Origin of the sequence: Actinoplanes oblitus (assembly GCF_030252345.1) — a bacterium.
Classification (GTDB): domain Bacteria; phylum Actinomycetota; class Actinomycetes; order Mycobacteriales; family Micromonosporaceae; genus Actinoplanes; species Actinoplanes oblitus.
Map to the genome: position 1 here is coordinate 6689424 of NZ_CP126980.1, position 57242 is coordinate 6746665.

Consider the following 57242-nt stretch of genomic DNA (forward strand, 5'->3'; position numbering starts at 1 on the left):
CGAGGTGCCCGGCCTCGCGCGCCTCGGCCAGCGACGCCACCTCGGCGTGCAGGCGCAGGCCGGTCGGGTTGAGCAGGAACGGGGCGGTGGTCGCGGCGTCGAAGTCGACGACCACGTCGTGGCCGAGCCAGCTGTCGTCGACCGCGATGCCGGTGAGCACCGGCACCGGCAGCGACCAGAGCGCGCGGGCCTCCGGAGCGTACGGCGTGACCGGCTCCTGGACGATCACGCCGGACAGCCGGGGCGCCAGGGTGCGTATCAGGTCGGCGTCCGGTTTCTCCAGGTAGAGCAGGGCCTTGCCGTAGACGATCTCCTCGATGCCGCTGCGGTCCACCAGGAGACCGCGGTGGCGGCCGAACCCGTAGGCGATCCCTGGCTCGTCCTCGCTCATACCAACCCACCTCCGCTACGGACGGTAGTCCCGCCCGGGCGTTCGCGCAGCCCGCGAACGTGCCGTCATCGACCGATCGGGATGCGCCAGAGGGCGCGTGACTCGCTGTCCGCCTTCCGGGCCACCGCGCGCAACCAGAGCAGGGCGATCAGCGAGATCAGCATCAGCCCGCCCCAGGACAGCAGGGTGAACAGGTGCGTCTGGGCGTCGGTCGGCCGCGGCTGGTAACCGCGCTCCAGCAGGGCGAACTGGTAGGGGGTGCCGGTCAGCACCAGGGTGACCAGCAGCGCGATGCTGTGCATGCTGTCCCAGAGCGCGTGCAGCACCGAGACGCCCAGGTAGGACAGCACCAGCCGCCCGGTGAGCGCGAAGTGCCGGCGGCCGCTGGCGGAGAAGAGCACGCCGCCGAGGATGGCGGTCCACAGGCCGTGGCCGAGCGGGGCGAGCAGGCCGCGCAGCAGCTCGGTCTGGACCAGCTGGGTCAGCGACAGGCCGCGCTCGGTGAACAGGGCGGTGAACGCGTAGCCGGCCGACTCGAACGCGGCGAACCCGAAGCCGACCGAGGCGCCCAGGACCAGGCCATCGGCGGCGTACTTGTGGGCGAGCCGGCGGGTGAGGAACGCGAGCGCGGCGAGTTTCGCGGCCTCCTCGATCAGGCCGACCCCGAGGAAGAACCCCGGCGACGGATGCAGCAGGTATGTCTCCAGCAGCGACGCGGCCAGCACGCCGAGCACGCCGCCGGTGACGAACGTGCTGAACAGCAGCTCGGCGGTGACCTCGCCACTGTGCCGGCGGCCGAACGCCCACAGCACGAAGGTGACCGGCACCAGGAAGCTGCCGAGCAGCACCAGCGTGGGGATCAGGTTCGGGTTGCCGGTGGCCAGCGTGACCACCACCGTGAGGATCCACAGCAGCAGTCCGGTCAGGAAGACCCGCAGCCAGTGCCGGCGGGGTCGGGCCGGGGCGTCATACATGGCGCCGGGATACCCCGATCCCGGCGCCCCGCACACCATGCCGCTCAGCGCCGGGTGTAGATGAACCCGATCTTGTCCACCGCGTCCCCGGCCCGCCCGTGGAAGCCGGCGAGCTGCCAGCCGGCCGGTGCCGTGCGGGTCACGCAGTCCGAGGTGGTGGTCCCGCCGGCCAGGGTGTTGCCCAGGTTGGTGGTGAACTTGGCGTAGAAGATCCGGGTGTGTGAGTTGTAGATCCCACGGCACAGATACGCACTCGTCACGAATTCCCCGCTGCCCAGGGTCAGCGACGTGGCGGTCCCGCCGGTGCCGCCGTGGTCGCCGATCCGGTCCACCCGCGCCCCGGCCCGGATGCTGATCGCCGTCGGGGTGGTGAGCGTGCCGAGGTCGTTGAAGTAGTCGCCGTGCGGCCCGCCGAACTGCTCGCTGAACCGGTACGCCGGATCGGTGCTCCAGTTGAACCCGGCACTGATCGGGTCGTGGTCGGAGAGCATCACGCCGTCGTCGGTGCGGAACGACTCGTGCTCGTTGTGGTACGACGTGGCGGCCAGCCGGACGAACCCGCCACTCCGGTAGAGGATCTTGTCGACCACCTCGCAGGTGTCGGCGCCGCACAGCAGCGGGTCGCTGCCCTTGGCCGGTGCGGTCCCGCCGCGCTCCAGCTGGACCCAGGCGTCGGTGAGCCCGTTGGCCGCGACGAAGTCGGCGATGGTGTCCCCGGCGCGGGTGTAGCGGGTGTTGGTGTCGCCCATCACGACGACCGCGTTGCCCCGGGAGTGGCTGCCGATGAACGCGGTGAGCTGGCGCAGGTTGTCGGCCCGGGCGGCCAGGTCGCCGTCGTTGGTGCCGGCGTTGGTGTGCAGGTTGTAGAAGTCCACGTAGACGCCCTCGGCCAGCCGGACCCGGCTGAAGGTGAAGCCCTTCGGGGTCAGGCAGTCACCGGAGTCGTACTGGCAGGAGTTCCACCGGGTCCGCTCGAAGTCGTCGGTGTCGTAGGGGAACGACGAGAGGCTGTTGAGCCCCGAGCCGATGCCGGCGCCGCCGCTGGTCGGGGTGCGGTGGGCGTGACTGTCGGCGGCGTACAGGTAGGCGTGGTAGTTGAAGTCCTCCTGCACGTGGATCACGTCGTAGCCGGTGAGCCGCCCGCCGATGGCCGTGGTCGCGGTGGCCCGGTCGGTCTCGGCGCTGGACAGGATGTCGGGCAACCCGGCAATGTTGTAGGAAAGAACCTTGAAAGTTCCGTCGGCGTCGGCGACGGCGTCGGGCGTCGCGGCGGCGGGTGCCGCGGGGACGCTCAGGGTGGCGGCCGCCAGGGCCGCGATCGCGATCCGTGTGGTGAGCACGATCGGGACGGTAGGCCCGAAATCGACCGGAGGGAACCTCGGCTACTCGCCGGTAGCACGATGTTCACGTTAACAATCGGGCGCGTTGGCCGCCGATTCGCCACCCGCGCCGAAGCTCTCACCCCATGCCTGCTCTCTCTCGCCGGACCGTGCTGCGCGCGTCCGCCGCCGGCCTGCTGGCCGGCCCGGCCCTGTCGAAGGCCGCCGCCGCGCCGCCGGCCGCCACCCGGAACTTCGTCGACGACTACCGGTCGAACGTCGCGGCGAACCTGACAGCGGAGACCAACGCCGCGGTCCGGATCCTGTCCGGCTTCTCGCGGGTCTGGGCCACCGGCACGGCCTGGAACACCGGCACCGCCCGGGACCGGGCCTTCCTGCGCGCCAACGTCCGCTACGTCGCCCGGGTCACCGCCGCGCGCACCGACGCCGAGGCGGCCAAGGCGTTCCTCGTCGACCGCCAGCACCAGAGTTACTCGGTGATCGCCGGCCTCGGCCCGCTCGCCGGCCTCTACCGGGCCGGTGCGCTCGCCGTCACCGGCATCACCTCGGCGCCCGTCACCACCCCGGCCACCACGATCAGCGACGCGGTCCCGGCCGGCGCCCCGGCCGGCTCGGCGCTCGGCGCCGGCTCCACCACGTCGCCGCTCGGCAAGGTCGCCACCCTGGTCAACACGCTGCGCGGCAACTACTCGTCGGGCAATCCGGCCAAGTTCGCCTTCCAGTACCCGCGCCCGTGGCGGATGACCGAGGACAGCACCGTGGTGCCGACCGGCGCGGTGGACGAGTTCGGCTTCCCGGTCTACGACTCCGGCGTCGTGGTGGCCCCGGCCCTGCTGCGCCAGCGCGCCACCAACCCGGCCGAGGACGGCGGTTACCTCTCCGGGCACACCAACGCGCTGTTCCTGGCCGCGTTCGCCTACGCGTACGCGGTCCCGGAACGCTTCCAGGAACTGATCGCCACCGCGTACGACCTGGCGCACACCCGGATCGTGGCCGGCATGCACTCCCCGGCCGACGTGATCGGCGGCCGGGTCCTGGCGACCGCCCTGGCCGCGGCGATCCTGCGCGACCCGGCCAACGCGACGATCAAGGCGGAGGCACGGGACCAGGCCCTGGCCTACTTCCGCTCGCAGATCGGCAGCGAGGACCTTTTCGGGTACGCCCACCGCCCGGCCGACCGCGCGGTGAACGCCGCTATCGTCCGGCACAAGCACACGTACGACCTGCCGGCGCACGGCAAGCGCGTCCCGGTCACCGTGCCGGCCGGCGCCGAGGTGCTGCTGGAGACGCGGTTGCCGTACCTGGACGACGACCAGCGCCGCGAGGTGCTCCGGACCACCGGCCTGACCTCCGGCCACCCGATCCTGGACGGCCCGGAGCAGTGGGGCCGGCTCGACCTGTTCACCGCCGCCGACGGCTACGGGGCGTTCGACAGGACCGTCGCCGTCACCCTCGACGCCGCGCGGGGCGGCTTCCACGCGGCCGACGCCTGGCGCAACGACATCGACGGCCCGGGCGGCCTGGTCAAGCTCGGCACCGGCGCCCTGGAGCTGTCCGGCGACAACGGCTTCCGCGGCGGCGTCACCCTGGCCGGCGGGACGCTGACCGCCGCCTCGCCCACCGCGCTGGGCGAGGGCGACGTGACAGTCACCGGCGGCACCCTCGGGCTGGCCGTGGACGGCGTCCGGATCCGTGGCGACTTCCGGCAGAGCGGCGGCGTGCTCGCCGTCCCGCTCGACCCGAAGGGCAAGACCCCGCTCACCGTCGCGCACCACGCCACCATCGGCGCGAAGGTGACACTGCGGGTCGCGGTAACCCGGCGGGCGCCGGCCGGCACCACGGTGCCGGTGCTGCGGGCCCGGCACCTGCGCGGCCGGTTCGCCCGGCTGGAGGTGACCACCCCGGGCGTCCGGGCCGAACTGGTCACCCGCGGCGACACGGTCGCGGTGCGGATCCGGTGAAACGGTGCCGGGGCCCGCAAAAAGGGCCCCGGCACCGTCCATGAAGTCGTGTCGTCCTTGACAAACGTCGATGCCCGGCCATTACATGTGTCCGGGAGGTAACACGATGACCATGCGCCGGAGATGCCTCGCCCTGCTCGCCGTGGTGCTGGCCGTGGTCACCGCGCTGAGCGCACCGGCTTCGGCCGCGCCGGTCGCGTGCGCCGCGCCCGCGCCCAGCACCACCCACCCCGGTTACCTGGTCTTCGACCCGGCCTGTGACGTGTCCGGGGCGGCGTTCACCCCGCTCGCCGACGCCTCCGGGACGGCGCTCTCGCGGATCTGGACCGGCATCCGGGACGGCGCGAGCTACCGCGTCGAGGTGCCGCTGCGCTGGAACGGGCAGTTGGTCGTCTACGCGCACGGCTACCGCGGCAACGGCAACGTGGTCTACGTCGACAACCCGTCGCTGCGCGCGCACTACATCAGGTCCGGGTTCGCCTGGGCCGCCTCCAGTTACGCCACCAACGGCTACGACGTGGGCCAGGGCGTCCGCGACTCGTACGCGATGATCGAGACGTTCCGCCAGGTCACCGGCAAGCGTGCCCGCTCGGTCATCATGACCGGCGCGTCGATGGGCGGGCAGGTCACCGCCGTCGCCATCGAGCGCTTCCCGCGGGCGTTCACCGCGGCGATGCCGTACTGCGGGGTGCTCGGCGACACCAAGCTCTACGACTACTTCCTGGACGCGAACGTGACGGCGGCCGCCCTCGCCAAGGTGAAGATCGACTTCCCGCTCACGCCGCCCGCCGACTACCAGGCCACCTGGCGCGCCCAGGTCAACCAGATCGCACCGGCGCTCGGGGTGAAGGCGGGCACCGCGCCGGCGCTCACCACCGCGGGCAAGCAGTGGTCGAGCGCGGTGGAACGGCGCAGCGGCGGCGAGCGGCCCGGGTTCGACTCGGCGTTCGCGTACTGGAACGCCGCGCCCGCCCTGGCCCCGCTCAACGACCTGCCGTTCCTGTTCGGCGTCTACCCCGGCCTGACCGGCGGCACCGGCGGGATCGCGCCGGGCAACGTCACCGACAACCGGTACACCTACTACCGGCTCGGCGACGGCCCGCTGCCCACGCTTCCCGAGCTGCGGCTCAACGCCGAGGTGCTGCGGGTGCGGCGGACCGCTACCGCCGACCCGGGCCTGGCCGGCATCCCGCGGGTCAACGGCACCCCCACCATCCCGGTGCTCTCCCTGCACGACATCGGCGACCTGTTCGTGCCGTTCTCGATGGAGCAGGAGTACGCCCAGCGCGCCGCCCGCAACGGCCGGGCCGGCCTGTTCGTCTCCCGCGCGATCCGTGGCGTCGGGCACTGCGACTTCACCGAGGCCGAGCTGACCCAGGGCTTCGACGACCTGGTCCGCTGGGCGCGTACCGGCCACCGCCCGGCCGGCGACGCCATCCTGGACCGCCGCGCGGTCGCCGAGGACACCTTCGGCTGCCGGTTCACCAACGGCGCGCACACCACTTTCGTCGCACCCGCCTGCGGTTCCTACGACCCGCGCTACTGATCGACGGTCTTCTCCAGGATCTCCCGGAAAGCGCGCGCGGCGGGTGATTCCGCGCCGGCCAGGCGCTGTGCCGTGAAAATGGTGCGGCGCGGGGCGTCCGCCAACTCCAGCAGCCGGCAGGAGGTGTCCCGGCCGGCCCAGACCAGGTCCGGGATGAGCGCCACCGCGTTGCCGGACTCGACCAGCCGGATGTGCGCCTGCAGGTCGGCGGTCTCGTAGCGGACGTCCGGCTCGAACCCCGCGCGGCGGCACAGCTGCTCGGCGAAGTGCCTGCTCGCGGCCCCGCGCGGCTCCATCACCCAGGGCATCTGGCGGGCCGTGTCCAGCGAGTCGACAGGGTGCAGGGACACCGCCTCGGCCGGCAGCGCGAGCCGGATCGCGTCGGTGGTGAGGGCGCGCCGGTCCAGGCCCGGATGATGGGGCGCGGCGTGCGCCGGATACTGCTCGGCGATCACCATGTCGAAGTCGCGCGCCCACGTCTCCCGGAGCGCCTCCTCCGGCTCGCGCTGGACCATTTCCACGCGTACGTCGGGAAAGCGAGCGGCGGTGGCGCGCAGAGCGGCCGGCATGAAAGCGAGCGCCGCGGATTGGAAGACAGCGACCCGGACCGTGCCGGTCACCCGGGTGGCGGCGGCCTTCAGGCGGGCCTCGGCCCGCTCCAGCGTGTCCAGGACCTCGCCGACCGACGCGACGAGCACCTCGGCCTGCGGGGTCAGCTGGACCCGGCGGCCGGCCTTGCGCAGCAGCACCGTGCCGGTCTCCTTCTCCAGCTGGCTGAGCTGCTGGGAGACTGCGGACGGGGTGAAGTTGAGCGCCTCGGCGACGGCGGCCAGGGTGCCGCGGATGGCCAGCTCGCGCAGCAGGATCAGGCGGCGAATCTCCAGCATTCGGACACGTTAGCCGAGCTGAAGGTTACTCGTCAGAAAGGTTCGCTTTTCCTTACCGGAACCCGGGATACAAACTCTCATCGAATGCGGAAGGAGCATCCCGATGTCTGAGATCGCCGAAGAGACGATCGCCCTGGTGCGTCGCTGGCTGACCGAGGCCGCGACAGTTCCGGTCGGCGGCTCGGCAGCGCAGCTGGCCGGCCTGCTGCGGGACCCGAAGGGCCTCGGGTTCGCCGTCGGCTTCGTGGACGGCGTGGTCCGTCCCGAGGACCGCAAGGTCAGCGCCCGCACCCTGCGCGCCCTGGCGGCCGACGTGCCCGGCTTCCTGCCGGCGCACCTGCGTGCCGCGGTGAAGCTCGGCGGGGCGCTCGCTCCGATCATGCCGAACGTCGTCGTGCCGATCGCCCGCCGCGCGCTGCGCCAGATGGTCGGCCACCTGATCGTCGACGCGAGCGACGCCCGGCTGGGCCGCGCCATTCGCAAGATCAAGACCCGTGGGGTACGCCTCAACGTCAACCTGCTGGGCGAGGCGGTCCTCGGACGCGGCGAGGCGTCCCGCCGGCTCAAGGACACCGAGCGGCTGCTGGCCCGCCCGGACGTCGACTACGTGTCGATCAAGGTGTCGTCGACGGTGGCCCCGCACAACCCGTGGGCGTTCGACGAGGCCGTCGAGCACATCGTGACCGAGCTCCTGCCGCTGTTCACCCTCGCCGAGCGCACCGGCAAGTTCGTGAACCTGGACATGGAGGAGTACAAGGACCTCGACCTGACGATCGCGGTCTTCACCCGGCTGCTGGACCGGCCCGACCTGCTCGGCCTGGAGGCCGGCATCGTGCTGCAGGCCTACCTGCCGGACGCGCTGAGCGCGATGATGCGGCTGCAGTCCTGGTCCGCGTCCCGGCGCGAGCGTGGTGGCGCCGGCATCAAGGTGCGCCTGGTCAAGGGCGCCAACCTGCCGATGGAGCGGGTCGAGGCGGCGCTGCACGGCTGGCCGGTCGCCACCTGCGACAGCAAGCAGGCCACCGACACCAACTACAAGCGGGTGCTGGACTACGCGCTGCGGGCCGACCGGATCGGCAACGTGCGGCTCGGGGTGGCCGGGCACAACCTGTTCGACGTGGCGTACGCCTGGACCCTGGCCGGGCAGCGCGGGGTGCGCGACGGGATCGAGTTCGAGATGCTGCTCGGGATGGCCGAGGGGCAGGCCGAGGCGGTCCGGCGCGAGGTGGGCGGGCTGCTGCTCTACACGCCGGTGGTGCGGCCGGAGCAGTTCGACGTGGCCATCGCGTACCTGATCCGGCGGCTCGAAGAGGGTGCCAGCTCGGACAACTTCATGTCGGCGGTCTTCGAGCTGCACACCTCGGAGGCGTTGTTCGAGCGGGAGAAGGAGCGATTCCTCGCCTCCCTGCGCGACCTGGACGACAGCGTTCCCCCGTCGAAGCGGGTGGCGGACCGGCATGCCGCCGTCCCCGCCGCCACCTCCGGGCACTTCACGAACTCCCCGGACACCGACCCGGCCGTCGCGGTGAATCGGGACCGGATGCGCGCGATCCTCGCCCGGGTACCGTCCTCCCAGCTCGGAACGGATATTCTGCGCATCTCCGAGAAGTCGGCTCTCGATGAGCTGCTCGGCAAGGCCGCTGCCGCGTCCTGGGGAGCGGCGGACCGCCGCGCCGTGCTGCACCGGATCGGCGACGCGCTGGAGAGCAACCGGGACGTCCTGCTCGAGGTGATGGCCGCCGAGGCCGGCAAGACCATCGACCAGGCCGACCCGGAGGTCTCCGAGGCGATCGACTTCGCCCACTACTATGCCGAGCTAGCGGCCGCCGAGATCGACGGCGCCACACCGGTGCCGGCCCGGGTCACCCTGGTCACCCCGCCGTGGAACTTCCCGGTCGCCATCCCGGCCGGCTCGATGCTGGCCGCCCTGGCCGCCGGCTCCGCCGTGGTGATCAAGCCGGCCGGTCCGGCCGAGCGCTGCGGCACCGTGCTCACCGGCATCGTCCGGGACGCGCTCGCCGCCGCCGGCGCCGACCCCGCCCTGGTCACCCTGCTCCAGGTGGACGAGGGCACGCTGGGCCGCGAACTGGTCGCCCATCCCCTGGTGGACCGGGTGATCCTGACCGGCGCCTACGAGACGGCGGAGCTGTTCCGGTCGTTCCGTCCGGACCTGCCGCTGCTCGCCGAGACCAGCGGCAAGAACGCGATCATCGTGACCCCCAGCGCCGACCTGGACCTCGCGGTCAAGGACGTGGTGGCGTCGGCGTTCGGGCACGCCGGGCAGAAGTGCTCGGCCGCCTCGCTGGTCGTCCTGGTCGGCTCGGTGGCCCGCTCGCAGCGCTTCCGCACCCAGCTGCTCGACGCGGTGTCCTCGCTCGAGGTCGGCTGGCCGTGGGAGATGACGACCCAGGTCGGCCCGCTCGTCGAACCGGCCGCCGGGAAGCTGCTCGACGGGCTGACCACGCTCGGCGACGGGGAGAGCTGGCTGCTGCAGCCGCGGCGACTGGACGAGAACGGGCAGCTGTGGAGCCCGGGCATCCGGGACGGGGTGCGGCGCGGGTCGGCGTACCACCGGACCGAGTACTTCGGCCCGATCCTCGGGATCATGACGGCGGACACCCTGGACGAGGCGATCGACCTGGTCAACGAGGTGGACTTCGGGCTGACGTCCGGCCTGCACTCGCTGGACGCCGCCGAGGTCCGCACCTGGTTGGACCGCGTGCAGGCGGGCAACCTCTACGTCAACCGGGGCATCACCGGCGCCATCGTCCGCCGGCAGCCCTTCGGCGGCTGGAAGCGGTCCGCTGTCGGCCCCGGCACCAAGGCCGGCGGTCCGAACTACCTGATCGGGCTGAGCGGCTGGGCGGCGGGCACGTCGTCGGCCCAGACCGACATCAACCACCCTTCGGTACGCGCGCTGCTCGCCGATGCCGCCGACGTCGTCCCCGGGGAGCAGCTCGCCTCGGTGCGGCGGGCCGCGCGCAGTGACGCGGCCGCCTGGGCGGGATCGTTCGGTCGTGCCGAGGACGTGTCGGCCCTCGGCGTGGAACGCAACGTCCTGCGCTACCTGCCCACGCCGGTGACCGTCCGGCTGTCCGCCGACGGGTCGGTCGCCGACCTGGTCCGGGTGCTCGCCGCGGGCCTGCTGGCCGGCGCCCCGATCCGGGTGTCCTCGGCCGTCGAGCTGCCCGCCGCGCTTGCCGCGCACTGCCCCACGCTGACCGTGGAGTCCGACGCGGACTTCGCGGCCGGCCTGACCGGCGCCGGCCGGGTGCGGCTGATCGGTGGCTCGGTGGCCGAGCTGGCCACCGCCACCGGTGGCCGGCCCGACCTGGCGATCTGGGGTGGGCCGGTGGTCGAGGCCGGGCAGGTGGAGCTGCTGCCGTTCCTGCGGGAGCAGGCGGTCAGCATCACCGCGCACCGCTTCGGCAACCCGCTCCCGATGGCCGCCGAGGTCCTCTGACGCCCTGTCCGGCCCGGGACGCGCCTCGCGGCCCGGGCCGAGGGCGTCGCGGACGGTCCCGACGCGGGCTGCGGCCCGGCCGGGGGCGGCGTCGCGAACGGGTCGGCACGGGACTGGCTGCCGGGCGAGCGGCTCCCGGCGTACCGAAAGATCGAGTCCTTGATCGGGAGCGGACCGGGACCGTCAGATGATCGAGTAACCGGCCGGGAGGGGATCCCGGCCGGTCAGGGCCCGGAGCAGCCGGACGCTGTCGCCCACCCCGATCGCCGTCCGGGTGGCCAGGGTGACCGCCTCGGCAACCGTCTCGATCGGCGGCTCGAACGGCCGGCCGGCCGCCGCCGCGGCGTCCAGACCGTGCACGACCAGCTCGAACGTGCGGGTCGGGATCCAGTCCCGGACCCGCATCCCGCCCACCGGGGTGATCACCAGATCGTCGTCGTTGACCCGGGACAGCGCCTCGGTGGCCCCGCCGATCAACGCGCTGACCTCGGCGGCGAGGTCCGCACCGAAATGCTCCGCGGTGGCCCGGGCGTCGTCCGAGGCGGCGGCGCTCGCGGCGGCCAGCAGCTCCGGCGGGGCGGAACGGGCGAAGGCGAAGTAGCCCTCCGGCGTCGCCACGTCGGCGTGCGGCGCCCGGGTCGCGAGGACCTCCGGTACCTGGCGCAACGCCGAGCTCACCGTGTGACCGAGCAGCTCACGCAGCGTCCACTCGCCGAGGGCGGGCTCGTCCAGACGCTCCGGGGGCAGGCTCGCGACCAGTCCGGCGTACGCGATGGCGGCGGATCGGAAGGTGCGGCGGAAATCCATCTCACCAATCTGCCAGATCCGCGCGGGGCGGGAAGGCGGCGATCTCGGCGGTCCAGGCGCCGGCCGCCCGGTGCAGGGCGTCGGCGGTGACCTCCAGCCGGATCCGGTGCACCCGGCCCGGGCCGGTGCCGGGCAGCCAGGGCGGCAGGTTCTCGTGCGAGAACGACACCTCGAGGAGGTGCAGCCCGGGCTCGCCGGGCAACTCCCGGAACGCCACGTTCGGCTCGATGAACTCCAACTCGTCGGCGTCCACCCGGCGATGCAGCCAGTTGGCCAGCTCGATCGTCTCGGCGACGGTCAGGCACGGGCTCTCCGCCTGCCAGACGTGCCCGTGGTGATCGGCCGCCGCCACCGACACCACCAGCCAGTCCTCGGTCGGGTCACCCGGCTCCGCGTCGAACTCGTAGCGCAGCGGGCGCATCCGCAGCCAGCCGCCGTCCTCCGAAGCGATCTCCACAACACCATTCTCCCGATCATCCAAGATCGGCGGGTAGCCTTCGGCGGTGCTTGCTCCCCTCCCGCTGCTTCCGCTGCCCCCGGGCGACTTCGACGCCTACCTGTTCGACTGCGACGGCACCATCACCGACTCCATGCCGGTGCACTATCGCGCCTGGCAGGACGCCCTCGCCGAGTGGGCGTGCGAGTTCCCGGAGGAGCTGTTCTACGCCTGGGGCGGCCGTCCGGTCGCCGACATCGTGGCCGAGCTGAACGCGCGGCAGGGCCTGACGATGCCGGTGGCGGCGGTGGCCGCGCGGCAGGAGGAGCTGTTCCGCGCCGGGCTGGGCACGATGCGCGCGGTGCCCGGCGTTCTGGAGCACATCCACGAGGCGCATCAGCGGGTGCCGTTCGCCGTGGTCTCCGGCAGCACCCGGGAGGCAGTGGTCACCTCGCTCGACGCGCTCGGGCTGCTCGGCCACTTCCCGGTGCTCGTCTGCGCCGGCGACTACGAGAAGCCCAAGCCGCACCCGGAGCCGTACCTGATGGGCGCCCGGTTGCTCGGCGTCGACCCGGCGCGATGCCTGGTCTTCGAGGACACCGAGCTGGGCGTGCGGGCCGCCGAGGCGGCCGGGATGGCTTGCGTACGGGTGCCACCCCCGTGGGAACGCTGACCACTCTTCCAGGGCGCCGTCCCGGTTCGCCCTCCCCGCCGCTGGTCACCCGCACCCTGGTCGGCGGCCCTGGCGCTCCCCGCCGTTGGTCACCGGCACCCTAGCCGGTGGCTCCGGCAGCGGCTCCCTCTCGTCGATGTCACCCGCACGATCGTTAAGGTCATCTCCATGACGATCGGTGACTTCCAGCAGATCCCGCCCACCACCCTCGCCGACGTGCTCGGCCGCGACCAGGTGATGGGCATCGGCATCCGGCCGCTCTGGACGCCGGTCCCCCGGGTGGCCGGGCCGGCCTTCACGGTCCGCTGCGTCCCCGGCGACAACCTGATGCTGCACGCCGCCATCTACCGCGCCGCCCCCGGCTCGGTGATCGTCGTCGAGTCCGGCGACCTCGACTACGCGCTGGCCGGCGGCAACGTCTGCGCCGTCGCCCACCGCCGGGGTGTCGCCGCCTTCGTGCTGGACGGGCTGATCCGCGACCTGGGCGAGGTCCGCGAGGACGGCTTCCCGGTCTTCGCCCGAGGCGTCATCCCGATCCCCGGCACCAAGTCGAAGCTCGGCTCCCACAACGAGCCGGTCACCTGCGGCGGCGTCACCGTCCGCCCGGGCGACATCGTGGTGGCCGACGAGGAGGGCGTCGTCGTGGTGCCCGCCGACCGGCAGGCGTCGGTGCTGACCGCCGCCCAGGCCAAGCTGGCCAAGGAGTCCGCCGAAACCCTCGACGACTGGCAGGAAGCCCACCGCGCCCGCATCGAGATCACCCTGGCCGAGCAGGGCTTCCCCGGCTGACCCCCACCGCGACCTCCCTGCCCGGCTGGTCGTGACGGCCCTGTCCGAGCCCCGGACACCACCGTGAGTGCCAGCCCGACAACCCGGCTGGGCGTGACGGTCCCATCCGGGGCCCGGACACCACCGTGAGCACCAGCCCCCGGCTACCGGCTGGTCGTGACAGTCCCCTCCCAGCGCGGGACACCACCGTGAGCACCAGCCACAGAACCCGGCTGGGCGTGACGGTCCCATCCGGGGCCGGGACACCACCGTGACTGCCAGCCCCCGGCTACCGGCTGGGCGGGACGGTCGTGTCCGGGGGCGGGACACCACCGTGACTGCCAGCCCGAGAACCCGGCTGGGCGTGACAGTCCCATCCGGGGCCGGGACACCACCGTGACTGCCAGCCCCAGAACCCGGCTGGGCGTGACAGTCCCATCCGGGGCCGGGACACCACCGTGACTGCCAGCCCCAGAACCCGGCTGGGCGTGACAGTCCCATCCGGGGCCGGGACACCACCGTGACTGCCAGCCCCAGAACCCGGCTGGGCGTGACAGTCCCATCCGGGGCCGGGACACCACCGTGAGTGCCAGCCCCAGAACCCGGCTGGGCGGGACGGTCGTGTCCGGGGGCGGGACACCACCGTGAGTGCCAGCCCGCGGCTACCGGCTGGGCGGGGTGGTGCCGTCTGGGGCCGGGGTCACCAGGGCGGGTGGGGTCGCGGGATGGTTACCAGCGGTTCCGGGCTTCCTCGGCCCAGCCGGTCAAGCCGTCGAGGTCGAGTTTGTGGCCGTCGGCGGTCCGCGCCCAGCCCGAGAACCGGCCGAAGCACTGGTGCGTCTCGGAGGCCAGCACGCCCAGGTTCGTCCGGGCGACGCGCTCGTGGAACGGCTCGAACGTGACGTCGACGCCGGAACCGGTGATGCGCCACGGCTTCAGCCAGTTCGCGCGGTCGTACTCCCAGCGCAGGTCGGCGCCGATCTTGTGCAGGCGGCCGTCCTCGAAGACCGCGTTCTCGGTGGTGCCGGTGCCGTCGGTCCACTTGCCGCCGAGCGTGACTGCCCGGTTCGCGTCGGCGCCGGCCGCCCAGTTCCAGGTGATCGAGTACGGCCACTTGCCCCGCCCGTGGTCGAGCGTCGCGTACGCGCCCTGGGCCGGGATCACGTGCTCGACGCCGTCGACGACGAGGCGGCCGTGCACCGGGCGGCCGACGTCCTTGACCGTGTACTGGAAGCGCTTGCGGCTCCAGGCGACCACCACGCCCAGCGAGTCCCGGCCCTCGACCGCCGGCATGGTGAGGTCGACCTCGACGTTGCGAGCGCTGGCGCGGACCGTCGTACCGTCGAAGGTCTGATCGATGTCGATGGTGAGGCCGCCGCCGGAGGCGACCACCTTCCCGGTGCCGCTGCGGTCCGGGAGGACCGCCCCGCGGGCCAGCGGGACCGTCGCGTCCACCGCGATCTCCTTGCCGCTGACCCGGTCGAGCAGGTAGAGGCTGTGCACGCCGGCATAGTCCAGATTCGACGCGACGACCCCGAGGATGTGCGCCGGGGTGACCACGCCCCAGTACTCCCAGCGTTTGGTGCGGCCCCAGCCGCGCAGGTTCGCCCGGTGCAGCGGCTTGCGGCTCCAGCCGACGGCGGCCGGGTTGAGACGGCCGTCCGGCAGGCACAGGTCGACCGGCTCGGTGATCTGGATCTCGTGGGTCACGGGCGCAGGTTACCGCCGGGTCACCCCGTCGTCGCGCGTCGGGTAGTCATCTGACAATGACCGCCCAGCTTATCCGGAAATATCGATGCCAAACGCGGTTCGGGTGCCAGCGCCACACTGCCGGGAGACGAGGTGCGCAGGAGGCAGCCGGCCGCGAAGCGAGACGCCGCCAAGCGCCGGCCACCCGACCGGCTGCCGGTGCGGGAAGCCCGCGACGAAGCGACGACCGGCACCGTTCCCGCGCGGCCGCGTTCGATCCGCTGGATCACTTCCGTTGATACGCCCGGGGCACCGGCCTACCGTCGACTCAGTCCCCAAAGGAGGCGATCGCGTGTTCCTCGACGAGAAGATCTGGACCGGCAACATCTTCCTGGGCGGCGGCTGGCAACCCGGGCGTGCCGAGGGGTTCGACGTGATCGAACCCGCCACCGGCAACGTGCTGGCCCGCAGCGGCCGGGCCGACGCCGCGGACGTCGCCGAGGCCGCCGCGGTGGCCGCCGACGCGCAGCGGTACTGGGCCACCACCCCGCACCCGCGCCGGGCCGCCGTGCTGCGCCGGGCCGCCGCGCTCTGGGCCGAGCACGCCGAGGAGATCTCCTGGTGGAACGTGCGGGAGGTGGGCGCCATCCCGGCGATGGCCGGCTTCGCGCTGCACGTCGCCGAGCAGGAGTGCTACGAGGCCGCCGCGCTGCCCAGCCTGCCGTACGGCGAGTTGCTCCCCAGCGAGGAACCCCGCCTGTCGATGTCCCGCCGGGTGCCGGCCGGTGTGGTGGCGGTGATCGCCCCGTTCAACGTGCCGATCATCCTGGCCATCCGCTCGGTCGCGCCGGCCCTCGCCCTCGGCAACGCGGTGATCCTCAAGCCGGACCCGCGCACCGCCGTCACCGGCGGCGTCACCCTGGCCCGGATCTTCGAGGAGGCCGGCCTGCCGGAGGGCCTGCTCCAGGTGCTGCCCGGCGGCCCGGACGTGGGCGAGGCCCTGGTCACCCACCCGTTGGTCCGGGTCATCTCGTTCACCGGCTCGACCCGGGCCGGCCGCCGGGTCGGCGCGCTCGCCGGCGAGCACCTCAAACGCGCCCACCTGGAGCTCGGCGGCAACTCCGCGATGATCGTCCTGGACGACGCGGACGTGGACCAGGCGGTGGCCGCGGCGTCCTTCGGGTCGTACTTCCACCAGGGCCAGATCTGCATGACCACCGGACGGCACCTGGTGCACGAGCGGCTCTACGACGACTTCGTCGAGCGGCTCGCGGCGAAAGCGGCAGCACTCCCGGTCGGCGACCCGGCCCGCCAGCAGGTGGTGCTCGGCCCGATCATCGACGCCGGCCAGCGCGACAAGATCCACGGCGTGGTCACCGACTCGGCGTCGGCCGGCGCGCGGATCGCGGCCGGCGGCACCTACCACGACCTGTTCTACTCGGCGACGGTCCTCGCCGACGTCGCGGACAACACGCCGGCGTTCACCGAGGAGATCTTCGGCCCGGTCGCGCCGGTCCTGCGGTTCACCGACCCGGCCGAGGCGGTCCGGCTCGCCACCGCCTCCGAATACGGCCTGTCACTGGGCATCATCACCCGGGACGTGATGAAGGGGCTGGCCCTCGCCGACCGGATCCCGACCGGCATCGTGCACATCAACGACCAGACCGTCGGCGACGAGGCGAACAGCCCGTTCGGCGGTGTCGCGGCGTCCGGCACCGGCTCCCGCTTCGGCGGTGCCGCCGCCAACATCGAGGCCTTCACCGAAACCCGCTGGGTGACGGTCCGCGACCAGCCCCCGTCCTACCCGTTCTGAACGAGCACCCCGCACCAGCCTGAGAACCTGGTTTCGGGCTCGTTACCATCCGCCCGGAACGCTTGCTATCCATACATCCTCATCAATAATGGGCGCCATGACAGGAGCCGACAGAGGGGGCCACGGCACGCATTCCCACCCCGCGGCCCAGCCCCGCCCACCCGATGTCCGACCGCCGGCCGGGCAGGTGGCGCCATGACCCAGGTGGCCCACCCAGCCCGGACCCGGCCTTCCCCAGCCGGCGGCATCCGCCCGCCAGGCCGCCGAACCATGCGGTGGCCGAGCATCCCCCGCCCCTCCCACTCACACCATTTCCGGTACGCCCGGAGCCCCGTCCCGAGCCGCCTCCCGGGTATCCCGGCACCGGCCTCGGTCGCACCCCACGCCGCGCACCCCAGCCCCGCGGCCCCCACCCAGGCCGGCTCCGATCCCGGCGGTCCCACGACTCCCGCCCCACCCGGCTCCGGACTCGGCAGCCCCACGACTGCCGCCGCACCCCACTCCGGACTCGGCGGCCCCACGACTACCGCCCCACCCCACTCGGGACTCGACGGCCCCACGACTGACACCCCACCCCGCTCCGGACTCGGCGTCCCCGCGGCTTCCGCCCCGTCCCGCTCCGGACTCGCCGGTCCCGCGGCTTCGGGCGTCCAGCCCGCCTGCTCAGCGACGTCCGGCCCCGCGCGCCGGCCCACCGGCCCGGCAGCGCCCGGCCTCTCGGCCGCCCCCGGCCGGCTGCCCTCCGGCTCCGCGAACCCCGCCCATGAGGCCTCCGCGTCCGCGGCGCCCCGCACGCTCGGCTCCGCCGAACTCCCGCCGGCCCGGACCGCCGACCGCACCGGACACCCGCCAAACGCGGCCGACCACCCCGGCACGGCCGGCTCCCCCGCCGCCCGGCCACCACCAGGCCGCCCCGCACGCACGTTCCGCCGTCGTCACGGCACGAGAACCGACGACCGGAACCAGCCGGGGCCTCGCGGCACGTCACGGACCCGGCGCGGGCACGAGACCGACGACCGAACCAGCCCGGGCCTCGCGGCGCGTCGCGGACCCCGGCGCTCGCACGGAACCGACGACCGGAACCAGCCAGGGCCTCGCGGCGCGTCGCGGGCTCCGGCGCGGGCGGTGTTCGCGCCGCCCCGGGACACACCCGTGCGTCGCTGGTCGGTCCCGGCCGGGACCGCCTCGCGGGTTGGCTCGGGCGGGGTGGCTGCGGTTGGGGCGGCCCCAGGCCGTACCGAAAAGGGTGTCAAGGAAGCAGGTCGATGGCGGCCTGCCAGGTGAACGGGCGGCTGTCGGCCAGGCGGACGCCCGCGGTCCGGAGCACGGCGAGGTTGGCGGCGAAGGCCGGGTGTGCGGCCAGCTCGGGTTTGACGTGCACGGCGGCGACGATCGGGACATCGCCGCTCAGGTACTCGTTGAGCAGGCCGACGGCGAGGTTGTCGCTGACGCCGGTGGCCCACTTGTTGAGGGTGTTGAAGGTGGCCGGGGCGACCAGGACGGCGTCCGGGGCGAGGGCGGGCCACGGCTCGTCGGGCAGCGGCATCCGGTGCAGCAGCGGGCGGCCGGTACGCTCGGCGACGCCGTCGAGGAACGGCCAGCTCGCGGCGGCCGGCGTGGCCAGCACGGTGATCTGCCAGCGGGGCTGGAGCAGGTCGAGCAGGTCGCCGATCCGCCGCAGCGGGGTCGCCGCGCAGACCACCAGCAGCAATTGATCAGTCACACCCCGCAGGCTAGTACTCAGCCGTTCTTCAGCTGGTTCACAACCAGGCGCGTCACAGTAGGACCACATCCCCCTACTCGGAGGTACGTGATGGGTCTTCTCGGCATCATCAGCCTGGCGCTGCTGATCGTGCAGTTCCTGCTGATCGCCCGCGCGGTGCTGGACTGGAGCGCGGTGCTGGCCGGCCCGGCGATGCCCGGCTCGTTCCGCTCCCGGCTGTCCGGCGGGGTGTTCGCGGTGACGGAGCCGATCCTGGCCCCGGTCCGCAAGCTGATCCCGCCGCTGCGGGCCGGCGGGGTGTCGATCGACTTGGCGTTCATCATCGTGTTCTTCGCCGTCACGATCCTGCGCAACCTGATCTGACCCACTCGCGCCCACTCGGCCCTTGTCGGCCCGCGCCCACCCGACCCGTGCCGGCCCGGCCGTATTCGGCCCGCCTGACCGGGGTCCACCTGAGCCGACGCGCCCGGGCTGCCTTAACCCCCTGAGGTAGCCCGGGCCGTCTTACCCCCGGACCGAGCCGCGCCCGACAGGTGCGCGGCTCGTTCACGTCTGGAGTCGCCGCACCCGTCCACATAGAGTCATCGAGTGACGGATTCGCACAAGGAACTCTTCGAACGGTACGTCTACGCCGGCGCGATCACCCGCGACCCGGAGGCGCTCGCCGCGCTCTTCACCGAGGACGGGGTCTTCGAGGCGCCGCTCGTCCCGGCCGGCGGCCCGCTTCCCGGCCGCCTCGCCGGGCGGGAGGCGATCCGCACCGGGATCGGCGCCTTCCAGCAGGACGGTCCGGGGCCGGTCGATCCCGCACGATCCGGATACGTGCTGCACGACACCACCGACCCGGACGTCTTCATCGCCGAGATCGACGCGGTCGCCGGCGGCGTGCCGATGTCCCTGGTGCAGATCTTCCGGGTCCGCGACGGCCTGATCGCCCACCTCCGCGACTACTTCCGCCCCTGAACGGGGGCGGCAGGGGAGAGCGGCGACGGAATCCGCCCGGCCACCGCCGAGCCGGGCGCGGGTCAAGAGGGGCCGCGCCGGTCAAGAGAAAGCAGTGGCGGAACCGGCCCGGCCGCCATGCCGGTCAGAAAAGAGGCGCCATGCCGGTCAGAAAAGAGCCGCCGGGCCGGTCAGAAAAGAGCCGCCGGGCCGGTCAGAAAAGAGCCGCCGGGCCGGTCAGAGGAGAACGGTGACGGAGTCCGCCCGGCTGCCGTCGAGCGGGGTGGAGACGTCACAGAAGCGCCACTTCTTGTCCGCCCCGCGCACCAGGGAGATCCGCACGGTCGTGGCCTTCAGTTCCGGCAGGTAGGACAGGATCTGAGTCTGCTTGCCGTTCTTGCGGGGCTTCACCGGCTCGGCCGGGCGGCTCACCTGGATGTCCAGGCTGGTCCGGTCGCCGAGCGGCACCGGGCTGGCCGACGGCCAGCGCACCGCCGTCACCGTCGGCGTGACGGTGGCCACATAGGCGCCCTGGTCCACCAGCGACTGCGTCTCGGCGATCAGCTGGTTGGCCGCGCCGCACCCCGGCGCCGCGATCGTGGTGGCCTTGGACGGGTCCGGATTCGCTATCAGCCACTGGCCGTATTTGATCAGCGAGGCGACGACCACGGGGAGGTTCGTGCCGGTGTTCGACAGGCCCGGGGCGGAGGTGTCCGGTACCGCGGGGGTCTGGACGAACGTGCTGGTCGGAGCGGCCTGCAGGGTCGCCTCGGGGGTCGGGGTGGCGGCGGTGCTCGCGGTGAGCACGGAACACCCGGTCAGCGCGCAGGCCGCAGCGAGAGCGGCGGTCAGCCGCAGGGCACGACGGGGGGTCGGCTGCATCAGGGGTTCCTCCGGTATGACGGTTCGCGGCCAGTCAGGTCGGTAGTGAAGGCCCCGGCTTGAGGAATCGCGAGGAGGAACCCGCCACGGTGTCGCCGCTCAGATGGTCCCCGGCTCCGGACCACCGAGACGCTCCGGAAGCCCGAGACCGCGGGTGAGCTGCCGGTTCAGCTCGGCGAGCTCGGCCCGGGCGGCCACCGCACCGTCGCGGGTCAGCCGGTAGTACTTCCGGGCCGGCCGTCCGGCCGCCACCGGATCGAGCGCCTCCCAGCGCGCCTCGATCCAGCCCGCCTTTTCCAGCCGCAGCAGAATCGGGTAGAGCGTGCCGCTCGGATATCCGCTGTCGCGCATCAGATCCAGCCCATAACGGTCGGCGGCCGGATCCTCGAGAAACGCCGCCAGCACCCTGGCCACCGCCGTCGTCGCCCGGATCGGCTTGATCATGCGACCAATCTAATCCGTCCCGGGTAGCGAATCTACATAGGGTTCGGCCAGGTCGAGATCACCTTCAAGATATTCATGTGCGCGCGTCCGCTGGGGTGCGGATCGCGGGCCGTGGGTGGTCACCGCAATTCAAGACCCTCCGCAGGCGGCCATCGGAATGGAAAACCGCCTGGGGCGCCGCCGGAGAACGGGGCTAGAAAAGGTGGCCGGCGGCGAATTCGAGCGCCTTGACGTCGAAGAACGTCTTGCCGCCGTCGTGACCGTCCCACTCGTACACTTCGATGCCCTCGGCGTTCGCGATCTCGTTGTAGGCCGCGAACACCCCGGACGGCGGGCACACCTCGTCCATCAGCGCGGTGGAGAACAGCGCCGGCGCCGTGATCCGCCGCGCCAGGTTCACCACGTCGAAGTGGTCGAGCGTGGCGAAGGTGCGCTCCGCGCGGTCCGGGTTCGCCCGCAGGAACTGGACGATCTCCTGGTACGGGAAGCTGTCCGTGATGGTGACCGCACGCCGGATGTCGCAGAGGAACGGCACCCCGGCGACCACGGCGGCGACCCGGTCCGGGACCAGCCCGGCGGCCGCTATCGAGAGCGCGCCGCCCTGGCTCTTGCCGGTCGTGACCAGCTTCGACGCGTCCACCCCGGGCAGCTCGGCGGCGGTCTCCACGGCCCGCGCCGCGTCGGTGAACAGCCGCCGGTAGTAGTGCGTCTCCGGGGAGCGCACGCCACGGGTCAGGAAGCCCGGCGACGACGGGCCGGCCCCGTCCGGGTCGACGTCCGGAGTCGCGCCGCCACGCCAGTTGCCGCCCTGCCCGCGGGTGTCCATCACCAGGTGCGCGTACCCGGCCGCGGTCCACACCAGCCAGTCGATCGGCAGGCCGCGGCCACCGCCGTACCCGATGAACTCGACAGCGATCGGCAGCGGACCGGAAGCGCCGGCCGGGACGTTGAGCCACGCCTTGATCGGCTGGCCGGCGAAGCCGGTGAAGGTCACGTCATACGTGGTGATGCCGCGCAGCACCGTCGGCACCTCGGTCAGCTCGACCGGCTTGGCGGCGGCCCGCGCCTCGGCGAGCGTGCGGGACCAGAACTCGTCGAACCCGGCCGGCGCGGGCGTGGCGGACCGGTAGGCGCGCAACTCGGCGAGCGGAAGATCAAAATGGGCCATGGTCGTCACCGTAGGGGTTGCTGTGCACCGGCGCCAGGACGGCAGGCACGATGGTCGCCATGTCCGGCGCGGCGCAGACCTCCCGCCCGGCGCCGCACGTCCTGGAAGCGGTGCTGGAGCGGCTGACCTATGTGAACGAGGAGACCGGTTACACGGTCGCCCGGGTGGCCACCGCGAAGAGCGGTCCGGACCTGCTGACCGTGGTCGGCGCGCTGCTGGGCGCGCAGCCCGGGGAGAGCCTGCGGCTGTCCGGCTGGTGGACCTCGCATCCGCAGTACGGCCGGCAGTTCGAGGTGGTCTCCTACACCACAGTGCTGCCGGCGACCGTGCAGGGTATCCGCCGCTACCTGGGATCCGGGCTGGTCAAGGGCATCGGCCCGGTCTTCGCCGAGCGGATCGTCGACCATTTCGGCGTGGACACCCTGCGGATCATCGAGGAGTCGCCGGACCGGCTGATCGAGGTGACCGGGCTCGGCCCGAAACGCACCGCGAAGATCACCGCGGCGTGGGCCGAGCAGAAGGCGATCAAGGAGGTGATGCTGTTCCTGCAGGGGGTCGGCGTCTCCACGTCGATAGCGGTGCGGATCTACAAGAAGTACGGCGACGCCTCCATCTCGGTGGTGCGGAACAGCCCCTACAAGCTCGCCTCGGACGTCTGGGGCATCGGGTTCAAGACCGCCGACACCATCGCGCAGGCGGTCGGCATCCCGCACGACAGCCCCGAACGGGTGAAGGCGGGCCTGCAGTACACCCTGTCGCAGGCGACCGACAACGGTCACTGCTTCCTGCCGGTCCCGCAGCTGACCGACGAGGCCGCGAAGATCCTCGAGGTGCCGCCCGGACTCGTCCCGGCATGTCTGGCGGAGCTGGTCGACGAGGAGGGCGTCGTCCGCGAGGGCGACAACGTCTACCTCGTGCCGTTCCACCGCGCGGAGATGTCGCTCGCCTCGTCGCTTGTCGCCCTGTTGCGCGACAAGTCGGACCGGATGCCGGCCTTCCACGGCGTGGACTGGGCGAAAGCCCTGGCCTGGCTGCACCAGCGCACCGGCTCCACCCTCGCCCCCGAGCAGGAGGCCGCGGTCAAGCTCGCGCTCACCGAGAAGGTGGCGGTGCTCACCGGCGGCCCCGGCTGCGGCAAGAGCTTCACCGTCCGGTCCGTCGTCGAGCTGGCCGCCGCCAAGAAGGCCAAGATCCAGCTGGTCGCGCCGACCGGCCGCGCCGCGAAACGCCTCGCCGAGCTCACCGGGCACCCCGCCGCCACCGTGCACCGCCTGCTCAAGCTCCAGCCCGGCGGGGACGCCAGCTACGACCGCGACAACCCGCTCGACGCCGACCTGCTGGTCGTCGACGAGTCCTCGATGCTCGACCTGATCCTGGCGAACAAGCTGGTCAAGGCGATCCCGCCGGGCGCGCACCTGCTGCTGGTCGGCGACGTCGACCAGCTGCCCAGCGTGGGCGCCGGCGAGGTGCTGCGCGACCTGCTCGCCGCCGACGTCATCCCCCGGGTCCGGCTCACCCAGATCTTCCGGCAGGCGGCGGAGAGCGGCGTGGTCACCAACGCGCACCGGATCAACCACGGCCGGCCGCCGCTGCTCGACGGGATGACCGACTTCTTCCTGTTCCCGTGCGACGACACCGAGGCGACCGCGGCGCTCACCGTTGACGTCGCGTGCCGCCGGATCCCCCGCAGGTTCGGTCTCGACCCGCGCCGGGACGTGCAGATCCTCACCCCGATGCACCGCGGCCCGGCCGGCGCCGGCGCGCTGAACACGCTGCTGCAGCAGGAACTCACACCGGGCCGGGAGGGGTTGCCGGAACGCCGGGTCGGCGGCCGGGTGTTCCGGGTCGGCGACAAGGTCACCCAGATCCGGAACAACTACGACAAGGGCGTGGCCGGCGTCTTCAACGGCACCGTCGGCGTGGTCACCGCGCTGTCCCCGGAGGAACAGACGCTCCAGGTGCGCACCGACGAGGACGAGCTGATCGACTACGACTTCGACGAGCTGGACGAGCTGGCTCACGCGTACGCGATCACCATTCACCGCTCGCAGGGCTCGGAGTACCCGGCGGTGGTGATCCCGCTGACCACCAGCGCCTGGATGATGCTGCAGCGCAACCTGCTCTACACCGCGATCACCCGGGCCAAGAAGCTGGTGGTGCTGGTCGGGTCGCGCAGGGCGCTGGCCGCCGCGGTGCGGACGGTCGGCGCGGGGCGGCGGTACACCGCGCTGACCGAGCGCCTCAGCCGCTAGCGCCGTCCGGCGACGGCACCGGTGTGGCCGTCCGGGCCGCGCGAACCGCGTGCCGTCCGCGCACCCGGCGTTCCCGTTCGGCGACCGGTACAGCGGCGGCGCCGATCCGCCTCACCGCTCGGTGCAGGGGTTCACGTCGTCGGCGCCGTCGGGCAGGGCCGCGCGTTCCGGCGCGGTGAACCCGGTGCCGAAGGCGCGGCACAGCTCGCCGAACCAGGTGGTGGCGGAGAGCGGGACGACCGAGGGCATCAGATCGGTGCCGTCGACCGCGAGCCGGTCCGCTCCGTGGAGGGTGACCGGGGCCTCGCCGGATCCGAAGTCCAGCGTCCCGCTCACCACCCGCCGGCGCGGGTCCCACAGGCTCACCACTTCCGCCTTCCCGGTCACCACGTAACCGTCGGCGGTGATGCCGAGCAGGGCATCGACATCCGGGGCGGTGATCGGCTCCCCGATCCGCCGGCCGGTCCCGACGTCCCAGACCTCGATGGCGCCCGCCTGCCGGGTGACGACCCGGTCGCCGGTGTCGTCGAAGGCGATGTCCTCGCTGCCGGCGGTCACCGCGAGGGTGCGCAGACGCTTCCCCTGGGCCGCGCTCCAGAGCTGGATCGGTTCCCCGGCGGCGAAGACGGCGAACTCGTCCGGATGCCCGGGCCGCTCGACCAGACCGCCGTCCATGACGAAGCGCAGCCGCTGTTCCTCGGTCGACGACATCGCGATCGGTCCGGCGATCATCCGGCCGGTGACCGTGTTCCAGGTGGAGAGCTGGTCCTTGACCATCGCCGCCATCGTGGTGGCGCCGACCGTGGTCACCGCCAGCGAGCCGATCAGCAGGTCGGCGCCCGGGTCCGCGCCCGGCAGCGGGTAGTCGTGGTTCCGGGTCAGTTCCGGCATGACGAAATCGGTCACCTGCCAGTACACGCCCTTCCTCGCGAAGCCCAGCGGCCAGCCGCTGCCGTTGTACCGGACGGCTCGGTCCTTGACGAGGCGACCGAGCCGCCGCCCGGACGACCGGTCCAGCACCTCGACCGTGTCCGTCGTGCGGAACACCAGCTGGTTCCCGTCGCCGATCGGACTCGCGTCGCCCGGGCGGGGCAGCCAGTCCCGCACGACGTCGGCGAGCCGCAGCACCGTGGTGCCCACCGCCATCAGGGCGACCGGTGCACCGCCCCGGTCGATCACCTCGACCGGGACATCGGCGCCGACCGGCCGCAGCGCATCGGCCGCGGGCGGAAGGACCAGGTCGTAGGCCGCGCCGGTGGCCGCCGAGACGACCCGCTGCCGGCCGGGCGACGGGGACGAGGTCGCCGACGGCACCAGGTAGTCGCCGCCGGCGATCGGTGCCAGCGCACAGTTCGGATCCCAGAGCCGCCGAGCCGGCTGCCCGGTCGCCGCCGATCGCAGGGTCAGCAGTGGTCCACCGGCCGCGCCGGGCGACGCGGTGACGCAGGTGACGACCCATCGTCCCCGACCGGCCGCGACCGCACCCGCCGGGAAACCCCGCACCCGGCGGCCGTCGGTCAGCGATCGGGTCTCCAGGGTGTCGGGTTCGGAGAGTTCCGTCGAGGGATGGGACACCAGAACGAGGTCCGGATCCTCGGTGAACTCCACTCCGGACAGCCCTGGAGCGCCGAAGGGTCGTGCCGGTAGTGGCATCCGGGTACGACTGGCCACCGCCCACAGGAAGGCGTCGTTTCCGCCGGCCGCCAGAAGCCGGCTGCCGTCGGACGCGAAGGCCAGGTGGATCCCGTGGGTCCAGGTCACCTCGGGGCTGCCGGCCAGCGGCAGCGGGCCGGTGCGCCCGCGCAGGTCCCACAGCTCGATCGGCTTCCCCGTCCGGGCGGTGACCAGCCATCTGCCGTCCGCGCTCAGCGCGGCTCGCAGGTCGGCTCCCGGTATCCGCCACGTGGACACCGGCCCGCTCAGCAGTCCGGTCACCATGGTGACCCCCTGGTCGTCGAGCAGCATCGTCATCCGCCCGTCACCGCTGCTGCGCAGCTGGGTGATCGGCCGCCGGGCAAGGTCGTCGAAGACGTGATCGACCGATCTCAGCTGCAGGTACCGGCGGGCCAGCGCGTTCCGCGCCGCCGGACTGGACTGCTCCGCGCGCCAGGCCGCCAGTGCCAGCCGGGCGGCGAAGGCCGGACGACCCGGCGCTTCGGCTTCGGAGGCCGCCGCGAGGCTCTGCGCGTTCGCGGCCCGCAGTTGCCTGTCGAGCCGATCACCGCGGACGATCGCCAGCACCGCGGCGGTGGAGGCGACCACGGTGAGCACCGCCAGGACGCCGGCGAGGATCCGGCGCATCCGAGCCCCGCGCCGGCGCTGCCGGAGGGAGGCGGCCAGGAACTCCCGGCCGGCCGCGCTGATCTCCTGCTCCGGCACGGTCCCGAGCAGCGCCCGCGCCTCCGCGAGCCGCCCGCCCCGGTAGAGGCGCCCGGCCTCCTCGCCGGCGTCCCGCCACTGTTCGGCAGCCACCTCCAGGTCCTGGACGGCCCGCCGGCCGGCGCGATCGGTCGCCATCCAGGAGCGCAGCCGCGGCCACGAACGGATCAGCGCCTCGTGGGTGATCTCCACGTCCGGCCCGTCCAGGGTGACGAGGCGGGCCTCCGCGAAGGCCGCCAGCACGGCCCGCGCCTCGGGGCCGGCGACGTCCGAGCGGCGGAGCCGGCGCCGGGTGTCGGGCCCGTCGCCACCCGCCCGGACCATGCGCAGCAGCAGGCCACGCGCGACGTCCCGGGCCTGCGGCGCGAGGGCCCCGAACACCTCCTCGGCGGTCGCCGCCACCGCCCCGGTGACCCCACCGGCCGCCCGGTACCCGTCGACCGTCAGGGTCGCGCCGGTCCGGCCCTGCCAGGTGCGGAGCAACGCCTGGGAGAGCAGTGGCAGTACGCCGGGGTGGTAGCCGGTGGCGTTCGCGTCGGCCGGATCCGCGCCGGCGTCGCGCAGCAGGATCTCGACGAGGCCCGGTTGCGGCGCGTACCCGGTGCGTGCGGCCGGCTCGGTGATCGCCTCCCGCAGTTCGCCGGTGGTCATCGGACCGACCACCACGGTCCGGCTCTCCAGCGCGGACACCAGCGCGCCGAATCCGGCGCAGTGACCGATGAAGTCGGAACGCACGCCGAGGACCACTGTCGCCGCCGGGTGACCGGGCGCCGCGGCGGCGTCGAGTGCGGCGACGAACTCCCGCCGCTCCGGTTCGGTCGCCGCCGACGTGAACAGCTCCTCGAACTGGTCGACCACGATCAGCACGGCGGCGTTCCGCGCTCGGGCGATGGCTTCGGGCAGGGCGGCCCGCACCACGGCGGGATCCTGGGAGCACCAGTCGGCCAGCGCGGTCGCCAGCGCGCCGAGCGGGTCGTCGCCGGGGGTGAACAGGATGTGCTGGGGTGGCGGGGTGGCGAGGGCGCCCAGCTCCCCGCGGCGGACGGCGGGGATCAGGCCGGCGGCCAGCAGCGAGCTCTTCCCGGAGCCGGAGGGCCCGCTGACGACGACGAGGCCACCCGTCGACAGCCCCTCCCGAAGCCGGCGCAGCACGGCCTCCACCAGCGCCGCCCGGCCCGCGAAGAGGACCTCGTCCTCGACCGTGTACGGCTCGAGCCCCCGGTACGGACACGCCCCCTCGCCGGGCTGCTCCCCGGATGCCGGATCGGTGACCGGCCGGTAGGCGCGGTTGGGTGCCAGCACCAGCTCGGCGGCGTTGTTGCCGATCCGCAGCACCGGGGCCGGGCCGCCGCGCCGGACGATGCGCCGGTGCAGATGGTCGAAGACGTGCTGCAGCCGCAACTCGCCCGGAGCGGTGGGTATGCCGTCGTTCAGCGCCGCCAGCAGTTCGCCGCTGAACGCGGTGTACCGCTCACCGTCGGGCGCCAGCGCGTGCTCGTCCCGGTCGGCCGAGGCGAGCAGCGCGCCGCTGGGCACCGGGTTCACCGCCCGGCCGGAGAAGCAGCAGTCCAGTACCACCACCACCGTCCGCGCGCGGCACGACATCAGCACCCCGTGGATCTCGGAGAACGGCAGTGCCTGGTACGCGGCCTTCTTGGTGAGGTCGACGGTGGCCCGGGTGGCCAGGTGCAGGGCGCCGTCCGGACTGAGTGCTCCGTGGCCGACGTAGTAGACCAGCAGCACGTCCGTCGCGTCGTCGGCGGCGGCGATCACGGCGTCCAGGAACGGCTCCGGACCGGCCGGGTCGACGAGGGTCGTGATGTTGCCGGGACGCAGGCCGCAGCCGACGAGTGCGTCCCGGAGCGCGGTGACGGTCTCCTCGACGGCCGGGACCGGCGGCAACACCGAGCCCGGATCGTGCCGGCCGGTGCCGGCCAGCACGGCACGTGCGCCCGAGCCGCCGAGGCGGGCGGTCACCGTTTCTTGTCCTTTTCGCTCCGTTTCTGCTCTCCGGTGGCCTCGACGGCGCTAGTCAGCGTGCTCGTCAGCTCGGCGAGGCCGGCCGTGTCCAGGGCCCGCACCGTCCGGGCTTCCAGGGTGATCTCCGCACCCTCCCGGTCACGCATCACCAGCCGCACCGCGCCGACCCGGGTGCGCAGCCAGGCGACCAGCGAGGCGACGAACGCGCTGGACACCGAGCCGGCGACGACCTGCAGGGTGTCGGTGCCGGTGCCCAGTTCGCCCCGCGCGACAGAGGCCACGCACAGGCTCACCGCACCACGGAGGGCATCCTCCCGGAGGAGCCAGGCGCGCAGGCCCAGCAACTGGTCGGCCGCGTCGTCGCCGGCCACGGTGACCCGCACGTCCATGACGTCAGCCCCTGGTTGTCCGGTCCGGTCCGCGATGGTCCCGGACGTCCAAGGTGACATACCGCGGTGCGCACTTCAACCGCCGCCTTTACCCGAAGGCGTACCGGCCGGCGATCCGGAACACCGGAATGTCACCCGCGAGAACCGGATTTCACCCACCCGATCTTGGCTTAGCACGGCCGGCCGGCCGACCGGAGCAACATTGGCGAAATCGGGCCGAATGGCCGTCGCGGCAAAGACGGCCGGACAACGAATTACGGCAAACACGGCGGGCCCGAATGTAATCGCCGGGGGCCGCGTCGAAATATTCTTTTCCCAACGCAGTGCACCATTCGATTTAACGGGGGTTATTCATGTTCCGTCAACTGACCGCCGGCGCGGCGATGCTCGCCTCGCTCGTCGTGGCCACGCCCGCTCACGCCACGCCGCTGCCCACGCCGGACGAGATGATGATCATCAACGTGGTGAACGCGAACGGATCCGGATGCCCGGACAAGTCCGCGAAGATCACCGTGTCGCCGGACAACACCGCGTTCACGGTGACCTACTCGGACTACACGGCTCAGGTCGGGCCGGAATCAACACCACTGGATTTCCGAAAGAATTGCCAGATCGCGCTGGACATCAAGGTGCCGTCCGGATTCACGTTCGCGATCGCCAGCGCGGACTATCGCGGATACGCCAGCCTGGCGAAGGGCGCGTGGGCGCAGGAGGCCGCCAACTACTACTTCCAGGGGCATTCCCAGACGACCCGGATCGAGCACAACTTCAAGGGCCCGTTCGATGACAACTGGCAGCGCAACGACCAGGTCGGGATCGCCTCGCTGAGCTTCCTGCCGTGCGGGGAGCGCCGCTATCTGAACATCAACACCGACCTGCGGGTCAACCGCGGGTCGTCGGACGCGCACAAGTACACCAGCTTCATCTCGATGGACTCCACCGACGCCGCGATCAACACGGTGTACCGGGTCGCCTGGAAGCGCTGCTAGTCGTCAACTGTCGAAGACCGCCCACGGGCTCTCGGTGGGTGGGCGCGGGCCGGTCGTCGTCGCGACGGCCGGCCCGGCCTGGTCCGCCCGCGCGATCCGGTGCGCGATCAGCGCGGCCAGCGCCGTGGTGATCGGCACCGCGGCGATCAGGCCGATCGTGCCGACCGCGCTGCGCACCAGTTCCTGCGCGATCAGCTGCCCGGTGAGCAGCTCGCCGACCGGGGTCCCGCCGGTCGCGAAGAGCAGCATCAGCGGCAGCGACGCGCCCGCGTAGGCCAGCACTATCGTGTTGATCACCGAGGCGATGTGCGCCCGGCCGATCCGGGTGGCCGCGCGGTACAGGCCGCGGAAGCCGTACGCCGGATTGGCCAGCGCCAGCTCGGTGACCGTTGCCGACTGGGTGACCGTCACGTCGTCCAGCACGCCGAGCGAGCCGATCACGATGCTGGCCAGCAGCAGGCCCCGCATGTCGACCGAGCCCTGGGTGATCGACAAGAAGTTCGAGGTGTCGTCGGAGACGCCGGTCAGGTGCAGCGCGGCGACGCTGATCCCGGCCAGCACCGCGGTGATCACCAGACTGGTCAGGGTGCCGGCCACGGCGATGGTGGTGGTGACGGTGAACCCGTGCGTCAGGTACAGCACGGTCAGCATGATCGCGGCCGAGCCGACCACCGCGACAAGCGTCGGCGACCGGCCGTCCAGGATCGCCGGGACGATGAAGAACAGCAGCACCCCGAACGTGACGGCCAGCCCGGCCAGGGCGGTCAGCCCGCGCCAGCGGCCGAAGGCGATCACCGCCAGGGCGAACGCCGCGCCGAGGATCCACAGCTCGCGGGAGCGCTGGTGGTCGGAGATCGTGTAGGTGAGCCCGCCACCGTCGCTCTCCAGACCCAGCACGATCACCCGGTCGCCGGCCTCGATGGCCGGTGCGCCGGGCCCGTACGGCAGGTCGGTGCCGACCACCTCGCCGCTGGCCAGTCGCACCGTCGCGGTGCCGCAGCCGGTGGGCTGCGGCTCGCCCCGCGGCACCGGGGCGCAGGCGGCCGGGGTGACCGTCCGGACCACGCCGTCGATCTGCAGAGGTCCCTCGGCGGGGTCGGCCCGGGGCGCGTCCCGGGGCCAGAGCAGCAGCATGCCGAGCGCGGTCAGCAGGACCGCCGGGATCAGCAGCAGCAGCGTCAGCCGGCGGGCCGTGGGCAGCGGGTCGTCGCCGGGAGCGCGGTGACTGTGGTGGTGACCGGCCATGCTGACGAACCGTACCGGGGTCAGTGCGGGCGGGCGGCGGCGCGGTCCTTCGCCGACCGGCCGAAGACCAGCCAGAAGTCGGTGACGGCGAGGTTCAGCACGGGGCGGCGGCCGGCGAGGTAGGCGAGCGGGCCGTCCGGGTCGGGGCGCCACGCCGCGTTGCTCGTACGCAAACCGGCGCGGCCTCGCACCGGGGTCCGCCGCACCTGTTCGCCGAGGGCCTGGGCCACCGTGAAGCCCAGCGGGAAGCGGCCCGGAACCCGCCTTTTCAGCCGGATGAGAGCGGACCCGATCGGAGCCCCGCCGGGCGCCGCGGCCTGGGCGTCGACCAGGTCCTCGTCGGCCTCCAGGGTGAACTCGGCCAGCTCCTTGGGGATACCCCAGAGCCGGCGGCCGCCGTCGCGGGAGGCGACGCTGTCCACCCAGATGTCGGTGATGCTGACCCGCGGCCGGCCGCGCTCGTGGGTGAGCACCGCGCTGAGCAGCTCGCGGTAGTGCAGGACACCGCCGGGCTGGTAGTCGACCCAGGCGGCGCCGACCGCGGCCCGGCCCCCGAACGACAACGGCCGTGCCGCCGCGCCCAGGACCTCGGGCAGCGGCGGCACGGCGCGCATCGGGATCAGGAAGACCGAGAGGTACATCTGTCCGCGCAGGTGCCAGGGCTCGGGCGGGTACATGTCCCTAACACTGGCATCGATGGGTCAGTAACGGAAGCGGGAGACCAGGCTCTGCAGCTGACCCGCGGTGACGGTGAGCTCGTCGGCGGCCCGGCGGGTGTCGCCCATCGTCTCGGTGGTCCGCTGGGTGGCCGCGGAGACCCCGGTGATGGTGGCCGCGATGTTCCCGGCGCCGCCGGCCGCCTCGGTGAGGGTCCGGTTCATCTCCTGGGTGGTGGCGGTCTGCTCCTCGACCGCCGAGGCGATGGTCAGCTGGAGGCCGTTGATCCGCTCGATGATCTCGCTGATCTCCTCGATCGCCATCACCGCGCCGCTGGTGTCGGTCTGGATCGACTGCACCCGCTGGGAGATGTCCTCGGTCGCCTTGGCGGTCTCCTGGGCCAGGTCCTTGACCTCGCCGGCCACCACCGCGAAGCCCTTGCCCAGCTCACCGGCGCGGGCCGCCTCGATGGTGGCGTTCAGCGCGAGCAGGTTGGTCTGCTCGGCGATGCTGGTGATCACCTTGACCACGGTGGCGATCTCGGCGGACGACTCGCCGAGCCGGGCCACGATCTGGTTGGTGGCCGCGGCGGCCTGCACCGCCTGCACCACCACCTGGGTGGCCTCGGAGGTGGAGACGCTGATGTCCCGGATCGCCGAGCCCATCTCCTGCGCGCCGGCCGAGACGAACTGCAGGTTGTTGGAGACCGTCTCGGCGGCCGCGGAGACCGTACCGGCCTGCGAGGACGCCTCGATGGCCGCCGCGTCGACGGCCCCGGAGACCGCTGTCAGCTGGCTGGCCGCGTGCTGCAGGGTGGTGGCGGTGCCGGCCAGCTGCACCACGTCGTCCCGCAGCCGGGCGATGCCCTTGTCCAGCGCGGCGGCCATCTGGCCGACCTCGTCCTGGCCGGTCACGCCGGAGGTGCGGGTCAGATCGCCCTCGGCGAGTCCGTCGGCGAGCCGGGAGACGCCCCGGACGTCGTCCCGGACCCGGGCCGCCACCCGGAAGCCGATCAGCAGGCTGAGCACCACGCCGGCGGCGAGCACGCCGGTGATCGTCCAGGTGGCCCGGGACGCCGCCGACTGCGCGTCGGTGATCTGCTGCTCGGCCACGGCGGTGGCCCGCGCCTGCAGCGCGTCGGCGTCCGCGCCCAGCGCGTCGTGCAGCTTGGTGTACTGGGCCAGTCCGGCCGCCAGCTCGGCCTGGGTCGGCTTGTGGGTGGCCGACGCCGTGGCGGACAGGAACTGCAGGAACGAGTTCCAGTCCTTCTGCGTCTGCGCGACGGTGGCGTCGCCGGGCAGGCGGGCGTTCAGGTCGTCCAGCGCGTCGGTGGCGGCCTTCTTGTTCTGGCCGATGACCGCGCTGATCTGCTGTGCGGCCGACGGGAAGAGCTGCAGCGCGTTCCCGTTGCCGACGAACGCCTCCAGGTTCTTGCTGAACGTGGCGACCGCCGACTGGATCCCGATGGACTGGTGTTGCGCGGCCGCCGCCTTGTGGTTGAGGTCGCGTACCGTGCCGATCGACAGCCCGCCCACGATGACGCCGCCGATCGTCGCGGTCAGGGCCGCCGCACCGATCTTCGTCCGCAAAGAGCGGTTGTCGAACGCCCCAGTCAACCCCATCGCCGCACCATCCTTCAGCAGTGTCTGATACCCGCTGAATCGGCACGGATCGGCCATAGTTAAGAAACGTCGGCCAACGCCCGGAAGATCAGTGCCGTCGAGGTGGCTCCTGGGTCCTGATGTCCGATACTGCGTTCGCCCAGGTACGACGCGCGGCCCTTGCGGGCTCGCAGCGGCACGGTGGCCTCGGCGCCGGCCTCCGCGGCCCGGGCCGCCGCCTCGGCCGCGCCGGCCGGACCGGCTCCCTCGGCCACCGCTTTCTCCAGGGCGTCCAGCGCCGGGGCGTACGCGTCGACCAGGGTCTTGTCCCCCGGCGCGGCGCCGCCCAGCTTCCGCACCGCGTCCAGGCCGGCGTGCAGCGCCGCCACCAGGTCGGCCGGCCGGACCTCGGCGCCGGCCGGCAGCGCCTTGCCGGCGGTGCGCAGCGCGGTGCCGTACAGCGGGCCGGACGCCCCGCCCACCCGGGACATCAGCGTGGTACCGGCCTTGACCAGCACCTCGGAGACCGTTTCCGGCGGCGATTTCTCCAGCGCGGCGACCACCGCGGTGAAGCCGCGGTTGAGGTTCACCCCGTGGTCGCCGTCGCCGATCGCGGAGTCGAGCTGGGTGAGCCGGTCGGCGTCGGCGGCGATCAGGCCGGCGGCGGCCCGCATCCAGTCCCGGGCGAGTGCGACGTCCACGTCTCACGCACCCCAGCGCAGTCCGGGGGTACGCGCCGGCGCGTCCCAGAGGCGGATCATCTCGTCGGTGGCCTGGCACAGGGTGAGCGACATGCCGGCCATGTCCAGGCTCGTCACGTAGTTGCCGACGAGCCGCCGGGCGATGCGGACGCCCCGGTCCTCCAGGTGTTTCGCGACCTCCCCGTAGATCAGGTACAGCTCGATGAGCGGAGTGCCGCCGAGCCCGTTGACCAGCACGATCACCGGGCCGGGGAACTGCTTGGCGTCCAGGATCGCGTCCAGCGCGGAGTGCACCAGCTCCCGGGCCGGGCGCAGTTTCTCGCGGCGGCGGCCGGGCTCGCCGTGGATGCCGACGCCGGCTTCGATCTCGTCGGCCGGCAGGTCGAAGCCGGGGCGGCCGGCGGCCGGGGTGGTGCCGGCGGTCAACGCGTACGCGAAAGATCCGGAATGGGTGTTCACCTCGCGGCCGATCGCCGCCACCTCGGCCAGTTTGCCGCCCTCCTCGGCCCGCGCCCCGGCGATCTTCTCGACCAGCAGCGTCGCGCCGGTGCCGCGGCGCCCGGCGGTCCAGGTCGAGTCCTCCACCGCGACGTCGTCGTCGACCAGCACCGTCTCCACGCTGATCCCCTCGTCGGTGGCGAGCTCCGCGGCGAGCTGGAAGTTCATCACGTCGCCGGTGTAGTTCTTGACGATGTGCACCACGCCGGCGCCACCGTCGACGGCCTTGGTGGCGGCCAGGATCTGGTCCGGCACCGGCGAGGTGAAGATCTCGCCGGGGCAGGCCGCGTCGAGCATGCCGGGGCCGACGAAGCCGCCGTGCAGCGGCTCGTGCCCGGACCCGCCGCCGGAGACCAGCCCCACCTTGCCGGGGCGTGGCGCGTCGGCCCGGACGATGTACTGCTCGTCGATGTCCACCCGCAGCTCCGGGTGAGCGGCGGCGACGCCCGCCAGGGCCTGCGCCACCACGTCCGCGGGATCGTTGATGAATTTCTTCACTACCGGCTCCCTTCCGTGATTACTCCATCACCTCCTGCATCCTCGCGCGGTCTAGAGTCGAGATCCATGGGGCTCGTGGGAATCGTGTTGGTATCGCACTCCGAGCAGTTGGCGTCAGGCCTGCGCGATCTGCTGCGCCAGGTGGCGACGCCGGACGTGCACGTCGAGCCGGCCGGCGGCACCGAGGACGGCGACCTGGGCACCAGCTTCGACCGGGTGGCGGCGGCGATCGAGCGCGCCGAGGACGGCGCCGGCGTGCTGGTCCTGGCCGACCTGGGCAGCGCGGTGCTGACCGCCCGGGCGGTGCTCGACGACACTCCGGGCCCGCTGCTGGTGGACGCGCCGCTCGTGGAGGGCGCGGTCGCGGCCGCGATCACCGCGTCGGCGGGCGCCGATCTGGCCACCGTCGCCGAGGCCGCCCGGGAGGCGCGTGATGTCGACAAGTTCTGAGATCCCGGTGACGCTTCCGGCCGCGTTGCACGCCCGCCCGGCCGGCGAGGTGGTCCGGACCGCCGCCCGCTTCCCGGACACCACGATTTCGGTACGCCACGGCGAGCGCACCGTCCCGGCCCGCAGCGCCCTGAAGCTGATGTCTCTCGGCGCGGACACCGGTGCGACGGTGGTGGTGATCGCCACCGGCGACGACGCCCTGGCCGCCGCCGAGGCCGTCGCGGAGGCGCTGCGCGCCACGGAGTGACCCGGCTGCCGCCGGACGGGATGTCCGGCACGATCACACCGAAACGGTTAAGTCACCCTTTTCCTGAGAAAGTCGGGCATTCTTACGCATCCTGTCCACTACAGGCGCGTTGGGTAGGTGGTCCCCTCCATCTCAGGGAGCAGAAAATGACCTCCGACGCCTCGGGTGACGGCCGCCGACCACGCAGCAGAGGGCGGGCGCACCGCGACAGTTCCGCGGATGCCGCCACCTCCACGGCCATCCTCAACCTCCGCGAATCCAAACTCAAACTCGCCACGGCGACGATCGCCCTCGGCCTCGGCATCACGGCGCTGTTGCCGTTCACGAGGGAGAAGCCGGTCGACGCCTGCCGGAGCCCGGACGGCTGCGCGCGGCAATACCACCCTCGCCACCCCGAGGGGAAGAAACAGAGCAGGTGCGAGGCGGATCCCGCGGCGATCTCCGACCCGGAGGACGTCACCCTGCACTGCATGGACATGACTCCCGGCGAGACGCTGACCATCCACATGAGATCCGGGCGCGCGAAGAAGTTCGAGCCGATCCGCAAGGAGCGGGTGCAGGACAAGGACTTCTACGTCTACCTGGACCTGAGCGCGCACGTCACCGACAGCGTCCGGAGCGCGGACCTGTTCATCGTCGGCAACAAGGGCTCACTGAGCCAGACGAAGGTCACGTTCACCGACTGAACCGCTCGCCGACGACGCGCCGGACGTAACGGCGGCTGACCGGGCAGCCGCCGCTCGCGCCACCGCGACAGAGCCGATTCCTGATTGATCTTCCGAAAGTTTCGAGGCCTGCTACCTGCGAACTTTCGGACTGAACCGGTTGAGGTTTCCGAGAAGTGTCGGTAGCGTTTCGGCCGGTGTCGATAATTGTCGATGCCTCCAGATCCCCAACTGGAGCTCCCCATGAGACGAACCCACGCCATCCTCACCGTCGTGACGGCCGGCGCCGTAGCCGCCGGCGCCTTCGTCACCCTCTCCCCCGCCGCCAACGCCGCGACCACACTGGGCTCGGCGGCCTCGGCCAAGGGCAGGTACTTCGGCACCGCGGCCGCCGCCTACAAGTTCAGCGACTCCGTCTACACCCGGATCCTGGACAGCGAGTTCACCATGGTCACCCCGGAGAACGAGATGAAGTGGGACGCCACCGAGCCGTCCCAGAACTCGTTCAACTACGCCAGTGCGGACACCATCGTGGCCCGCGCCAAGGCCAACGGCCAGCGGGTCCGCGGGCACGCCCTGGCCTGGCACTCGCAGCAGCCGAGCTGGGCGCAGAACCTGTCCGGCACCGCGCTGCGCAACGCGATGGTCAACCACATCACCAACGTCGCCACCCACTACAAGGGACAGCTCTACGCCTGGGACGTGGTGAACGAGGCGTTCTCCGACAACGGTGACGGCTCCCGGCGCAACTCGAACCTGCAGCAGACCGGCAACGACTGGATCGAGGTCGCGTTCCGGACCGCGCGGGCCGCCGACCCGAACGTCAAGCTCTGCTACAACGACTACAACACCGACGGCGTCAACGCGAAGAGCACCGCCGTCTACAACATGGTCAAGGACTTTTTGGCCCGCGGCGTGCCGATCGGCTGCGTCGGCTTCCAGTCGCACATCAACTCGGCGTCCCCGCTGCCCAGCGACTACCAGGCCAACCTGCAGCGCTTCGCCGACCTGGGCGTCGAGGTGCAGATCACCGAGCTGGACATCGCCGGTTCCGGCACCGCGCAGGCGAACTCCTACGCCAACGTGGTGAAGGCCTGCCTCGGCGTCAGCAAGTGCGCCGGGATCACCGTCTGGGGCATCCGCGACTCGGACTCCTGGCGCTCCGGTGACACCCCGCTGCTCTTCGACAACAGCGGCGACCCGAAGGCCGCGTACAACGCGGTGATCTCCGCGTTCGGCTCGGCGCCCAGCAGCCCGTCCGCGTCGGTCAGCGTCAGCCCGTCGGCCAGCAGCAGCGCGCCGGACCCGGGCGGCGCCGGCTGCACCGCGACGTTCTCTAACAACGCGTGGACCGGCGGTTTCGTCACCACTGTCACGGTCAAGGCCGGTGCCAGCGCGCTGTCCGGCTGGAAGGTCGCGCTCACCCTGCCGTCCGGCGCCGCGATCACCAACAGCTGGAGTGCCTCGGCGAGCGGCTCCTCCGGCGCGGTGACGTTCAGCAACGTCAACTACAACGGCGGCGTCGCCGCCGGCGGCAGCACCAGTTTCGGTTTCCAGGGCACCGGATCCGCCCCTTCCGGTACGGCCACCTGCACCGCCTCCTGACCGAGTTGCCCGGGACGTTCATGCTCGTCTCATGATCCGACGTCCCGCCGCACTACTCACGCTGCTGCTCCTGGCCGGGTGCACCGACTCCGGCCAGGAGACAGCAGCCCCGGCCACCCCGGTCACCCCGGTCGGCGGCGCGTCCCCGGCGGTGTGCGCCGACGGCAAGACGACGTTCGGGAAGCTCAGCACGACACCGGTGCTGATCGGTGTCACGCCGATCGTCGAGATCACCGACCGCAAGGGCGGCCCGGTCAACGAGCCGATGGAGCAGGTCGGCACCCGGACCGCCGGGGTCGCCGCCGAGCCCGGCGTCCCGGTCGCGGACGTCTACCGGGCGCTGCAGGAGCAGAAGTTCGGCGACGTGCGACTGGCCGACCTCGGCACCGCGTTCCGGCCGGAGGAGAACGGCACGAACACCGTCGACGGCCCCGGCCGGTTCGTCGCGTACGAGTACCTGCGGGTGGTGCGGGCGCCGTTCACCTGGACCTGTGCCGGGGTGAAGCACCCCGGCACGGTGACCACGTGGGAGAACGGCAGCGACTACGGCATCCTGGACTGCGACTACGACGCCCGGGACGGCGGCCGGCCGAGGGAGTCGGACGCCGTTTACCACCAGGTGCGCGAGCTGCGCTGTTAGCGCTCCAGGATCGCCACGACGCCCTGGCCGCCGGCGGCGCAGATGGAGATCAGGCCGCGGCCGGAGCCCTTCTGGGCGAGCATCTTGGCCAGCGTGGCGACGATCCGGCCGCCGGTCGCGGCGAACGGGTGACCGGCCGCCAGCGACGAGCCGTTGACGTTCAACCTGCTCCGGTCGATCGAGCCGAGCGGCGCGTCCAGGCCCAGCCTCTCCTTGCAGAACTCCGGCGACTCCCAGGCCGCCAGCGTCGCGAGCACCTGCGACGCGAACGCCTCGTGGATCTCGTAGTAGTCGAAGTCCTGCAGGGTGAGCCCGTTGCGGGCGAGCATCCGGGGCACCGCGTAGGCGGGCGCCATCAGCAGCCCCTCGTCGCCGTGCACGTAGTCGACCGCCGCCGCCTCCGAGTCGGCGAAGTAGGCCTGCACCGGCAGCGAGTGCGCGGCCGCCCACTCCTCCGAGGCCAGCAGCACCGTCGACGCGCCGTCGGTGAGCGGCGTCGAGTTGCCCGCCGTCATCGTCGCGCCCTCCTTGCCGTAGACCGGCTTGAGCTTCGCCAGTTTCTCCGGACTGGAGTCGGCGCGCACGTTCTGGTCGCGGGTCAGGCCCAGGTAGGGCGTCATCAGATCGTCGAAGAAGCCCTTCTCGTACGCCGCGGCGAGGTGCTGGTGCGAGGCGAGGGCCAGCTCGTCCTGCGCCTGCCGGTCGACCTGCCAGCGCAGCGCGGTGATCGCCGCGTGCTCGCCCATCGACAGGCCGGTGCGCGGCTCGGCGTTGCGCGGGATCTCCGGCTGCAGCGCGTGCTGCGGCCGCAGCTTGGCCACCGCCTTGAGGCGCGCGCCCAGCGTCCGGGCCCGGTTCAGCTCCAGCAGCGCGAGCCGCATGTCCTCGTTCACCTGCAGCGGCGCGTCCGAGGTGGTGTCCACCCCACCGGCGACGCCGGCCTCGATCTGGCCCAGCGCGATCTTGTTGGCGACCAGGATCGCCGCTTCCAGCCCGGTGCCACAGGCCTGCTGGATGTCGTAGGCCGGGGTCCGCGGGTCCAGCCGGGAACCGAGCACCACCTCGCGGGTCAGGTTGAAGTCCCGGGAGTGCTTCAGGACGGCGCCGGCGACGACCTCGCCGAGCCGCTCGCCGGCCAGTCCGAACCGGGCGATCAGCCCGTCCAGCGCGGCGGTGAGCATGTCCTGATTGCTGGCCGCGGCATAGGTGCCGTTGGACCGGGCGAACGGGATACGGTTACCGCCCAGGACGGCGACGCGGCGCACGGTCGGCACGGCGATCCTCCACACATCGAAATCTGACGTCATTCACGACTCTCAAGCTACTGACCGGTAGGGTACTCGCATGGCTGACAGGTACGCGAACTTCGCCAACTCCGGTCTGGGCCGGGCCGTGGTCAAGCGTCTCGGGCTGCCCGACCCGCCCCGGCTGCGACGCTACCGGGCGGGCGACCCGCTGGTGACCGGTCCGGTGCTGCTCGGCGCGGCGCCCGGTGGACGGCTCGCCTCGCCTGTCGGCAAGCTGCTGGAGACCGCCGGGGTCCCGGTCACCGAGACCGGCGCGGCCGGGACGAAGTACTCCGCGCTGATCTTCGACGCCACCGGGATCGGGGACTCGGCGCAGCTGCGGGCCCTGTTCGACTTCTTCCACCCGTACGCGAGAAGTCTGTCGGCGAGTGGCCGGGTCATCGTGCTGGGCACCCCACCGGAAGCCGCCGCGGGCCCGAGGGAGGCGACCGCGCAGCGGAGCCTCGAGGGTCTGACCCGCAGCATCGGCAAGGAGTTCGGCCGCGGCACCACCTGCCAGCTGGTCTACGTGGCGCCCGGCGGTGAGCAGGCGGTCGAGTCGACACTGCGGTTCCTGCTCAGCGGCCGGTCCGCCTACGTCTCCGGCCAGGTGATCCGGGTCGGTGCCGGCAGCGTGACCGTCCCGGCCGACTGGGACAAACCCCTCGACGGCAAGCTCGCCCTGGTCACCGGCGCGGCCCGGGGCATCGGCGCGGCGATCGCGGCGACCCTGGCCCGGGACGGCGCCGAGGTGATCGCCCTCGACGTGCCCGGTGCCGGCGACGCCCTGGCCGACGTGGCCAACCGGGCGAAGGGCCGCGCCCTGCAGCTGGACCTGACCGCCCCGGACGCGCCGGAACGCCTCGCCGGCTACCTGTCGGCCGGGCCGCACGCCGGCGTCGACATCGTGGTGCACAACGCCGGCATCACCCGAGACAAGACCATCGCGCGGATGGACGAGAGCCGCTGGGACTCGGTGATCGGGGTCAACCTGACCGCCCCCGAGCGGGTCAACGAGCTGCTGCTGGAGCGCGGCCTGATCAAGCCGGGCGGCCGGATCGTCGGGGTCGCCTCGATCGCCGGGATCGCCGGCAACCGCGGCCAGACCAACTACGCCACCAGCAAGGCCGGCGTGATCGGCCTGGTCCAGTCGACGGCGCCGGTCCTCGCCGCGAAGGACATCACCATCAACGCGGTGGCGCCCGGCTTCATCGAGACCGCGATGACCGCCAAGATGCCGCTCGGCCTGCGCGAGGCCGGCCGCCGGCTGAACAGCATGTCGCAGGGCGGCCTGCCGATCGACGTGGCCGAGACGATCGCCTGGTTCGCCTCCCCCGGCTCGGCCACCATCACCGGGAACGTGGTCCGGGTCTGCGGCCAGAGCCTGCTGGGAGCCTGACGTGGCGGCGGTCGTCGAGTTGAGCGAGGGGCCGGGCACCGGCGCGGCGTACGTCAAGGCCGCCCTCGGCATGCTGCGCCGCGGCGGCGACACCCTGCCGGACGTCGAGCTGGTGCACCGCGGGGTCACCGTGGACCGCGGGCACCTGGCGCGCTACGACCGGGTGTGCGGGCTGCGGCTGACCGACACGCTGCCCGCGACGTATCCGCACATCCTGGCGTTCCCGCTGGCCATGCGCCTGATGTCGGCGGCCGACTTCCCGCTGCCGATGATCGGCCTGGTGCACGTGTCGAACCGGATCACCGTGCGCCGGCCGATCGACGCGGGGAGCCGGCTCGACCTGGCGGTCCGCGCGGTGGACCTGCGGGAGCATCCGCGGGGACGGCAGTTCGACGTGGTCGCCACCGCCTCGGTGGACGGGGCGCAGGTGTGGCGCGGCGTCTCCACGTACCTCCGGCGGGAGGCCGCCTCCCCGTCGTCCGCCCCGGCGGCGCCCGCCCCGCCCGCCGCCGAGCCGCCGGCCGGTGGCGCCGTCTGGCGGCTCCCGGCCCGGACCGGCACCGATTACGCGGCCGTCTCCGGCGACCGCAACCCCATCCACACGTCCCGGGTCGGCGCGAAGCTGTTCGGCTTCCCCCGCCAGATCGCCCACGGCATGTGGACCAAGGCCCGCTGCCTGGCGGCGCTCGAGGGCCGGCTGCCGGAGTCGTACGCGGTCGAGGTCGCCTTCAAACAGCCGATCCTGCTGCCGTCAACGGTCCGCTTCACCTCGTCCCCGGCCGCCGCCGGCTGGGAGTTCGCGGTCCACGCGAAGCGACCCCACCTGACCGGCAGCGTCCTCTTTCAGGACGGCCAGCAGTCGCTCCTGGACGGCGGTGACGGCCGCTGACGGCGGCGCACCGGCCCGGCTGACCAGATAGAGCGTGTTCAACGGCGCCATCGGCGGGTGGTGCAGCACGGTCAGCCGGCCGGCCGCGACGTCGGCGGCGCACAGGTAGCTCGGCAGGACGCTGTATCCGGCGCCGGCCAGCACCGCGGCCAGCACGGCGTGCAGGTTGGGCACCACCACCGCGGCGTCCCGGGGTGGCCGGACCTCGAAGACCGTCCGCCAGTACCGCCGGATGATCGGCAGGTCCTCGGCGTACGCGATCTGCGGAATCCGGGCCAGCTCCTCGGCCGGGTCGGTCGCGGCGGTCACCCGGCGCGCCCACGGCTCCGCGGCGACCAGGACGAACTCCTCGTCGTACAACGGCTGGACCCGCAGCCCGCGCTGCCGGGGCCGGGTGCTGTGCACGGTGAGGTCCACCGCCCCGGCCAGCAGGGCTCGCAGCAGGTCGTCGGCGACGCCGAGCAGCACCCGCAGCTCGACGCCGCGCTCGACGAGCCCGGCCAGCGCGGGCAGGACCCGCGCGGTGAGGAACTCGGTGGGGCCGCCCAGGTGAACCACGCCGGCCAGCGACGCGGGCCGGTCGAGGCCGGCGTCGAGCAGGCCGCTGAGCTGGTCGAGCGGCTCGGCGATCCGCCGGGCGAGCAGCTCAGCGGCGGCGGTCGGGGCGACGCCGCGCGGCAGCCGGGTGAACAGCGGCCGGCCGAGCGCCTCCTCGAGCGCCCGCAGTTGCGCGGTGACCGCCGGCTGGGACAACGACAGCCGCTGCGCGGCCCGGGTCAGCGACCCTTCCCGGTGCACCGCCAGGAAGGTCCGCAACAGGTCGAGCGAAGGTGCCATAGATTTGATGATGGCACGACCCAAGAATCCTTATTTGTGTGATGGGTCGGCGGACGATGAGACTCGACGACGACGCCACCGGCACGACGGTGGCGCGATCGAAAGGACAGTCCCGTGCCCACTGGAAAGATTCTCCTGGCGCTGACCAGCCACGGCTCGCTCGGCTCGACCGGCCGGGCCACCGGCTACTACGTCTCCGAGGCCGCCCACCCGTGGAAGGTGTTCACCGACGCCGGCTACGTGGTCGACCTGGTGTCCCCACGGGGCGGCGAACCGCCCCGGGACGGCGAGGACCGCACCGATCCGGTGCAGGCGGAGTTCCTCGACCGATTCGCCGGCACGGCCCGGGCCGACGAGGTGGACCCCGCCGAGTACGACGCGGTGTTCTTCGCCGGCGGGCACGGCACCATGTGGGACTTCCCCGCGTCGGCGCCGCTGGCCGCGCTGACCCGCGGCATCTACGAGCGGGGTGGCGTGGTGGGCGCGGTGTGCCACGGGCCGGCCGCCCTGGTCGACGTGGTGCTCTCGGACGGCAGCCGGCTGGTCGACGGGCGGGCCGTCGCGGCGTTCACCAACAGTGAGGAGGCCGCGGTCGGGCTCACCGAGGTGGTGCCGTTCGCGTTGCAGACCCGGCTGACCGAACGGGGTGCCCGGCACACCGCGGCGCCCGACTTCCAGCCCTGGGTCATCACCGACGGCCGGCTGGTCACCGGGCAGAACCCGGCCAGCGCGTCAGGGGTCGCCGTGGCGATGCTGGCCGCGCTCGCCGGCGGGTCGTCAGGTCAGCGGGTCACCGCTTCCGAGAGCGTCTGACGGCGATCGCGACAAGGGCCAGGCCAATGAGCGCGGGGACGCCGATGGGGGCGGCGCTGTCGGTCAGCAACTCCACCTTCGGGCCGAGGTAGTCCTCCTCCAGGACGAGCGTGTAGAGAAGGAAGACGCTGGCGGCCAGGAAGGCGAGGCCGAGCAACAGGATGCGCGTCGAGGCCGAGGACGGCAGCCGAGCCGCGGAGTCGCCGGCTTCGTGGGCTGGGTTCGGGGTGTTCGGCATGCGCGACACCGTATCAGCGCTCTTCCATGCCGCGGGCGCCTGACGGACGAGCGGCGCATCCGCGCCGGTCAGCGCGGCGAGGCGGTGCTGACCGGCTCGGGCTGCCACGGGCTGACCGCCAGGCGGCCGGTGCTGCCCAGGTCGATGACGGACTCCGGCTCGACGATCCGGGCCGGGCGGCCGGCCAGCGGCTCGATCCGGAGGAACCTGCCGTTCGCCGGTGGCTGCCGGATGTCGTCGTAGGTGTTGCGCCAGGCCACCGTGAAGCCGGCGCGCTGGCCGGGCCGCAGGGTCACCGGTTTCGGCGGTCCGTCCCACGGCGTGTTCGGCCCGACGATCTCGGTCACCCCGTCGAGAGTCCGGATGTCGAGCGCCTTCCGGTCCTCGTCGAGCACCCGCACGGCCGGGTAGCCGTTCAGGCGGTAGGTCTCCGTGCCGCAGTTGACCAGCGTGACGCCGAGCACCCGCAAGCCCGCCGCGGCGTCTCCCCCGCCCGGCTCCAGGCGGATCCCCTCCGGCGAGCAGGAGGACCCGGCCGACGGCTCCGGGCGGGACGGCGACGGGCGCGGGTGGGATGGCGACGGCACCGCGGACGGCGTCGGTACCCAGGGTGCGACGCCGTCCGCGGTGGCGATGGGACGGGCGCAGCCGGCGAGGACAACGACGGCGGCGAGCGGGACGGCACGACGGAGGATCCGGGATCCGATCACCGGGCCATCCTGCCCGGCGCGGGCAAGCCGGCGGCCGGGCGGCTATCGTCGCCGGGTGCCAGTTCATCCCGATCCCGCCAGTTTCCTGCTGTACGGCGACGACGGAACCCCGCTCGCCGCCCTGCGCCTCAAGGACGACGACGGCGAACGCGTCGCGGCCCGGGTCCGGCCGCTGCCCGGGATCCCGGCGAGCCGGGTGGCCGCCCAGGCCCGGCGGGACTTCGCCGGCATGCGCCTGGAGACACCCGACGACGCCCTGCTGGCGGCGTTCGTGGCGACCGGACTGGAACCGCGGCGCGCGGCCACCGAGATGATCCACGACCTGAGCGGCCTGCCCGCGCCGCGCGACCTGCCGGACGGCTGGTCGCTGGCCGAGCCCGGCTGGGACGAGGACCTGGCCGGGGCGATGGCCGCGGCGTACGGGCCGGACCACCCGGACGGCCGGTTCACCGAGGCGGACCGCGCCTACATCGGCGGGATGTTCGCCACCGGGGAGCCGGTCCCGCCGCTGGTCCCGGCGTCGGCGCGGCTGGCCGACCCGGCCGGGCGCAGCGCCGGCCACATCCTGTGCGCCGGCCCGGTGCCGTGGACGGACTACCCCTGCGCCTGGGTGCTGAACCTGTCGGTCGGCCCGCACGCCCAGGGCCGCGGGTTCGGCCGGGACCTGCTCCTGCACGCGCTGCACGGCACGCGCGAGGCCGGACTGCCCGCGCTCGCGTTGTCGGTGGTGGACGGCAATCCGGCTCGCCGGCTGTACGAGAGCGCGGGTTTCCGTACCGAAAACCGGGTCCTGTCCGTCACCCTGCCCGCCGCCTGACCGGCGACCGCGGCCCGGGTCCAGGCGGTGTCTTCGCCGACCGCGACGGGGCGGGGTCTGTTGACTTTCACCCCGGGTGAAGGACGAGGCTTGGTCCGTGACCGACCTCCTGCCGATCAGCGCGTTCTCCCGGGCGACGCTGCTCTCGGCCAACACCCTGCGCGCCTACCACGAGTCCGGGCTGCTGGAACCGGCGGTGGTGGACCCGCGAACCGGCTATCGCGGTTATCGGGCCACCCAGCTCGGTGACGCCACGCTGATCAAGCAGCTGCGGTCGCTCGACGTGCCGCTGGCCGAGATCCGGGCGGTGCTCGCCGCCCGGGATCCGGCGGTGACCCGCCGGGTGCTGGCCGCGCACCGGGAGCGGATCGTCGCCCAGCAGCAGCGGCTGGCGCACATCCTGGACGTGACCGACGAGTTCCTGGCCGAACCGGCCGCGGCCACCCCGCTCGCGGTCACCGAGCGCACGCTGCCGGCCACCCGCGCCGTCACGCTCACCGCCGAGCTGCGGGCCGACGACTTCGCGCCGTTCCTGCACGAGGCGTACGGCAAGCTGCGCGCCCTGGTCACCGTGGCGTCCGGTCCGCCGGGCGCGCTGTTCCCCGCGGAGTTCTCCGACGACCCCGCGCCGGTCACCGCGTTCGTGCCGGCCGTCGACGGCGACGAGGTGCTGGCCGGTGGCCGGTTCGCGGTCGCCGAGTTCGTCGGGCCGTACCGGAGCATGACCGCCGGTTACCGGGCGCTCGGCACCTGGCTGGCCGGCGCCGGCTTCGGCATCGCCGGCCGGGTCCGGGAGTACTACCTGGCCGGACCGGGCGACGGCGTGCCCGAGGACGACTTCCGCACCGAGATCTGCTGGCCCGTCCGACCCCTGGAGAACTGAGATGCTCACACTTGCCAACATCACCTTCGACTGCGCGGACGGCGCGGCCCTGGCGGACTTCTGGTCGCGGGTCCTCGACCGCCCGGTCGACGACGGGGCCAACGAGTACTTCGCCACGATCGGCGCCGGCGACCCCGGCCCGACCCTGATGTTCCTCAAGGTCGCCGAGCCGAAGTCGGCCAAGAACCGCTGTCACCTCGACCTGTCCGCGGACGACCGGGACGCCGAGGTGAAGCGGCTGCTCGACCTCGGCGCCGGCTACCTCGCCGAGCACGACGAGTACGGCCACCAATGGGTCGTCCTGCGGGACCCGGCCGGCAACGAGTTCTGCGTGGCTTAGGCCGTGTTTCGGAGTCCGGCCGAGTGCGAGGCGAGGCTCAGAGTGTGGCTGGCAACGGCCGCGAAACACGGCCTAACCGTCGCGCCACTCGTCCGACGTGAGGTGGGAACCGGCCTGCGGGCCCATCAGCAGCATGCCGCCGTCGACCACCCAGGACGCGCCGGTGACGTACGCCGCCTCCGGTGACGCCAGCATCGCGATCACCGCCGCCACCTCGTTGGCGTCGCCGGGCCGCCCGGCCGGGATCCCGGGGCGCTCGACGGTGTGCGGGTCGACGTCCTCGTTCCCGGTCATCGCGGTGGCGATCTCACCCGGCGCGACCGCGTTCACGGTGATCCCGGCGGCCGCCAGCTCCTGCGCCATCACCTTGGTGAGCAGGCCGAGGCCGCCCTTGGCCGCGCAGTACGCGCCGGAGCCGACCCGCGGCGCGTGTTCGTGGACGCTCGTCACGTTGATGATCCGGCCACCCCGGCCGGCGGCGAGCATCCGCCGGGCGGCGCGCTGCGCGCAGAGGAACGGGCCGTCGAGGTCGACGGCGAGCACCTGCCGCCAGTCGTCCCAGCCGGTGTCGACCACCGGGGTGGCGATGCCGGTGCCGGCACAGTTGACCAGCACGCCGAGGCCGCCGAGCAACGTGGCCAGCTCGTCGATCACGTCGGCGGCCTCGGGGAGGCGGGTCAGGTCGAGGTGGCGTACCTCGCAGTTGCGGCCGGCGTCGCGAACCTTGCGCGCGGTCTCCGCGGCACCGGCCTCGTCGGACCGGAACGTCACCCCGACGTCGAATCCGGCCCTGGCGAGGGCGACGGCGGTGGCCTCGCCGATGCCGGAGTCGGAGCCGGTGACGATCGCGACTTGGTCATAAGTGGGCATGTCGGCCGGATACCCGGGGTAAGGAGGCGCACACCTCAGATCGAAGGAGATGATCGGATGCTCGTCGCCGCGGGTCTTCTCATGTGGGTGCTGCTGGCCGGCCCGGTGACCCTGACCGGCCACCCCTGGCTCTGCCTGGCGCTCGGCGTGCTGGCCGGCGCGGCCTCACTGGTGGTGACGCACGGGCACGTGGTGCTGCGGCGCCGCCGGCGGGCCCTGGTGACCACCGTGGCACCGCGGGACGAACTCGCCGTGGCACCGGTCGACGGGCGTACCGGAGCGGCGGTGGCCTTCGGCGCGGCCGGCCTGTTCCTGTTCAGCCTGTTCTTCGGTGGCTTGGCGATCGGTCTCGGGGTGGCCGCGCTGCGCCGCGGCACACCCGGCCGGTGGGGCCGCCCGCTGGCCCGTCTCGCCGTCCTGCTCGGCGTCGCCGACCTGGTGGTCCTGGCCGTGCTGTTGCTGAACAGCACGACCCTGCACCCCTAGCGGGCCCTAGCGGGGCAGCTCCCGGGCGACCACCTTGCCGGTGGCGTTGCGCGGCAGCTCGTCCAGGAAGATCACGTCGCGGGGCACGCTGAACCGGGCCCGGTGGTGCCGGACGTGCTCGCGGACCGCCTCCGGGGCGAGCGTCTCGCCCTCGCGCAGGACCAGGTACGCCGCGAGCCGCTGCCCGTACTCGTCGTCCGGCACCCCGATCACCGCCACCTCCCGAACCTGTGGCAGGTCGGCCAGGACGCCCTCCACCTCGGCCGGGTAGACGTTCTCGCCGCCGGAGACGATCATGTCGTCCTCGCGGCCGTCCACGTAGACCCGGCCGTCGGCGTCCACGTGCCCGAGGTCGCCGGTGGCCAGCAGGCCCTCGTGCATGGTCCGGTTCGCGCCGTTCGTGTACCCCTCGAAGAGCATCTCGTTGCCGACGAAGAGCCGCCCCACCTCGCCCGGCGCCACCGGTTCGCCGTCGTCGCCTAGCACGGCGACCTTCGTACCGTACGGGGGCCGGCCGGCGGTCCGGGGGTCGGCCCGGAGGTCGGCGGGGGTGGCGATGGACGCCCAGGACGCCTCGGTGGAGCCGTAGAGGTTGTAGAGCACGTCGCCGTAGCGATCCATGAACCGGGTGGCCAGCCCGCCGGGCAGGGCCGAGCCGCTGACCGCGACCACCCGCAGCGCGGGCCGGCGCGACGCCGGCGGCAGCTCCATCAGCTGCTGGATCATCACGGGCACCGCGATCATGCCGGTGCACGCGTGCGCGACCAGGTCGTCGAGGATCGCCGCCGGTTCGAACTTGCGGCGCAGCACGATGGTGGCGCGCAGCGCGAGGGCGATCTGCAGGCCGGCGTAGCCCCAGGTGTGGAAGAGCGGCGCGGCGATCATCACGCGGTCGCCGGCGCGCAGCGGGATCCGGTCGATCACCGAGCAGAGCGGCCGGAAGCCACCGGGGGTCGGGCGCTGGGCGCCTTTCGGCACGCCGGTGGTCCCGGAGGTGAGCACGATGGTGCGCCCGGGACGCTCGGGCGGCCGGATCGGGCCGACTGCCGCGCCGGCGATCAGCTCCTCGAACCGCTCCTCGGCGACCTTCTCGACGCCCTGGACGAGGGCCACCTTCGGCGCGAACTCGTCGTCGAAGATCAACGCCCGCAGGCTCTGGTCCTTGGCGACGGTGGCCAACTGGTTCGGCGACAGGCCGGTATTGATCAGAACCGGGTCGGCGCCCAGCGTCGTCACACCGATCAGCGCCTCGATCATCCGCGCCGAGTTGCGGCACAGCAGGCCGACCCGGTCGCCCGGACCCACGGGCAGGCCGCGGGCCAGCCGCTCGGCGCGGTCGAGCAGCTGCGCGTAGGACAGGCTGCGCTGATCGTCGATGACCGCGATCCGGTGCGGACTGCGGGCCGCGGCCTGCCGCAGCTCGCCGGCCAGGCCGAAACCCCACCGGCCCAGCGCCGCGAACTGCCGCACCACCCGGACCGGGTTGCCCGGGTGCAGCAGCCCGCGCCGCAGCATGGTGCCACCGACGAAGAGCGCGTCCATGTCAGCGGATCTGCATTCCGGAGATCGCGCGCGAGATGACCAGGCGCTGGATCTCCGAGGTGCCCTCGAAGATGGTGTAGATCTTGGCGTCCCGGAACATCCGCTCCACCGGGTGCTCGCGCAGGTAACCGGCGCCGCCGAGGATCTGCACCGCCTTCTCGGTGACCGCGACGGCCACCTCGCCGGCCTTCAGCTTGGACATCGAGCCCTCGCCCGCGGTGAACGGCTTGTCGTTGCGGCCCATCCAGGCGGCCCGCCAGACCAGCAGCCGGGCGGCGTCGATCTCCATCTTCATGTCCGCCAGGGCGAACGCGATCGCCTGGTTCTCGATGATCGGCCGGCCGAAGGCGACGCGGTTCTTGGCGTACTCCAGGGCGTACTCGTAGGCGGCGCGGGCGATGCCGAGCGCCTGGGCGCCGACCGCGGGGCGGGACAGCTCGAACGTACGCATGGCGGCCTGTCCGCTGCGCCTGGCGCCGGACCGGGCCTTGGCCAGGCGCTCGTCCAGAGCCTCCTTGCCGCCGAGCAGGCAGCTGCCCGGCAGCCGGACCTCGTCGAGGAAGACGTCGGCGGTGTGCGAGGCGCGCAGGCCCAGCTTCTTCAGCTTCTTGGTGCCGACCAGACCGGCGGTGCCGGGCGGGACGACGAACGCGGCCTGCCCGCGCGAGCCGAGCGACGGGTCCACGCTGGCCGTGACCACGTGCACGTTGGCGATGCCGCCGTTGGTGGCGTAGGCCTTCTGCCCGGTGAGCACCCACTCGTCGGTGGCCTCGTGGTAGACCGCCCGGGTCTTCATCGAGGCGACGTCCGACCCGGCCTCCGGCTCGGTCGAGCAGAACGCCGCCACCTTCGGCTCGTCGGCGTCACCGAAACACTGCGGCACCCACTCGACCAGCTGCTCCGGCGTGCCCGACCCGTAGATCGCGGCGACCGCGAGCGAGGTGCCGGAGATCGCCATCCCGATCCCGCCGTCGCCCCAGAACAGCTCCTCGTTGGCGATCGGCAGCGACAGCCCGGTGTTGTCCGACCACGTGTTGATCAGGAACTCGAAGCCGTACAGCCCGATCTTGGCAGCCTCCTGCAGGACCGGCCAGGGCGTCTCCTCCCGCTCGTCCCACTCCGCGGCGGCCGGCCGGATGACCTGCTCCGCGAAGCCGTGGACCCAGTCGCGCAGGTCCGATTGTTCCTCATTGAGATCGAGCCAGAACTCCACAGCAGGGCCCTTCGAGCGCGCCAACTTAACTCGCCGGTAACCCTACGACTGCGTAATCCCCCTCACAACCCCCGGAGGTTTTTATTGATCAGCTCGTGCGAGAAACCAGATTTTGTACGACTTGTCACCTCGTGGCTGGTCAGTGCGCCGGACCGCGGCCGCCCCGGACCGTGCCGCGTCCAGCGGCCCGCGGCCGCTCACGGCAGTCCCGGAGGTCCCGCCCCGGCGCGATCGCCGCTGTTCCGCGGGTCGCCACCGGCCGCCCGCCACCAGCCCGCCCCGCCGCGATCTTGCGCCGGCGGCCTCGGGGGGTGTGACCTGAACGCCGGTCCAGCCGGTCTTACCGGGCAGAGACCGGTACGGACGTGAGGAGAGCGGTTGTGGAACCGGATTTGCGGCGGCGGTTCGACCTGGCGGTGAGCGCCGATCCCGGCGCCGACCCGGGCGAGATGGCGCAGGTGGCCATGCTCCACGGTGGCCGGATCCGGCACCGGCGACGGCTGGCCGTCGCCGGCTCGGCCGCCGCCGTGGTGGCGCTGGTCGTCGCCGTGGGCGCCGTCGACCTGACGGAGAGCGCGGCACCGCCGGCCGGGCGACCGGCGATGGTCACCGCCGGGATGCGGCTGCCGGCGCCGGAGTGCTCGCCGGAGCCGGTGGCCACCGACGCCACCGACGTGGTCATCTTTCTCCCCGGCGCGACAGCACGGCAGCGGTCGGCGATCGGCCAGGCGCTGCACGACGACGAGCGGATCGCTTCGTGGCTCTTCGAGAGCCGCGAGGAGGCCTACGCGAGATTCGCGGAGCACTACCAGGACAGCCCGGACTTCGTCGGCGCCGTCGACCGGGACTCGGTGCCCGAGGCGTTCCGCCTGCGGCTGCGCGATCCGGCCCGATTCAGCGCCTTCCGCCAGGAGTACGCGGCGAAGCCGGGTGTGGGGACCGTCGTCGGCCGGGTCTGCCCGGCGAGCGCCCCGCTCGGAGGGATCCTGTGACCGAGACCGCGACACCTTCCCGCCCCGCCGAGGACGCGGACCGGGGAAAGCCGACCGGCTGGGGTGCGGGCCGCCGCCGCGCCAAGGCGGCCCGGGACGCCGAGTTCACCGCGTTCGTCGAGTCCGCCGGCACCCGGCTGCGCCGCAGCGCGTACCTGATGTGCCGGGACTGGCACCTCGCCCAGGATCTCACCCAGCAGGCCTTCGCCAAGATGTACGCCGTCTGGCCCCGGATCCGCGCCGGCACGAACCTGGAGGCGTACAGCCGCCGGGTCCTGATGAACCTGGTCTTCGACCAGAGCAAGCGGCGCAGCGCCTCCGAGGTGGTGCTGGCCGAGCTGCCGGACCACGCCGACCGGGCGAGCACCACACCGGAGCTACGCCTCGCGCTGGTCGAGGCGCTGGCCCGGCTGAGCGTCGAGGACCAGGCGGTGCTGGTGCTGCGGCACGCCGAGGACTACAGCATCGACACCGTCGCCATGATCCTCGACGTCTCGGCGTCAGCGGTGAAGATGCGCGACGCACGAGCGCTGGCCCGCCTCCGTGCCCTGCTCGGCGACGACTTCGGCACCACCGACTAGCTGTGTTTCGGAGTCCGGGCGGTCCTGGTGCTGTGGGGTCACGCGATGGCGTGCTCCGTGGTCACCGCGGGCCTCGCGATCGGCGTGGCGCGGGCGGGTGGCCGGGTCCAGGCTTGACCTTGTCACTGTGACAACGTCTTGACTTGGGGTCGGAGGTGGTTCCCATGAACCTGGAGATCCGGCTGGCCGCGGGAGACTCGTCGGCGCGGCTGACGGCGGCCCTGGCGGCCGGCACCCGGCCCGAGGCGGGCACGGCCGAGGCGCTGATCGCACGGTGCGCCGTCGAACCCGACTTCTTCGTGCGCGACATGCTCACCTGGGCGCTGACCCGGCTGCCACCGGCGAGCACCGTGCCGCGGCTGCGGGCCGAGCTGCTGTCCGGGAGCGTTCAGGGACGCAGCCAGGCGTTGCACACCCTGTCCAAGATCGGCGACCGGAGCGCGTGGCCGGCGATCACCCGCGCCCTGCTGCACGACCCGGACGACACGGTGGCCCGGACCGCGTGGCGCGCCGCCGTGGCACTGGTCCCGGACGAGGAGCGGGCGGCGCTGGCCGGCGAGCTGGCGGCCGAGTTCGGCCGTGGTGACCGGGAGGTGCGGTTGAGCCTGAGCCGCTCACTCGTCGCCCTCGGCGAGGCCGCCGAGCCGGTCCTGCGGGCGGCGGCGGCTCACCACGACCCGGTGGTGCGCGCCCACGCGAGCGCCACCGAACGGTTGCTGCGCGACCCGGACGCCGGTTTCGACCTGGCAGTTCACGAGGCGACCCGGGTCGTGGCGCTGGGCCCGGAACGGAAGGAGACGACGGCTTGCTGATCGGCGAGGTGGCGCGGCGGTCGGGGGTGAGCGCGCGGATGCTCCGGCACTACGACGCTCTCGGGCTGGTCCGGCCGACCGGTCGCACCACCGGCGGCTACCGGGAGTACACCCCGGAGGACGTCCGGCGGATCTTCCACGTGGAAGGGCTGCGGTCGCTGGGACTGTCGCTGCGCCAGATCGCCCGCACGCTCGACGATCCCGGTTTCACCCCGGCCACGCTGGTTCGCGACCTGATCCGCGAGTCCGAGGAACGGCTCGCCCGCGAGCACGAGCTCCTCGACCGGCTGCGCGCCGTCGACGCCGCCGAGCCCGCCGGCTGGCAGGACGTCGCGCGGATGGTCGACCTGCTGCACGGGCTCGGCTCGCCGGACGCCGCCCGCCGGCAGCAGGCGATCCTGGCCCCCGCCGAGCACGCGCCGGTCCCGGCCGAGCTGCTGGCCCGGGCGGTGCTCGCCGAAGCCGATCCGAACGTGGCCGGCGCCCTGCGCTGGGCGCTGGCCCGGGCCGGCACCGACGGCGTGGCCGGGCTGGCCGCCGGCGTCACCGCCGCCGACGCCGACGTCCGGCGGCGCGCGGTCGTGGCGCTCGCCGCACTGCCCGGCGACGAGGCGACCGCGCTGCTCACCGGCGCCCTCGGCGATCCGGAGCCGGCGATCCGCCGGCAGGCGGCGCTCGCGCTGGGCGCCCGGCGCGTCCCGGCCGCCGTGCCGACCCTGCTCCGCATGGTGGTGGACGGCCCGAACGACGTCGACGCCGCCGAGCTGCTCGGCGCGATCGCCGAGGACCCGGCCCACACCGGGCGGATCCTCGGCGCCCTGTCCGCGGCGCTCGCCGCGCCCGGCACCCGGCCCGCCGCCCGGTTACGGCTGACCCAGGCACTCGCCGAGCTGCCGGGCACCGTCGCCCTCGCCGTGCTGCGCGAGCTGACCGGCGACGACGACCGCCCGGTGGCGCTGCTCGCCGGGGCCCTGGTGCGGGGTCGCCGCGCGGACCGCTAGATCATGGACAGCGCTGGCCGGGGGGACGGTTCGAGCCGGTTCCGCGGCGGCCGCCGGGTCGCTGATCGCCGTACCGGGAAGCGACGGCCGGCAGCGACAGCGGACCCGGCGGTGGACCGCGGTCGCCGTACCGGGAAGCGACGGCCGGCAGCGACAGCGGACCCGGCGGTCACCGGGCGGTCGTCGCCTCGGAGGTGTCCAGGACGGCCGGGGCGGCGTCCTCACGATGCGGCAGGGTGGCCGGGTCCGGGAGATCGAGGAGATCGTTCTCCGGGGCGGCGATCAGGCCGTTGCGGTGGGCGATCAGGCGCTCGCCGGCCACCAGATCGTCGAGCATCGCGGCCAACCGGGCGGTGCCGGCCTTGTTCGAGGTCCAGCCGAAGAGCCGGGCCGCGGCCGCGAGCAGGTCGTCGCTCTCCACCAGGCCCGCGTCCAGCACCAGGTATTCCAGGGCCAGCTGCAGTTCGGACTCGGCGACCTGTTCCGGCTTGCGGGCGACGCCGTCGCCGGGCACCCGGACCGCCGGGATCGGCGCGTCGGGCGCGGTGACGAACGTGCCGTCGAAACCGGCCCGGGACTGCGCCAGCGCCGCCTCGATGGCCTGCCGGATCGGCTGGGTGACCCGGCTGATCCCCCACGCCTCGCGGATCCGGCGGATCAGCACGGCGATGTGCACCGGCCCCTCCACCTCGGCGATCCGCTCGACGGTACGAACCAGCAGCTCCCCGGCCACCGCGTCGTTGATCCGGGCGGCCGGCGGCAGCGGCTCCAGCTCGGCGTGCTGGTAGGGCAGCGCCCACTCGGGACGCTGGGCGGGCCGGGTGACCAGCTCCAGCTCCGGTTCGGCGAAGACGTCCGGGACGGCCAGGGCGTTCTCGATGGCGGCCCGCAGCCGGGCCTCCTCCTCCGGCCGGTTGTGGAACCAGGCGACCGACCAGACCCGGTGCAGGTGCCAGCCGAGCGTGTGCAGGACCTGTTCACGCAGCCGGTCCCGGTCGCGGCTGACGGGCATCTCGGCGTACGCCGGACCGTCGCACTGGACACCCAGGGCGTAGGCGTCGAGGGCGGCGTGGCGTACCCCGATCTCGACCCGGCACCGGCCGGTACCGACCCGGCGTGTGACGGCGAACCCCCAGCTCTCGACGGTGGCCGCGACCGCGTCCGCCAGCGGCGACAGGTCCGGTTCGCCGTGCTCGGCGGCGAGACCGTTCAGGTACGCCGCCAGCCGCCGCTCCCCCTCGTCGGCCGGCTCCTCCCGCCGCGACTCCGGAATGGCCGTCACCACCTCGAGCCGCTGCCGGGCCCGCGTGATCGCCACGTCGAGCCGCCGCGCCCCGGTCGGCCCGCCCGCCGCGGCGAGATCGGGCCCGGTGGACAGGATGATCACGTCCCGTTCGTCGCCCTGCACCGCGTCCGCCGACTTCACGAAGAACCCGGTCAGCGGGTCGTCGGCGAGGAACCGTTCCAGGTCGGGCCGGGCGCCGAGGACCGTCTCCACCGCGTCGGCGACCGCGTCCGCCTGCCCGGCGGTCAGCGTGACCACCCCGAGCGACAGCGTCGGCCGGGTGGTGAAGTGGTGCGCGACCCGCTCGGCCACCAGCGCCGCCTCCACCGGCGCGTCGACGGCCGGCAGCAGTTCCAGGCCGAGGTCCGGCCCCGCCGGGTGCGCGCTCGGGAAGGTGACCAGGCGATCCTGGTAGAACGTGTGGTTGGCGAACCCGATCAGCGACTCGTGCCGGCTGCGGTAGTGGCCGGTCAGGGCGAGCCGGGTGAAGGCGGCGCAGTCGTTCGCGACCACCAGCACGGACGGCTGGCCACCGGCCGGGGGCAGCTGGCAGTCGTCGCCGACGACGATCAGCGACCGGCCGCGGTAGGCGCAGGCCACCGCGGCGGCCGGGGTGACCCGGGACGCCTCGTCGATGATCACCACGTCGAACCGCTGCTCGGCCGGCAGGTAGCGGCTGACCGCGGCGGGCGGCATGGCGAAGCAGGGCTTGAGCGCGGCGGCGGTCTCCCAGGTACGCCCGAGCAGCTCCCGCACCGGCAGATGCCCGTCCTGCTTGAGCCCCTCGGCCCGGATCAGCGCCGGCGCGCCGTCGGCGGTGACCGCCGGGCGCCGCGCGTTGACCGCCTCGATGATCGTGCCGGCCGCGTCCTGCACCAGGTCGGCGTCGAGCCGGCGGAACTCCTCGACCAGCTCGTTGCGTTCCACGGCGGCGAGCGGCTCCAGGCGTTCGTCGGCCGCGATCACAGCGTCGGCCCACGCCCGGTAGACGGTCCGCTCGATCACCTGGGTCAGCTTGCCGACCTCCAGGTTCCGGTCGGCGCAGTGGTCGACGGCGGCGTCCAGGCCGTGCTCGGCGAGTACCTCGCGAGCCGCCAGGTAGGCGAACCACTCGGCCTGCCCGGTGTCGTCGTCGCGCAGGTCGCGCAGCAGGTCACGGGCGGTCTCGTAGCGGTCGAGGGCGGTGCCGAGCCGCACCTGCCGGGCCGGCCCGAAGGCGTCGATGATCCGCTGCCGGGCCTCCTGCCACATGCCGATCAGCGTGGCCAGGTCCGGGTTCGCCGTGGCGCGCAACGCGGCGGCCTGCTCCCCGGTCAGCGCGGCGTCGGCCCCGCTGCGCAGGGTCCGCGCGTGCGCCGCCCAGTCCAGGGCCTGGTCCAGAGCACGCCGGTCCGGCCCGAGCAGGGCGTGTAGTCCGGGCTCGGCCTCCGCGAGCGCCCGGGCCGCGGCCAGCACCCGCTCCCGGACGGCGGCGATCTCGGTGGCCGCCGCGAAGTCCAGCTCCCGCCCGGCCACCTCGCTGAGCTGCCCGACCGCCTCGGCGAC

The 57242-nt window shown here is 73.0% G+C and carries 51 protein-coding genes and 1 pseudogene (2 of these 52 cut by a window edge); 26 read left to right on the forward strand and 26 right to left on the reverse strand.

The annotated features are described in order from the left end of the window. From Actob_RS30180 to Actob_RS30190, 3 genes are all read right to left on the reverse strand, one after another. Positions 1-391: the beginning of a hypothetical protein gene (locus Actob_RS30180; protein ID WP_284915239.1), read on the reverse strand. The gene continues 668 nt to the left of window position 1, outside the view; the window shows 391 of its 1059 coding nt (coding positions 1-391); the start codon lies at positions 389-391; its stop codon lies off the left edge, out of view. Between the two features lie 65 nt (positions 392-456). Further along, positions 457-1365, reverse strand: coding sequence for a PrsW family intramembrane metalloprotease (locus Actob_RS30185; RefSeq protein WP_284915240.1), 909 nt, complete (start codon positions 1363-1365; stop codon positions 457-459). 44 nt (positions 1366-1409) lie between these two features. After that, the gene (locus Actob_RS30190; RefSeq protein WP_284915241.1) at positions 1410-2705 is read right to left on the reverse strand and encodes a jacalin-like lectin; all 1296 of its coding nucleotides are present in this window, start codon (positions 2703-2705) and stop codon (positions 1410-1412) included. 125 nt (positions 2706-2830) lie between these two features. On the opposite strand from Actob_RS30190, the gene Actob_RS30195 reads away from it, so the two are divergent. After that, entirely contained in the window at positions 2831-4666 is a 1836-nt protein-coding gene (locus tag Actob_RS30195; RefSeq protein WP_284915242.1) for a phosphatase PAP2 family protein, read from the forward strand. A gap of 106 nt (positions 4667-4772) precedes the next feature. Then, entirely contained in the window at positions 4773-6212 is a 1440-nt protein-coding gene (locus tag Actob_RS30200; RefSeq protein WP_284915243.1) for an alpha/beta hydrolase family protein, read from the forward strand. Here Actob_RS30200 and Actob_RS30205 read toward each other — a convergent pair. Beyond that, positions 6206-7099 carry a LysR family transcriptional regulator gene (locus Actob_RS30205; protein ID WP_284915244.1) on the reverse strand — a complete coding sequence of 298 codons (894 nt, stop codon included), beginning with the start codon at positions 7097-7099 and terminating at the stop codon, positions 6206-6208. The genes Actob_RS30200 and Actob_RS30205 overlap by 7 nt on opposite strands. A 103-nt stretch (positions 7100-7202) precedes the next feature. Here Actob_RS30205 and Actob_RS30210 point away from each other — a divergent pair, with 103 nt between their 5' ends. Beyond that, a complete protein-coding gene (locus Actob_RS30210) occupies positions 7203-10562 on the forward strand; it encodes a proline dehydrogenase family protein (RefSeq protein ID WP_284915245.1) in 3360 nt (1119 codons plus the stop codon). A 183-nt stretch (positions 10563-10745) separates the two neighbouring features. Here Actob_RS30210 and Actob_RS30215 read toward each other — a convergent pair whose 3' ends face one another. Next, complete coding sequence (locus Actob_RS30215) at positions 10746-11369, reverse strand: maleylpyruvate isomerase family mycothiol-dependent enzyme (protein ID WP_284915246.1); 624 nt, start codon at positions 11367-11369, stop codon at positions 10746-10748. A gap of 1 nt (position 11370) precedes the next feature. Continuing rightward, entirely contained in the window at positions 11371-11826 is a 456-nt protein-coding gene (locus Actob_RS30220; protein WP_284915247.1) for a WapI family immunity protein, read from the reverse strand. A gap of 46 nt (positions 11827-11872) precedes the next feature. On the opposite strand from Actob_RS30220, the gene Actob_RS30225 reads away from it, so the two are divergent. Both Actob_RS30225 and Actob_RS30230 read left to right on the forward strand, forming a co-directional pair. Then, positions 11873-12478, forward strand: a complete 606-nt coding sequence (locus Actob_RS30225) for an HAD family hydrolase (protein ID WP_284915248.1) — start codon at positions 11873-11875, stop codon at positions 12476-12478. A 168-nt stretch (positions 12479-12646) separates the two neighbouring features. Continuing rightward, positions 12647-13267 carry an RraA family protein gene (locus tag Actob_RS30230; protein ID WP_284915249.1) on the forward strand — a complete coding sequence of 207 codons (621 nt, stop codon included), beginning with the start codon at positions 12647-12649 and terminating at the stop codon, positions 13265-13267. A gap of 708 nt (positions 13268-13975) precedes the next feature. Here the strand turns inward: Actob_RS30230 and Actob_RS30235 are convergent. Continuing rightward, entirely contained in the window at positions 13976-14956 is a 981-nt protein-coding gene (locus Actob_RS30235; RefSeq protein WP_284915250.1) for a DUF2804 domain-containing protein, read from the reverse strand. A 331-nt stretch (positions 14957-15287) separates the two neighbouring features. Here Actob_RS30235 and Actob_RS30240 point away from each other — a divergent pair, with 331 nt between their 5' ends. Next, positions 15288-16748: an aldehyde dehydrogenase family protein gene (locus Actob_RS30240; protein WP_284915251.1), complete on the forward strand. Its 1461-nt coding sequence runs from the start codon at positions 15288-15290 to the stop codon at positions 16746-16748. 1249 nt (positions 16749-17997) lie between these two features. On the opposite strand, the gene Actob_RS30245 is transcribed toward Actob_RS30240, so the two are convergent. Beyond that, on the reverse strand, positions 17998-18471 hold the full coding sequence (locus Actob_RS30245) for a flavoprotein (RefSeq protein ID WP_284915252.1): 474 nt from the start codon (positions 18469-18471) through the stop codon (positions 17998-18000). A gap of 90 nt (positions 18472-18561) precedes the next feature. Here Actob_RS30245 and Actob_RS30250 point away from each other — a divergent pair, with 90 nt between their 5' ends. Together Actob_RS30250 and Actob_RS30255 are read left to right on the forward strand one after the other, a co-directional pair. Next, positions 18562-18834 carry a YggT family protein gene (locus Actob_RS30250; protein WP_284915253.1) on the forward strand — a complete coding sequence of 91 codons (273 nt, stop codon included), beginning with the start codon at positions 18562-18564 and terminating at the stop codon, positions 18832-18834. 225 nt (positions 18835-19059) lie between these two features. Then, positions 19060-19434 carry a nuclear transport factor 2 family protein gene (locus Actob_RS30255; RefSeq protein ID WP_284915254.1) on the forward strand — a complete coding sequence of 125 codons (375 nt, stop codon included), beginning with the start codon at positions 19060-19062 and terminating at the stop codon, positions 19432-19434. Positions 19435-19650: 216 nt separating this feature from the next. Here the strand turns inward: Actob_RS30255 and Actob_RS30260 are convergent, their stop codons facing one another. The 3 genes from Actob_RS30260 to Actob_RS30270 all read right to left on the reverse strand — a co-directional run bounded on the left by Actob_RS30260 (position 19651) and on the right by Actob_RS30270 (position 21907). Then, positions 19651-20295 carry a hypothetical protein gene (locus Actob_RS30260; RefSeq protein WP_284915255.1) on the reverse strand — a complete coding sequence of 215 codons (645 nt, stop codon included), beginning with the start codon at positions 20293-20295 and terminating at the stop codon, positions 19651-19653. Between the two features lie 99 nt (positions 20296-20394). Then, positions 20395-20739 (reverse strand): PadR family transcriptional regulator, encoded by a 345-nt coding sequence (locus tag Actob_RS30265; protein WP_284915256.1) that lies wholly within the window; start codon positions 20737-20739, stop codon positions 20395-20397. A gap of 193 nt (positions 20740-20932) precedes the next feature. Continuing rightward, positions 20933-21907, reverse strand: a complete 975-nt coding sequence (locus Actob_RS30270) for an acetylxylan esterase (protein WP_284915257.1) — start codon at positions 21905-21907, stop codon at positions 20933-20935. Positions 21908-21966: 59 nt separating this feature from the next. Here Actob_RS30270 and recD2 point away from each other — a divergent pair, with 59 nt between their 5' ends. Beyond that, positions 21967-24159 carry an SF1B family DNA helicase RecD2 gene (recD2, locus tag Actob_RS30275; RefSeq protein ID WP_284915258.1) on the forward strand — a complete coding sequence of 731 codons (2193 nt, stop codon included), beginning with the start codon at positions 21967-21969 and terminating at the stop codon, positions 24157-24159. Between the two features lie 111 nt (positions 24160-24270). Here the strand turns inward: recD2 and Actob_RS30280 are convergent, their stop codons facing one another. Both Actob_RS30280 and Actob_RS30285 read right to left on the reverse strand, forming a co-directional pair. Beyond that, entirely contained in the window at positions 24271-28515 is a 4245-nt protein-coding gene (locus Actob_RS30280) for a caspase, EACC1-associated type (RefSeq protein ID WP_284915259.1), read from the reverse strand. Continuing rightward, a complete protein-coding gene (locus Actob_RS30285) occupies positions 28512-28907 on the reverse strand; it encodes an effector-associated constant component EACC1 (RefSeq protein WP_284915260.1) in 396 nt (131 codons plus the stop codon). Before Actob_RS30285 ends, Actob_RS30280 begins: the two co-directional genes overlap by 4 nt. Positions 28908-29260: 353 nt before the next feature. Between Actob_RS30285 and Actob_RS30290 the strand changes: the two genes are divergently transcribed. Further along, on the forward strand, positions 29261-29896 hold the full coding sequence (locus Actob_RS30290) for a DUF4360 domain-containing protein (protein ID WP_284915261.1): 636 nt from the start codon (positions 29261-29263) through the stop codon (positions 29894-29896). Between the two features lie 3 nt (positions 29897-29899). Here the strand turns inward: Actob_RS30290 and Actob_RS30295 are convergent, their stop codons facing one another. The 5 genes from Actob_RS30295 to dhaK are packed head-to-tail and all read right to left on the reverse strand — an operon-like array spanning position 29900 to position 35096. Further along, positions 29900-31141: a YibE/F family protein gene (locus tag Actob_RS30295; protein WP_284915262.1), complete on the reverse strand. Its 1242-nt coding sequence runs from the start codon at positions 31139-31141 to the stop codon at positions 29900-29902. Positions 31142-31161: 20 nt separating this feature from the next. Next, a complete protein-coding gene (locus Actob_RS30300; RefSeq protein ID WP_284915263.1) occupies positions 31162-31818 on the reverse strand; it encodes an acetoacetate decarboxylase family protein in 657 nt (218 codons plus the stop codon). Between the two features lie 24 nt (positions 31819-31842). Beyond that, complete coding sequence (locus Actob_RS30305) at positions 31843-33420, reverse strand: methyl-accepting chemotaxis protein (RefSeq protein WP_284915264.1); 1578 nt, start codon at positions 33418-33420, stop codon at positions 31843-31845. 59 nt (positions 33421-33479) lie between these two features. Further along, the gene (gene dhaL / locus Actob_RS30310; protein ID WP_284915265.1) at positions 33480-34100 is read right to left on the reverse strand and encodes a dihydroxyacetone kinase subunit DhaL; all 621 of its coding nucleotides are present in this window, start codon (positions 34098-34100) and stop codon (positions 33480-33482) included. A 3-nt stretch (positions 34101-34103) separates the two neighbouring features. Continuing rightward, complete coding sequence (gene dhaK, locus Actob_RS30315; protein ID WP_284915266.1) at positions 34104-35096, reverse strand: dihydroxyacetone kinase subunit DhaK; 993 nt, start codon at positions 35094-35096, stop codon at positions 34104-34106. Positions 35097-35162: 66 nt separating this feature from the next. On the opposite strand from dhaK, the gene dhaM reads away from it, so the two are divergent. The 5 genes from dhaM (at position 35163) to Actob_RS30340 (ending at position 38703) form a co-directional block, all read left to right on the forward strand. Continuing rightward, a complete protein-coding gene (gene dhaM / locus Actob_RS30320) occupies positions 35163-35546 on the forward strand; it encodes a dihydroxyacetone kinase phosphoryl donor subunit DhaM (RefSeq protein ID WP_284915267.1) in 384 nt (127 codons plus the stop codon). Beyond that, a complete protein-coding gene (locus Actob_RS30325) occupies positions 35530-35793 on the forward strand; it encodes an HPr family phosphocarrier protein (RefSeq protein ID WP_284915268.1) in 264 nt (87 codons plus the stop codon). The genes dhaM and Actob_RS30325 overlap by 17 nt, the downstream gene beginning before the upstream one ends. A 146-nt stretch (positions 35794-35939) precedes the next feature. After that, positions 35940-36479 carry a hypothetical protein gene (locus Actob_RS30330; protein ID WP_284915269.1) on the forward strand — a complete coding sequence of 180 codons (540 nt, stop codon included), beginning with the start codon at positions 35940-35942 and terminating at the stop codon, positions 36477-36479. A 222-nt stretch (positions 36480-36701) separates the two neighbouring features. Continuing rightward, positions 36702-38063 carry an endo-1,4-beta-xylanase gene (locus Actob_RS30335; RefSeq protein WP_284915270.1) on the forward strand — a complete coding sequence of 454 codons (1362 nt, stop codon included), beginning with the start codon at positions 36702-36704 and terminating at the stop codon, positions 38061-38063. Between the two features lie 31 nt (positions 38064-38094). Next, on the forward strand, positions 38095-38703 hold the full coding sequence (locus Actob_RS30340; protein WP_284915271.1) for a hypothetical protein: 609 nt from the start codon (positions 38095-38097) through the stop codon (positions 38701-38703). On the opposite strand, the gene Actob_RS30345 is transcribed toward Actob_RS30340, so the two are convergent. Next, positions 38700-39977 (reverse strand): acetyl-CoA C-acetyltransferase, encoded by a 1278-nt coding sequence (locus Actob_RS30345; protein ID WP_284915272.1) that lies wholly within the window; start codon positions 39975-39977, stop codon positions 38700-38702. The two genes, Actob_RS30340 and Actob_RS30345, sit on opposite strands and share 4 nt — an antisense overlap. 70 nt (positions 39978-40047) lie before the next feature. On the opposite strand from Actob_RS30345, the gene Actob_RS30350 reads away from it, so the two are divergent. Further along, positions 40048-41388 carry a 3-oxoacyl-ACP reductase gene (locus Actob_RS30350; RefSeq protein ID WP_284915273.1) on the forward strand — a complete coding sequence of 447 codons (1341 nt, stop codon included), beginning with the start codon at positions 40048-40050 and terminating at the stop codon, positions 41386-41388. A 1-nt stretch (position 41389) separates the two neighbouring features. Then, the gene (locus tag Actob_RS30355) at positions 41390-42277 is read left to right on the forward strand and encodes a MaoC family dehydratase (protein WP_284915274.1); all 888 of its coding nucleotides are present in this window, start codon (positions 41390-41392) and stop codon (positions 42275-42277) included. 18 nt (positions 42278-42295) lie between these two features. On the opposite strand, the pseudogene Actob_RS30360 reads toward Actob_RS30355, so the two are convergent. After that, positions 42296-43114 (reverse strand): annotated as a pseudogene (locus tag Actob_RS30360) (LysR family transcriptional regulator); the annotation flags it as partial. 114 nt (positions 43115-43228) lie between these two features. Here Actob_RS30360 and Actob_RS30365 point away from each other — a divergent pair. Further along, positions 43229-43927 (forward strand): type 1 glutamine amidotransferase domain-containing protein, encoded by a 699-nt coding sequence (locus tag Actob_RS30365; protein ID WP_284915275.1) that lies wholly within the window; start codon positions 43229-43231, stop codon positions 43925-43927. Here the strand turns inward: Actob_RS30365 and Actob_RS30370 are convergent. Both Actob_RS30370 and Actob_RS30375 read right to left on the reverse strand, forming a co-directional pair. Then, entirely contained in the window at positions 43905-44165 is a 261-nt protein-coding gene (locus tag Actob_RS30370; protein ID WP_284915276.1) for a hypothetical protein, read from the reverse strand. The two genes, Actob_RS30365 and Actob_RS30370, sit on opposite strands and share 23 nt — an antisense overlap. A gap of 68 nt (positions 44166-44233) precedes the next feature. Further along, positions 44234-44875 carry a DUF4232 domain-containing protein gene (locus tag Actob_RS30375; protein WP_284915277.1) on the reverse strand — a complete coding sequence of 214 codons (642 nt, stop codon included), beginning with the start codon at positions 44873-44875 and terminating at the stop codon, positions 44234-44236. Between the two features lie 55 nt (positions 44876-44930). Here Actob_RS30375 and Actob_RS30380 point away from each other — a divergent pair, with 55 nt between their 5' ends. The 3 genes from Actob_RS30380 to Actob_RS30390 all read left to right on the forward strand — a co-directional run bounded on the left by Actob_RS30380 (position 44931) and on the right by Actob_RS30390 (position 46915). Next, on the forward strand, positions 44931-45692 hold the full coding sequence (locus tag Actob_RS30380) for a GNAT family N-acetyltransferase (RefSeq protein ID WP_284915278.1): 762 nt from the start codon (positions 44931-44933) through the stop codon (positions 45690-45692). A gap of 97 nt (positions 45693-45789) precedes the next feature. Beyond that, positions 45790-46575 (forward strand): MerR family transcriptional regulator, encoded by a 786-nt coding sequence (locus Actob_RS30385; protein ID WP_284915279.1) that lies wholly within the window; start codon positions 45790-45792, stop codon positions 46573-46575. Between the two features lies 1 nt (position 46576). After that, entirely contained in the window at positions 46577-46915 is a 339-nt protein-coding gene (locus Actob_RS30390; RefSeq protein WP_284915280.1) for a VOC family protein, read from the forward strand. A gap of 72 nt (positions 46916-46987) precedes the next feature. Here Actob_RS30390 and Actob_RS30395 read toward each other — a convergent pair whose 3' ends face one another. Then, positions 46988-47785, reverse strand: coding sequence for an SDR family oxidoreductase (locus Actob_RS30395; RefSeq protein ID WP_284915281.1), 798 nt, complete (start codon positions 47783-47785; stop codon positions 46988-46990). Between the two features lie 57 nt (positions 47786-47842). On the opposite strand from Actob_RS30395, the gene Actob_RS30400 reads away from it, so the two are divergent. Beyond that, positions 47843-48271: a hypothetical protein gene (locus Actob_RS30400; protein ID WP_284915282.1), complete on the forward strand. Its 429-nt coding sequence runs from the start codon at positions 47843-47845 to the stop codon at positions 48269-48271. A gap of 6 nt (positions 48272-48277) precedes the next feature. Here the strand turns inward: Actob_RS30400 and Actob_RS30405 are convergent, their stop codons facing one another. Together Actob_RS30405 and Actob_RS30410 are read right to left on the reverse strand one after the other, a co-directional pair. Continuing rightward, positions 48278-49813: an AMP-binding protein gene (locus Actob_RS30405; protein WP_284915283.1), complete on the reverse strand. Its 1536-nt coding sequence runs from the start codon at positions 49811-49813 to the stop codon at positions 48278-48280. A gap of 1 nt (position 49814) precedes the next feature. Continuing rightward, the gene (locus Actob_RS30410; protein WP_284915284.1) at positions 49815-51026 is read right to left on the reverse strand and encodes an acyl-CoA dehydrogenase family protein; all 1212 of its coding nucleotides are present in this window, start codon (positions 51024-51026) and stop codon (positions 49815-49817) included. Positions 51027-51406: 380 nt separating this feature from the next. Here Actob_RS30410 and Actob_RS30415 point away from each other — a divergent pair, with 380 nt between their 5' ends. The 4 genes from Actob_RS30415 (at position 51407) to Actob_RS30430 (ending at position 54412) form a co-directional block, all read left to right on the forward strand. Next, entirely contained in the window at positions 51407-52018 is a 612-nt protein-coding gene (locus Actob_RS30415) for a permease-like cell division protein FtsX (RefSeq protein WP_284915285.1), read from the forward strand. Next, positions 52015-52599, forward strand: coding sequence for a sigma-70 family RNA polymerase sigma factor (locus Actob_RS30420; protein WP_284915286.1), 585 nt, complete (start codon positions 52015-52017; stop codon positions 52597-52599). Before Actob_RS30415 ends, Actob_RS30420 begins: the two co-directional genes overlap by 4 nt. A 164-nt stretch (positions 52600-52763) precedes the next feature. Next, positions 52764-53411 (forward strand): HEAT repeat domain-containing protein, encoded by a 648-nt coding sequence (locus Actob_RS30425; protein WP_284915287.1) that lies wholly within the window; start codon positions 52764-52766, stop codon positions 53409-53411. After that, positions 53405-54412 (forward strand): MerR family transcriptional regulator, encoded by a 1008-nt coding sequence (locus Actob_RS30430; RefSeq protein WP_284915288.1) that lies wholly within the window; start codon positions 53405-53407, stop codon positions 54410-54412. The genes Actob_RS30425 and Actob_RS30430 overlap by 7 nt, the downstream gene beginning before the upstream one ends. A gap of 169 nt (positions 54413-54581) precedes the next feature. On the opposite strand, the gene Actob_RS30435 is transcribed toward Actob_RS30430, so the two are convergent. Then, positions 54582-57242: the 3' portion of a DUF3320 domain-containing protein gene (locus tag Actob_RS30435; protein WP_284915289.1), read on the reverse strand. It continues 2562 nt past the right edge of the window; only the last 2661 of its 5223 coding nucleotides appear in the window; its start codon lies beyond the right edge, outside the window; the stop codon is at positions 54582-54584.

Excerpts from the sequence above, each read along its gene's own strand:
- Actob_RS30185 (WP_284915240.1), bottom strand. The coding sequence starts at position 1,365 with ATGTATGACGCCCCGGCCCGACCCCGCCGGCACTGGCTGCGGGTCTTC.
- Actob_RS30195 (WP_284915242.1), top strand. The coding sequence starts at position 2,831 with ATGCCTGCTCTCTCTCGCCGGACCGTGCTGCGCGCGTCCGCCGCCGGC.
- Actob_RS30200 (WP_284915243.1), top strand. The coding sequence starts at position 4,773 with ATGACCATGCGCCGGAGATGCCTCGCCCTGCTCGCCGTGGTGCTGGCC.
- Actob_RS30205 (WP_284915244.1), bottom strand. The coding sequence starts at position 7,099 with ATGCTGGAGATTCGCCGCCTGATCCTGCTGCGCGAGCTGGCCATCCGC.
- Actob_RS30210 (WP_284915245.1), top strand. The coding sequence starts at position 7,203 with ATGTCTGAGATCGCCGAAGAGACGATCGCCCTGGTGCGTCGCTGGCTG.
- Actob_RS30215 (WP_284915246.1), bottom strand. The coding sequence starts at position 11,369 with ATGGATTTCCGCCGCACCTTCCGATCCGCCGCCATCGCGTACGCCGGA.
- Actob_RS30230 (WP_284915249.1), top strand. The coding sequence starts at position 12,647 with ATGACGATCGGTGACTTCCAGCAGATCCCGCCCACCACCCTCGCCGAC.
- Actob_RS30250 (WP_284915253.1), top strand. The coding sequence starts at position 18,562 with ATGGGTCTTCTCGGCATCATCAGCCTGGCGCTGCTGATCGTGCAGTTC.
- Actob_RS30260 (WP_284915255.1), bottom strand. The coding sequence starts at position 20,295 with ATGCAGCCGACCCCCCGTCGTGCCCTGCGGCTGACCGCCGCTCTCGCT.
- Actob_RS30265 (WP_284915256.1), bottom strand. The coding sequence starts at position 20,739 with ATGATCAAGCCGATCCGGGCGACGACGGCGGTGGCCAGGGTGCTGGCG.
- Actob_RS30270 (WP_284915257.1), bottom strand. The coding sequence starts at position 21,907 with ATGGCCCATTTTGATCTTCCGCTCGCCGAGTTGCGCGCCTACCGGTCC.
- recD2 (WP_284915258.1), top strand. The coding sequence starts at position 21,967 with ATGTCCGGCGCGGCGCAGACCTCCCGCCCGGCGCCGCACGTCCTGGAA.
- Actob_RS30285 (WP_284915260.1), bottom strand. The coding sequence starts at position 28,907 with ATGGACGTGCGGGTCACCGTGGCCGGCGACGACGCGGCCGACCAGTTG.
- Actob_RS30290 (WP_284915261.1), top strand. The coding sequence starts at position 29,261 with ATGTTCCGTCAACTGACCGCCGGCGCGGCGATGCTCGCCTCGCTCGTC.
- Actob_RS30295 (WP_284915262.1), bottom strand. The coding sequence starts at position 31,141 with ATGGCCGGTCACCACCACAGTCACCGCGCTCCCGGCGACGACCCGCTG.
- Actob_RS30300 (WP_284915263.1), bottom strand. The coding sequence starts at position 31,818 with ATGTACCCGCCCGAGCCCTGGCACCTGCGCGGACAGATGTACCTCTCG.
- Actob_RS30305 (WP_284915264.1), bottom strand. The coding sequence starts at position 33,420 with ATGGGGTTGACTGGGGCGTTCGACAACCGCTCTTTGCGGACGAAGATC.
- dhaM (WP_284915267.1), top strand. The coding sequence starts at position 35,163 with ATGGGGCTCGTGGGAATCGTGTTGGTATCGCACTCCGAGCAGTTGGCG.
- Actob_RS30325 (WP_284915268.1), top strand. The coding sequence starts at position 35,530 with ATGTCGACAAGTTCTGAGATCCCGGTGACGCTTCCGGCCGCGTTGCAC.
- Actob_RS30330 (WP_284915269.1), top strand. The coding sequence starts at position 35,940 with ATGACCTCCGACGCCTCGGGTGACGGCCGCCGACCACGCAGCAGAGGG.
- Actob_RS30335 (WP_284915270.1), top strand. The coding sequence starts at position 36,702 with ATGAGACGAACCCACGCCATCCTCACCGTCGTGACGGCCGGCGCCGTA.
- Actob_RS30340 (WP_284915271.1), top strand. The coding sequence starts at position 38,095 with ATGATCCGACGTCCCGCCGCACTACTCACGCTGCTGCTCCTGGCCGGG.
- Actob_RS30350 (WP_284915273.1), top strand. The coding sequence starts at position 40,048 with ATGGCTGACAGGTACGCGAACTTCGCCAACTCCGGTCTGGGCCGGGCC.
- Actob_RS30370 (WP_284915276.1), bottom strand. The coding sequence starts at position 44,165 with ATGCCGAACACCCCGAACCCAGCCCACGAAGCCGGCGACTCCGCGGCT.
- Actob_RS30390 (WP_284915280.1), top strand. The coding sequence starts at position 46,577 with ATGCTCACACTTGCCAACATCACCTTCGACTGCGCGGACGGCGCGGCC.
- Actob_RS30395 (WP_284915281.1), bottom strand. The coding sequence starts at position 47,785 with ATGCCCACTTATGACCAAGTCGCGATCGTCACCGGCTCCGACTCCGGC.
- Actob_RS30400 (WP_284915282.1), top strand. The coding sequence starts at position 47,843 with ATGCTCGTCGCCGCGGGTCTTCTCATGTGGGTGCTGCTGGCCGGCCCG.
- Actob_RS30405 (WP_284915283.1), bottom strand. The coding sequence starts at position 49,813 with ATGGACGCGCTCTTCGTCGGTGGCACCATGCTGCGGCGCGGGCTGCTG.
- Actob_RS30425 (WP_284915287.1), top strand. The coding sequence starts at position 52,764 with ATGAACCTGGAGATCCGGCTGGCCGCGGGAGACTCGTCGGCGCGGCTG.